The organism is Erwinia piriflorinigrans CFBP 5888, from assembly GCF_001050515.1.
Lineage (GTDB): Bacteria > Pseudomonadota > Gammaproteobacteria > Enterobacterales > Enterobacteriaceae > Erwinia > Erwinia piriflorinigrans.
In genome coordinates, this window is record NZ_CAHS01000002.1 from 1 (window position 1) to 56,207 (window position 56,207).

Annotated in this window: 59 protein-coding genes (1 of these 59 running past the window's edge); 20 read left to right on the top strand and 39 right to left on the bottom strand. The window is 52.8% G+C overall.

Going from position 1 to position 56,207, the window contains the following annotated elements; all coding sequences use genetic code 11:
- Nucleotides 1–93 precede the first annotated feature (93 nt).
- A complete protein-coding gene (gene mobA, locus EPIR_RS00095) occupies nt 94–657 on the bottom strand; it encodes a molybdenum cofactor guanylyltransferase MobA (protein ID WP_023653253.1) in 564 nt (187 codons plus the stop codon).
- Nucleotides 658–707: 50 nt separating this feature from the next.
- Between mobA and EPIR_RS00100 the strand changes: the two genes are divergently transcribed.
- From EPIR_RS00100 to spfP, 5 genes are all read left to right on the top strand, one after another.
- Nucleotides 708–977, top strand: a complete 270-nt coding sequence (locus tag EPIR_RS00100; RefSeq protein ID WP_023653254.1) for a YihD family protein — start codon at nt 708–710, stop codon at nt 975–977.
- Nucleotides 978–1,055: 78 nt separating this feature from the next.
- The gene (locus tag EPIR_RS00105) at nt 1,056–2,048 is read left to right on the top strand and encodes a serine/threonine protein kinase (RefSeq protein ID WP_023653255.1); all 993 of its coding nucleotides are present in this window, start codon (nt 1,056–1,058) and stop codon (nt 2,046–2,048) included.
- Between the two features lie 49 nt (nt 2,049–2,097).
- Nucleotides 2,098–2,727: a thiol:disulfide interchange protein DsbA gene (dsbA, locus tag EPIR_RS00110; protein ID WP_023653256.1), complete on the top strand. Its 630-nt coding sequence runs from the start codon at nt 2,098–2,100 to the stop codon at nt 2,725–2,727.
- A 401-nt stretch (nt 2,728–3,128) separates the two neighbouring features.
- Nucleotides 3,129–5,918 (top strand): DNA polymerase I, encoded by a 2,790-nt coding sequence (polA, locus tag EPIR_RS00115; RefSeq protein ID WP_023653257.1) that lies wholly within the window; start codon nt 3,129–3,131, stop codon nt 5,916–5,918.
- A gap of 291 nt (nt 5,919–6,209) precedes the next feature.
- Complete coding sequence (spfP, locus tag EPIR_RS19315; RefSeq protein ID WP_071892919.1) at nt 6,210–6,257, top strand: small protein SpfP; 48 nt, start codon at nt 6,210–6,212, stop codon at nt 6,255–6,257.
- Nucleotides 6,258–6,417: 160 nt separating this feature from the next.
- Here spfP and yihA read toward each other — a convergent pair whose 3' ends face one another.
- On the bottom strand, nt 6,418–7,047 hold the full coding sequence (gene yihA, locus EPIR_RS00120; RefSeq protein WP_023653259.1) for a ribosome biogenesis GTP-binding protein YihA/YsxC: 630 nt from the start codon (nt 7,045–7,047) through the stop codon (nt 6,418–6,420).
- Between the two features lie 558 nt (nt 7,048–7,605).
- Between yihA and yihI the strand changes: the two genes are divergently transcribed.
- Nucleotides 7,606–8,136 (top strand): Der GTPase-activating protein YihI, encoded by a 531-nt coding sequence (yihI, locus tag EPIR_RS00125; RefSeq protein ID WP_023653260.1) that lies wholly within the window; start codon nt 7,606–7,608, stop codon nt 8,134–8,136.
- A gap of 255 nt (nt 8,137–8,391) precedes the next feature.
- Nucleotides 8,392–9,765, top strand: coding sequence for an oxygen-independent coproporphyrinogen III oxidase (gene hemN / locus EPIR_RS00130; protein WP_023653261.1), 1,374 nt, complete (start codon nt 8,392–8,394; stop codon nt 9,763–9,765).
- A 57-nt stretch (nt 9,766–9,822) separates the two neighbouring features.
- Here hemN and glnG read toward each other — a convergent pair whose 3' ends face one another.
- The 3 genes from glnG to glnA all read right to left on the bottom strand — a co-directional run bounded on the left by glnG (nt 9,823) and on the right by glnA (nt 13,892).
- Nucleotides 9,823–11,232 carry a nitrogen regulation protein NR(I) gene (gene glnG, locus EPIR_RS00135; RefSeq protein ID WP_023653262.1) on the bottom strand — a complete coding sequence of 470 codons (1,410 nt, stop codon included), beginning with the start codon at nt 11,230–11,232 and terminating at the stop codon, nt 9,823–9,825.
- A 7-nt stretch (nt 11,233–11,239) separates the two neighbouring features.
- On the bottom strand, nt 11,240–12,289 hold the full coding sequence (glnL, locus tag EPIR_RS00140) for a nitrogen regulation protein NR(II) (protein ID WP_023653263.1): 1,050 nt from the start codon (nt 12,287–12,289) through the stop codon (nt 11,240–11,242).
- 193 nt (nt 12,290–12,482) lie between these two features.
- The gene (gene glnA / locus EPIR_RS00145; protein WP_023653265.1) at nt 12,483–13,892 is read right to left on the bottom strand and encodes a glutamate--ammonia ligase; all 1,410 of its coding nucleotides are present in this window, start codon (nt 13,890–13,892) and stop codon (nt 12,483–12,485) included.
- Between the two features lie 435 nt (nt 13,893–14,327).
- On the opposite strand from glnA, the gene typA reads away from it, so the two are divergent.
- The 5 genes from typA (at nt 14,328) to fabY (ending at nt 19,319) form a co-directional block, all read left to right on the top strand.
- Complete coding sequence (typA, locus tag EPIR_RS00150; protein ID WP_023653266.1) at nt 14,328–16,151, top strand: ribosome-dependent GTPase TypA; 1,824 nt, start codon at nt 14,328–14,330, stop codon at nt 16,149–16,151.
- Between the two features lie 248 nt (nt 16,152–16,399).
- The gene (gene yihX, locus EPIR_RS00155; RefSeq protein WP_023653267.1) at nt 16,400–17,011 is read left to right on the top strand and encodes a glucose-1-phosphatase; all 612 of its coding nucleotides are present in this window, start codon (nt 16,400–16,402) and stop codon (nt 17,009–17,011) included.
- A gap of 3 nt (nt 17,012–17,014) precedes the next feature.
- On the top strand, nt 17,015–17,887 hold the full coding sequence (locus EPIR_RS00160) for a virulence factor BrkB family protein (RefSeq protein WP_023653268.1): 873 nt from the start codon (nt 17,015–17,017) through the stop codon (nt 17,885–17,887).
- Entirely contained in the window at nt 17,884–18,321 is a 438-nt protein-coding gene (dtd, locus tag EPIR_RS00165) for a D-aminoacyl-tRNA deacylase (RefSeq protein WP_023653269.1), read from the top strand. The genes EPIR_RS00160 and dtd overlap by 4 nt, the downstream gene beginning before the upstream one ends.
- A 59-nt stretch (nt 18,322–18,380) precedes the next feature.
- Entirely contained in the window at nt 18,381–19,319 is a 939-nt protein-coding gene (fabY, locus tag EPIR_RS00170; protein ID WP_023653270.1) for a fatty acid biosynthesis protein FabY, read from the top strand.
- Here the strand turns inward: fabY and rluF are convergent.
- The 8 genes from rluF to gmk form a co-directional block, all read right to left on the bottom strand.
- Nucleotides 19,316–20,194 (bottom strand): 23S rRNA pseudouridine(2604) synthase RluF, encoded by an 879-nt coding sequence (rluF, locus tag EPIR_RS00175; protein ID WP_023653271.1) that lies wholly within the window; start codon nt 20,192–20,194, stop codon nt 19,316–19,318. The genes fabY and rluF overlap by 4 nt on opposite strands.
- 82 nt (nt 20,195–20,276) lie before the next feature.
- Nucleotides 20,277–21,959 carry an AsmA family protein gene (locus tag EPIR_RS00180; RefSeq protein WP_023653272.1) on the bottom strand — a complete coding sequence of 561 codons (1,683 nt, stop codon included), beginning with the start codon at nt 21,957–21,959 and terminating at the stop codon, nt 20,277–20,279.
- A gap of 122 nt (nt 21,960–22,081) precedes the next feature.
- Complete coding sequence (locus EPIR_RS00185; protein ID WP_023653273.1) at nt 22,082–23,470, bottom strand: nucleobase:cation symporter-2 family protein; 1,389 nt, start codon at nt 23,468–23,470, stop codon at nt 22,082–22,084.
- Nucleotides 23,471–23,710: 240 nt separating this feature from the next.
- Nucleotides 23,711–25,792: an ATP-dependent DNA helicase RecG gene (gene recG, locus EPIR_RS00190; protein WP_023653274.1), complete on the bottom strand. Its 2,082-nt coding sequence runs from the start codon at nt 25,790–25,792 to the stop codon at nt 23,711–23,713.
- Complete coding sequence (gene trmH, locus EPIR_RS00195) at nt 25,792–26,487, bottom strand: tRNA (guanosine(18)-2'-O)-methyltransferase TrmH (RefSeq protein ID WP_023653275.1); 696 nt, start codon at nt 26,485–26,487, stop codon at nt 25,792–25,794. The genes recG and trmH overlap by 1 nt, the downstream gene beginning before the upstream one ends.
- A gap of 96 nt (nt 26,488–26,583) precedes the next feature.
- Complete coding sequence (spoT, locus tag EPIR_RS00200) at nt 26,584–28,707, bottom strand: bifunctional GTP diphosphokinase/guanosine-3',5'-bis pyrophosphate 3'-pyrophosphohydrolase (RefSeq protein ID WP_023653276.1); 2,124 nt, start codon at nt 28,705–28,707, stop codon at nt 26,584–26,586.
- Between the two features lie 19 nt (nt 28,708–28,726).
- Nucleotides 28,727–29,002: a DNA-directed RNA polymerase subunit omega gene (gene rpoZ, locus EPIR_RS00205; RefSeq protein WP_023653277.1), complete on the bottom strand. Its 276-nt coding sequence runs from the start codon at nt 29,000–29,002 to the stop codon at nt 28,727–28,729.
- 56 nt (nt 29,003–29,058) lie between these two features.
- Nucleotides 29,059–29,682: a guanylate kinase gene (gmk, locus tag EPIR_RS00210; protein ID WP_023653278.1), complete on the bottom strand. Its 624-nt coding sequence runs from the start codon at nt 29,680–29,682 to the stop codon at nt 29,059–29,061.
- A 262-nt stretch (nt 29,683–29,944) separates the two neighbouring features.
- Here gmk and ligB point away from each other — a divergent pair, with 262 nt between their 5' ends.
- Nucleotides 29,945–31,627, top strand: coding sequence for an NAD-dependent DNA ligase LigB (gene ligB / locus EPIR_RS00215; RefSeq protein ID WP_023653279.1), 1,683 nt, complete (start codon nt 29,945–29,947; stop codon nt 31,625–31,627).
- Here ligB and EPIR_RS00220 read toward each other — a convergent pair whose 3' ends face one another.
- Nucleotides 31,628–32,245 carry a trimeric intracellular cation channel family protein gene (locus EPIR_RS00220; protein ID WP_023653280.1) on the bottom strand — a complete coding sequence of 206 codons (618 nt, stop codon included), beginning with the start codon at nt 32,243–32,245 and terminating at the stop codon, nt 31,628–31,630.
- A gap of 455 nt (nt 32,246–32,700) precedes the next feature.
- Between EPIR_RS00220 and EPIR_RS00225 the strand changes: the two genes are divergently transcribed.
- Nucleotides 32,701–33,345, top strand: a complete 645-nt coding sequence (locus EPIR_RS00225) for a response regulator (protein ID WP_023653281.1) — start codon at nt 32,701–32,703, stop codon at nt 33,343–33,345.
- 351 nt (nt 33,346–33,696) lie between these two features.
- Here the strand turns inward: EPIR_RS00225 and EPIR_RS00230 are convergent, their stop codons facing one another.
- The 3 genes from EPIR_RS00230 to EPIR_RS00240 all read right to left on the bottom strand — a co-directional run bounded on the left by EPIR_RS00230 (nt 33,697) and on the right by EPIR_RS00240 (nt 36,641).
- The gene (locus EPIR_RS00230; RefSeq protein ID WP_023653282.1) at nt 33,697–35,058 is read right to left on the bottom strand and encodes an MFS transporter; all 1,362 of its coding nucleotides are present in this window, start codon (nt 35,056–35,058) and stop codon (nt 33,697–33,699) included.
- A 166-nt stretch (nt 35,059–35,224) separates the two neighbouring features.
- On the bottom strand, nt 35,225–35,563 hold the full coding sequence (locus EPIR_RS00235; RefSeq protein ID WP_023653283.1) for a zinc ribbon domain-containing protein YjdM: 339 nt from the start codon (nt 35,561–35,563) through the stop codon (nt 35,225–35,227).
- 328 nt (nt 35,564–35,891) lie between these two features.
- Nucleotides 35,892–36,641 (bottom strand): AraC family transcriptional regulator, encoded by a 750-nt coding sequence (locus EPIR_RS00240; protein WP_023653284.1) that lies wholly within the window; start codon nt 36,639–36,641, stop codon nt 35,892–35,894.
- Between the two features lie 100 nt (nt 36,642–36,741).
- Between EPIR_RS00240 and EPIR_RS00245 the strand changes: the two genes are divergently transcribed.
- The 3 genes from EPIR_RS00245 to EPIR_RS00255 all read left to right on the top strand — a co-directional run bounded on the left by EPIR_RS00245 (nt 36,742) and on the right by EPIR_RS00255 (nt 38,489).
- On the top strand, nt 36,742–37,134 hold the full coding sequence (locus EPIR_RS00245) for a nuclear transport factor 2 family protein (protein ID WP_023653285.1): 393 nt from the start codon (nt 36,742–36,744) through the stop codon (nt 37,132–37,134).
- A gap of 483 nt (nt 37,135–37,617) precedes the next feature.
- Complete coding sequence (locus tag EPIR_RS00250) at nt 37,618–37,992, top strand: hypothetical protein (protein WP_023653286.1); 375 nt, start codon at nt 37,618–37,620, stop codon at nt 37,990–37,992.
- A gap of 65 nt (nt 37,993–38,057) precedes the next feature.
- On the top strand, nt 38,058–38,489 hold the full coding sequence (locus EPIR_RS00255; protein ID WP_023653287.1) for a hypothetical protein: 432 nt from the start codon (nt 38,058–38,060) through the stop codon (nt 38,487–38,489).
- Nucleotides 38,490–38,567: 78 nt separating this feature from the next.
- Here the strand turns inward: EPIR_RS00255 and EPIR_RS00260 are convergent, their stop codons facing one another.
- From EPIR_RS00260 to EPIR_RS00340, 18 genes are all read right to left on the bottom strand, one after another.
- Nucleotides 38,568–38,756, bottom strand: a complete 189-nt coding sequence (locus tag EPIR_RS00260) for a hypothetical protein (RefSeq protein WP_048696560.1) — start codon at nt 38,754–38,756, stop codon at nt 38,568–38,570.
- A gap of 234 nt (nt 38,757–38,990) precedes the next feature.
- Nucleotides 38,991–39,575, bottom strand: coding sequence for a hypothetical protein (locus EPIR_RS00265; protein WP_023653289.1), 585 nt, complete (start codon nt 39,573–39,575; stop codon nt 38,991–38,993).
- Between the two features lie 137 nt (nt 39,576–39,712).
- Complete coding sequence (locus tag EPIR_RS00270; protein ID WP_023653290.1) at nt 39,713–40,303, bottom strand: tail assembly protein; 591 nt, start codon at nt 40,301–40,303, stop codon at nt 39,713–39,715.
- A 478-nt stretch (nt 40,304–40,781) separates the two neighbouring features.
- The gene (locus EPIR_RS00275) at nt 40,782–43,556 is read right to left on the bottom strand and encodes a TOPRIM and DUF927 domain-containing protein (protein ID WP_023653291.1); all 2,775 of its coding nucleotides are present in this window, start codon (nt 43,554–43,556) and stop codon (nt 40,782–40,784) included.
- A 9-nt stretch (nt 43,557–43,565) separates the two neighbouring features.
- Entirely contained in the window at nt 43,566–44,177 is a 612-nt protein-coding gene (locus tag EPIR_RS00280; protein WP_023653292.1) for a hypothetical protein, read from the bottom strand.
- On the bottom strand, nt 44,174–44,389 hold the full coding sequence (locus EPIR_RS00285) for a hypothetical protein (protein ID WP_023653293.1): 216 nt from the start codon (nt 44,387–44,389) through the stop codon (nt 44,174–44,176). Before EPIR_RS00285 ends, EPIR_RS00280 begins: the two co-directional genes overlap by 4 nt.
- Complete coding sequence (locus EPIR_RS00290; protein ID WP_023653294.1) at nt 44,386–44,583, bottom strand: hypothetical protein; 198 nt, start codon at nt 44,581–44,583, stop codon at nt 44,386–44,388. Before EPIR_RS00290 ends, EPIR_RS00285 begins: the two co-directional genes overlap by 4 nt.
- Nucleotides 44,580–44,765, bottom strand: a complete 186-nt coding sequence (locus EPIR_RS00295) for a prophage protein (protein ID WP_048696565.1) — start codon at nt 44,763–44,765, stop codon at nt 44,580–44,582. Before EPIR_RS00295 ends, EPIR_RS00290 begins: the two co-directional genes overlap by 4 nt.
- Nucleotides 44,762–44,938, bottom strand: coding sequence for a hypothetical protein (locus EPIR_RS18630; RefSeq protein WP_023653295.1), 177 nt, complete (start codon nt 44,936–44,938; stop codon nt 44,762–44,764). Before EPIR_RS18630 ends, EPIR_RS00295 begins: the two co-directional genes overlap by 4 nt.
- Nucleotides 44,935–45,180 (bottom strand): hypothetical protein, encoded by a 246-nt coding sequence (locus EPIR_RS00300; RefSeq protein WP_023653296.1) that lies wholly within the window; start codon nt 45,178–45,180, stop codon nt 44,935–44,937. The genes EPIR_RS18630 and EPIR_RS00300 overlap by 4 nt, the downstream gene beginning before the upstream one ends.
- Nucleotides 45,173–46,120: a host cell division inhibitor Icd-like protein gene (locus EPIR_RS19250; RefSeq protein WP_023653297.1), complete on the bottom strand. Its 948-nt coding sequence runs from the start codon at nt 46,118–46,120 to the stop codon at nt 45,173–45,175. The genes EPIR_RS00300 and EPIR_RS19250 overlap by 8 nt, the downstream gene beginning before the upstream one ends.
- Nucleotides 46,111–46,284, bottom strand: a complete 174-nt coding sequence (locus tag EPIR_RS17885; RefSeq protein WP_012442141.1) for a DUF4222 domain-containing protein — start codon at nt 46,282–46,284, stop codon at nt 46,111–46,113. The genes EPIR_RS19250 and EPIR_RS17885 overlap by 10 nt, the downstream gene beginning before the upstream one ends.
- Nucleotides 46,284–46,871 carry a BRO-N domain-containing protein gene (locus EPIR_RS00315; protein WP_012666453.1) on the bottom strand — a complete coding sequence of 196 codons (588 nt, stop codon included), beginning with the start codon at nt 46,869–46,871 and terminating at the stop codon, nt 46,284–46,286. The genes EPIR_RS17885 and EPIR_RS00315 overlap by 1 nt, the downstream gene beginning before the upstream one ends.
- 15 nt (nt 46,872–46,886) lie before the next feature.
- Nucleotides 46,887–47,303: a hypothetical protein gene (locus EPIR_RS00320; protein ID WP_023653299.1), complete on the bottom strand. Its 417-nt coding sequence runs from the start codon at nt 47,301–47,303 to the stop codon at nt 46,887–46,889.
- Nucleotides 47,303–47,527: a helix-turn-helix transcriptional regulator gene (locus tag EPIR_RS00325; protein WP_012666455.1), complete on the bottom strand. Its 225-nt coding sequence runs from the start codon at nt 47,525–47,527 to the stop codon at nt 47,303–47,305. The genes EPIR_RS00320 and EPIR_RS00325 overlap by 1 nt, the downstream gene beginning before the upstream one ends.
- 103 nt (nt 47,528–47,630) lie before the next feature.
- A complete protein-coding gene (locus EPIR_RS00330) occupies nt 47,631–48,515 on the bottom strand; it encodes a hypothetical protein (RefSeq protein WP_012666456.1) in 885 nt (294 codons plus the stop codon).
- 128 nt (nt 48,516–48,643) lie between these two features.
- Complete coding sequence (locus EPIR_RS00335; protein WP_048696607.1) at nt 48,644–49,903, bottom strand: tyrosine-type recombinase/integrase; 1,260 nt, start codon at nt 49,901–49,903, stop codon at nt 48,644–48,646.
- Between the two features lie 189 nt (nt 49,904–50,092).
- Nucleotides 50,093–50,956 carry a YicC/YloC family endoribonuclease gene (locus EPIR_RS00340; protein ID WP_023653302.1) on the bottom strand — a complete coding sequence of 288 codons (864 nt, stop codon included), beginning with the start codon at nt 50,954–50,956 and terminating at the stop codon, nt 50,093–50,095.
- A gap of 148 nt (nt 50,957–51,104) precedes the next feature.
- Between EPIR_RS00340 and EPIR_RS00345 the strand changes: the two genes are divergently transcribed.
- The gene (locus EPIR_RS00345) at nt 51,105–51,533 is read left to right on the top strand and encodes a DUF3574 domain-containing protein (protein ID WP_048696573.1); all 429 of its coding nucleotides are present in this window, start codon (nt 51,105–51,107) and stop codon (nt 51,531–51,533) included.
- A 33-nt stretch (nt 51,534–51,566) separates the two neighbouring features.
- Here EPIR_RS00345 and EPIR_RS00350 read toward each other — a convergent pair whose 3' ends face one another.
- On the bottom strand, nt 51,567–52,751 hold the full coding sequence (locus tag EPIR_RS00350) for a NupC/NupG family nucleoside CNT transporter (protein WP_023653304.1): 1,185 nt from the start codon (nt 52,749–52,751) through the stop codon (nt 51,567–51,569).
- A 211-nt stretch (nt 52,752–52,962) separates the two neighbouring features.
- On the opposite strand from EPIR_RS00350, the gene rph reads away from it, so the two are divergent.
- Nucleotides 52,963–53,679 carry a ribonuclease PH gene (rph, locus tag EPIR_RS00355; RefSeq protein ID WP_023653305.1) on the top strand — a complete coding sequence of 239 codons (717 nt, stop codon included), beginning with the start codon at nt 52,963–52,965 and terminating at the stop codon, nt 53,677–53,679.
- A gap of 55 nt (nt 53,680–53,734) precedes the next feature.
- Complete coding sequence (gene pyrE, locus EPIR_RS00360; RefSeq protein ID WP_023653306.1) at nt 53,735–54,376, top strand: orotate phosphoribosyltransferase; 642 nt, start codon at nt 53,735–53,737, stop codon at nt 54,374–54,376.
- A 74-nt stretch (nt 54,377–54,450) separates the two neighbouring features.
- On the opposite strand, the gene slmA is transcribed toward pyrE, so the two are convergent.
- The 3 genes from slmA to coaBC all read right to left on the bottom strand — a co-directional run.
- Complete coding sequence (gene slmA / locus EPIR_RS00365; protein ID WP_023653307.1) at nt 54,451–55,047, bottom strand: nucleoid occlusion factor SlmA; 597 nt, start codon at nt 55,045–55,047, stop codon at nt 54,451–54,453.
- 114 nt (nt 55,048–55,161) lie between these two features.
- Nucleotides 55,162–55,620: a dUTP diphosphatase gene (gene dut / locus EPIR_RS00370; protein ID WP_023653308.1), complete on the bottom strand. Its 459-nt coding sequence runs from the start codon at nt 55,618–55,620 to the stop codon at nt 55,162–55,164.
- Nucleotides 55,598–56,207, bottom strand: partial view of a bifunctional phosphopantothenoylcysteine decarboxylase/phosphopantothenate--cysteine ligase CoaBC gene (coaBC, locus tag EPIR_RS00375; RefSeq protein ID WP_023653309.1) — the 3' portion only. Its footprint extends 605 nt past the window's final position; 610 of the gene's 1,215 nt are visible here — the last part of the coding sequence; its start codon lies off the right edge, out of view — the gene reads right to left on this strand; its stop codon occupies nt 55,598–55,600. The genes dut and coaBC overlap by 23 nt, the downstream gene beginning before the upstream one ends.

The window sequence follows — 56,207 nt, forward strand, 5'->3', positions numbered from 1 at the left end:
AATAAAGCAAAAGGCCATCCTTCGGGGTGGCCTTTTTGCGTTGCATGTCATTTATTTCTGTTGTTCTCTGCTTCTGTACCGCACTTGTGACGTTTACAGAAGATCTTCTGGACGGTTGAAATTGCGGAATGCAGGCTCTCCCTGTGCAAAATAAACGCTGTGTCCTCCCACCTGTTGAAGAAAAAACATCAACTTTCGATCCCCCTGTGCCAGATATTGCTGAAGTGGATCAGCCAGACTTCGGTGCAAAAGTGCATGTGTAGGGTGATCGCGCTCCCCGGTTCGCGCCCAAACCGCCCGAGCTTTGCCTTTATATTGCCACAAATGCTGAGCCAAATTTTCAGGCAGACAGGGAGTATCGCAGGAGCTGAAAACCACCCACTCGGTTTCCGTTTGCTGTAGTGCCGCCAGTATTCCGGCTAACGGTCCGGGGAAATCGGCCAGCGTATCGCAGATTACCGGGATACCACTTCGTTGATATACCTCAATATTCCGATTGGCATTAATCCATACAGTAGTGACCTGTGGCTGCAAACGCTGAAGTACATATTGATAGAGAGGTTGGTTATGCCAGTTAATCAACCCTTTGTCCTCTCCTCCCATACGGTTACTGCGGCCACCTGCAAGGATCACCCCGGTTATGGGCAGTCTGGTCATTGGTTTCGCACCCGATGCTAACGTTGGTTTATCGAAACGGGGACAACAATATGAAATGCCACCGCCTTAATGAGTTAATCAGTTTACTGCAACCTGCCTGGCAGCAGCATCCCGATCTGAATTTAGTTCAATTTTTACAGATATTAGCCGACGAAGCCGGATTTAAGCAGTCAATGGGTGGATTAACAGATGATGTGCTGATCTACCATCTTAAAATGCGCGGTAGCGAAAAAGATGCGGAGATCCCCGGCCTGAAAAAAGACTATGAAGAGGATTTTAAAACGGCGCTGCTGCGTGCACGGGGTGTGATTAAAGATTAAATAGGCGCTTTGTCCCGAGCGCAGCTGATTTAATGGTATTCTTTGAGCTCAGTAAGCAATAATCAGCGAGCCAGCCGGATGACAGAACCTGCTTTTAACTTTGATACTTTAACGCCAGATACCATCCTTGATGCTCTCTGGAGCACCGGATTGCGCGTAGAGTCCGGGCTGACAGCGCTGAACAGCTATGAAAACCGCGTCTATCAGTTTTTTGATGAAAATAAGCACCGTTATGTGGCGAAATTTTACCGTCCACAGCGCTGGTCACAGGCGCAGATTGAGGAAGAACATCAATTTTCTGCGGAACTGTTTACCGATGAAATCCCGATTGCTGCACCATTAATGTTGCAAGGCGCAACGCTACATCAACATCAGGGTTTCGGGTTTGCGGTGTTTCCCAGCCTCGGTGGACGCCAGTATGAAACGGACAACTACGACCATCTCGAATGGGTAGGACGCTTTTTAGGGCGTATTCATCAGGTTGGGCAGCGTAAAGAATTTGCGACAAGGCCAACTATTGGCCTACAGGAATACATTGACGAACCCTTGCAGATCCTGAGCCAGAGTCCACTGGTTCCCGCTAAGTTAAAAGATGAATTACTTGCCTGCGTTGGGCGTCTGCACGTAACTTTACTCAACTGCTGGCATACTCAGTGGCAGCCACTGCGTTTACATGGTGACTGTCATCCGGGTAATATTTTGTGGCGTGATGGTCCACTTTTTGTTGACCTTGATGATGCACGTAACGGCCCGGCAATACAGGATATGTGGATGTTGGTTAACGGAGACCTTCAGGAGCAGCGTCTACAGTGGGAAATACTGCTGGAGGCGTACGGTGAGTTCTGCGATTTCGACACACATCAATTGTCACTGATTGAGCCTTTACGAGCCATGCGGATGGTTTATTATCTGGCTTGGGTAGTACGCCGTTGGCAAGATCCTGCTTTTCCGATCAGTTTCCCGTGGATGACGGATGAGGATTTCTGGCGCCGACAGATTTCCATTTTTAATGAACAGGACAAGCTGTTGCAGGAGCCTCCGCTCCAGCTTGTGCCTGTATTCCAGGTGTGATCGACCTTTGGTTCGCCCACCGTGTTTGTAACTAGGAGAGAGTTTCACGATGAAAAAGATTTGGTTTGCGCTCGTCGGTATGGTTCTGGCATTTAGCGCCTCAGCTGCTCAATTTAGCAATGGTCAGCAGTACGTCACACTGGATAAACCCGTAACCGGTGAACCGCAGGTTCTCGAATTCTTCTCGTTCTACTGCCCGCACTGCTACGAGTTTGAACGCGTTTGGCATGTTAGCGATACCGTGAAAAAGAACCTTCCGGCCAATGTTAAGGTCACTAAATACCATGTTGATTTCCTCGGCGGCGATATGGGTAAAACGGTTACGCAAGCGTGGGCTGTCGCCATCGCGCTGGGCGTGGAAGATAAAGTGACTGCACCTATTTTCGAAGGTATCCAGAAAACGCAGGACATCACAAACCCGGCAACGCTAAAAGAGACATTTGTTAAAGCGGCGGGAATTAAACCAGCCGACTATGATGCTGCCTGGAATAGCTTTGTGGTGAAATCTCTGGTTGCCCAGCAGGAAAAAGCGGCGGCAGACATGGATCTTCGCGGCGTTCCGGCGATGTTTGTTAATGGTAAATACATGGTTAATAGCGGTGGATTGGATACCAGCTCAATGGATAACTATGTCCAGCAATATGCCAATCTGGTGAACTTCTTGGTTACCCAGAAGTAACACTTCCCAAGTTCCTACCTTTCCGTGCCGGTATCACAGCCGGCATTTTAAACACTAAATATCATCGTAAAAAAGTCTCACTCCCACACAATATATCGCATCCTAATGTGGTCACCTCAACTGATATCCACATTTAGCTTATTACATAATAAATTATTCACAATTTGTGTAAAACGACTAACTCAATGATTAAAAAGAATTAATAACAACAGTTACCCAAGAGGCTTCTCTGGGGAAAATATGTTAAAAAATTTACGCACAAACTTATCCACAGAAATTCTTGCGAAATGCCGCGCAAATTCACAATTGTCTGCGATTTATTCGTCGTTGTGATTTCATCTTTTAGGGTGAGCTGTGGCATCCTTAACCCCAATCAAAATCAAAGAAGAACGTGACGACTTATGGCTCAAATTGCAGAAAACCCGCTGATTCTGGTAGACGGTTCCTCCTACCTGTATCGTGCTTATCATGCGTTTCCTCCGCTGACTAATAGCGCGGGTGAACCCACCGGTGCAATGTACGGCGTATTAAATATGCTGCGCAGCCTGATGTTGCAATATAAGCCAAGTCATGTCGCTGTCGTTTTTGATGCCAAGGGTAAAACATTTCGCGACGAACTGTTTGAGGAGTATAAATCCCACCGTCCGCCAATGCCTGACGACCTGCGCGCGCAGATTGAGCCATTGCACAAGATGGTCAAAGCGATGGGGCTGCCACTACTGGCCATCCCCGGAGTGGAAGCTGACGACGTGATCGGCACGCTGGCGCTGGAAGCCGAGAAGGCGGGACGTGCGGTACTGATTAGCACCGGTGATAAAGATATGGCTCAGCTGGTGTCGCCAGATATCACGCTGATTAATACCATGAATAATGCGGTTCTCGGCCCGGATGAAGTTGTTGAGAAATATGGCATACCGCCATCACTGATTATTGATTTCCTCGCTCTGATGGGGGACTCCTCTGACAACATCCCGGGTGTGGCGGGCGTGGGTGAGAAAACGGCGCAGGCGCTGCTGCAGGGCTTGGGCGGCGTGAAGGATATCTATGCTAACCTGGATAAAGTCGCGACGCTGACGTTCCGTGGGGCTAAAACGATGGCCGCGAAGCTGGAGAAAAATAAAGAGATGGCACTGCTCTCTTACCAGCTGGCGACGATTAAAACTGACGTTGAACTGGAACTGACCAGCGATCGGTTAGTGGTAGAAGAACCGGCGGTCGAAGAGCTGATGGCGCTATTCAGGCACTACGAGTTCAAGCGCTGGATCACCGACCTTGAAGAAGGAAAATGGTTGCAGGGTAACAAAGGTAACCCGTCTACGAAAAAAGTTGCGACGGTGCAGGATGAAGCAACAGCGGTAGAAGCGACCAGCGTGCTTTCCTCTGACGGCTACGTCACTATCCTTGATGAAGAGACTTTCGCCAGCTGGCTGAAAAAATTACAGGACAGCGAGCTGTTTGCTTTCGATCTGGAAACGGATTCGCTGGACACCCTTAGCGCCAATATTATCGGTCTGTCTTTTGCGACCGCACCCGGTGATGCTGCCTATCTGCCGGTTGCTCATGACTATCTTGATGCCCCTGCCCAATTAGACCGCAGCGAGGTTCTGGCACGCCTTAAACCATTACTGGAAGACCCGCATGCACAAAAGGTCGGGCAGAACCTTAAATACGATCGCGGTGTATTGAAGCGTTATGACATCGAACTGCGGGGTATTCGCTTCGATACCATGCTGGAATCCTACGCCTTGAACAGCGTAGCGGGTCGCCATGATATGGATACGCTGGCATCACGCTGGCTACATCATAAAACCGTCACTTTTGAAGAGATCGCGGGGAAAGGGAAAAATCAGCTGACCTTCAACCAGATCGCCTTGGAGCAGGCGGCTCATTATGCAGCAGAAGATGCAGACGTAACGCTACAACTGCATTTGAAAATGTGGCCGGAGCTGGAAAAAGAGCAGGGGCCTAAAAACGTCTTTGAGCAGGTCGAGATGCCGCTGGTGACGGTCATTTCACGTATAGAACGCAATGGCGTGCTGATTGACCAGGGCATTCTGGCCGCGCACTCGCAGGAGCTGGGCAGTCGCCTGGCGGAGCTGGAGCTGAAAGCACATGAACTGGCAGGCGAACCGTTTAACCTGTCGTCACCGAAGCAGCTGCAAACCATTTTGTTTGAAAAGCAGGGCATCAAGCCCACCAAAAAAACGCCGGGCGGTGCACCGTCAACCAGTGAGGAAGTGCTGGCTGAACTTGCGCTGGATTACCCGTTACCTAAGGTGATTCTGGAACATAGAGGTCTTTCTAAGCTTAAATCGACCTACACGGATAAGCTGCCGCTAATGATCAATCCGCATAGCGGAAGGGTACATACATCTTACCACCAGACGGTTACCGCTACCGGGCGTCTCTCTTCCAGCGATCCCAATCTGCAAAATATTCCGGTGCGCAACGACGAAGGTCGTCGCATCCGCCAGGCGTTTATTGCGCCGCAAGGTCACTGTATCGTGGCGGCTGACTACTCGCAGATTGAATTGCGCATTATGGCGCACCTTTCACAGGATAAAGGGCTGCTATCGGCATTTGCCAGCGAACAGGATATACACCGCGCAACGGCGGCAGAGGTATTCGGCGTGTCGCTGGATAAGGTCAGCGGGGAGCAGCGCCGTAGTGCCAAAGCCATTAACTTTGGTCTGATTTATGGTATGAGCGCGTTCGGCCTGTCGCGTCAGCTCAATATTGGCGCGGGAGAAGCGAAGAAATATATGGATCTCTACTTTGAGCGCTATCCGGGGGTTCTGCAATATATGGAAAGTACCCGTGAGTTGGCAGCAGAGAAAGGCTATGTTTCAACGCTGGATGGTCGTCGCCTGTACTTGCCGGATATTAAAGCCAGTAATGCCATGCGCCGTAAGGCGGCAGAACGTGCGGCAATTAATGCCCCGATGCAGGGCACGGCTGCGGATATTATCAAGCGAGCCATGATCGCCGTCGATGGGTGGCTGGAAGAGCAGCCCTCTCCTGATGTGAAAATGATTATGCAGGTACACGATGAATTGGTGTTTGAAGTACGGGCAGATGCGGTAGAGGCCGCTTCCGCACAGATCCGTGCGCTAATGGAAGGCAGCATGGCGTTGGATGTGCCGTTACGCGTAGATATTGGCGTGGGGGATAACTGGGACCAGGCCCACTAGCCTCGCTAAGTGGCTACTCACCGGGCCTGCTTGCAGCTCATAAGGTTCGGTGATCTCCTGTCCTGCAACCAGGCTGGCTTCAGGTCATCAAGCTAGCGGCCTGACATCCTTATTTGAGCTAATCAGTCTCTGTTTCACGAAACACATTTTCAGTCATAAAGCCATAGAGTTGGCAGCATTATGTGAGCCAGGTTTGGTTAAATGGGGCATTTTCTGGAAATTAACAACAAAAAACCCTTTTGAGCACCCTAAAAATCATGTAGAGTTTGGCTTGTAGGGTACAGAGGTAAGATGTTCTATCTTTCAGACCTTTTACTTCACGTAATCGGATTTGGCTGAATATTTTAGCCGCCCCAGTTGTTATGACTGGGGCGTTTTTTATTGTCTGTCGTCTGAATCCCTGTCATGCCGACAGCATCCAGTCATTTCAACCCTTTCCTGATATCAGTTTAAGGCTGTTTGAGCGTTGACCGCAGCATTAGCGAATCCAGTTATCCTGTCAGGCCTGCTCTTCTTCGGTCGACGTAGGAAGATCGCGATACCAGCTGTCCAGCTTCTGACTCAGTTTGTCGACCCCAATTTTCTTCAACGAAGAAAACAGCTCAACCTCTACCGTACCCAGAAAAGTTTTAGCCTCTTCTCTGACTACATTTAGCTGCGCTTTGCGCGCCCCGGAAGCCAGTTTATCGGCTTTGGTCAACAGCACCAGCACTTCTCTTCCACTCTGTACCGCCCATAAGATCATTTGCCTGTCGAGTTCTTTCAACGGGTGGCGAATGTCCATCAGCACCACCAGCCCTTTAAGGCAGTAGCGGTCGTGAAGATATTCTGCCAGAGAGCGCTGCCACTTCAGCTTCGTCTCTTCCGGAACTTCAGCATAGCCATAGCCAGGCAGATCGACCAGACGATAGCCTTCAGCAACCTGAAACAGGTTAATCAGCTGCGTGCGTCCAGGCGTTTTACTGGTACGCGCAAGGCTCTTTTGATTCGTCAGCGTATTCAGCGCGCTGGATTTACCCGCGTTCGAACGCCCGGCAAAAGCCACCTCAATACCGGTATCGGCAGGCAAGTGGCGAATATCGGGGGCGCTGGTGACAAAATGGGTGAGGTGATAATTCCAGCCAGACAAGGTAGATACTCCAGATAAAAAGGGCAATTGAGCCGATTATACCCTTTATGGCTGCAAAGCGCCCGGTAAGACGGTAGCCAGCATCAAGCTTGTAGGAGATTGACCATTCGTGCTGCCAGCACTTTCTGTAATTTACATTAATGATATTTAATATTTCATTTATTTTCATGTGTTTATAGAAAACCATAAAAAAAAAGAGTAAAAAATAGTGCCACCATATTGTGAGGCCGACAGTTTGGTTTATATTTAAACCCAGAAACAGGATATTTCACTTCAGGATGAAGCGCTCAGGGAGTATCAGGACGATCGCGGGTAGGGCTGGAAATGTGTACAGGGTACACGGCAGGGATTAGGGAAGTCGCCAGGTAGGGCGAGTAACGGCTAAGGCAATGGAAAACAGGGATGCTGGCTGCTAAAAAGGATGCTGAAAATGTAAGTCCTTCTGCGGAAGGTGGGAAAAAAGGCGACAGGATGACCTGCCGCCTTTTTTCTTGCTCTGGTTTCTGCTAGATTCCGCTGCAATTCTATACTGAATATAAAAGCCTGAGAGCAGAAACCATGAAGCAACCTGCACGCACGTCCCAAGTTAAGAAACCTGCAGCACGCGTGAAACGCAAAACGCGTGAAGAGATCAATCAGGAAGCACGCGATCGCAAACGCGAAAAAAAGCACAGCGGTCATGCCTCCGGCAGCCGGGGTAACCCGGTCACGGTGAGTCAGAAGGGCGATAAGAGTAAACCCGCCAAAGACCCGCGTATCGGCAGTAAAAAAGCGATTGCACTGGGCGCGGATGTGCCCGCCAGTCAATCCGTTAAGCCGGTTAAGGCCGCCAAGCCAGAAGTTGAGAAAAAACCGCGTCTGACGCCGGAAGAAGAGCTGGCAAAGCTGGAGAATGACGAACGTCTGGATGCCTTACTTGACCGTCTGGAAAATGGCGAGATCCTCTCTGCTGAAGATCAGGCCTGGCTGGATCAGTCGCTGGACCGTATTGATGTGCTGATGGAGCAGCTAGGCATTGCATTGGATGAAGAGGTTGAAGACGAAAAAGCGGAAGAAGATATGTATCGGCTGCTGAAAGGCAGTCATTGATCATCAGGTTAATCCAGCCGTTTTCTGCCGTTATTGAGGTAGCGTATTTTTGCGCTGCCTTAATTTTTTGTGTTATCCAACAATGATTTGGCCTGGATCAATTATTGCGCTGATTCTGTTGTGCTGGCTGGGAGGGTTGTTGGTTAAACTACAGCGGCTATCGCGGCTGAGAACCCGGCTGCGTGGCCGGATCGTCAGCCAGCAGCTTACTGCCATGCGGCGATCTGCACCACGACGCAGATAAGGTCAGTGAGCATGCAGATTCAGGCGACAGAGTGGGATCTCCCACTCATTCAGAAATACAATATCTCCGGCCCCCGTTACACCTCTTATCCGACCGCACTGGAATTCCATCAGCACTACGACGAGCAGGCTTTTTTACAGGCTGCTATGCGCTATCCCGAACGCCCGTTATCACTCTACTTGCATATCCCGTTCTGCCATCGTTTGTGCTATTTCTGCGGGTGTAATAAGCAGATAACGCGTCAGCAGCACAAAGCTGATGACTACCTTGCGGCACTGATGCAGGAAATTACCGCCCGCGCCCCGTTATTTCAGCAGCGCACCGTTAAACAAATACACTGGGGCGGTGGCACACCCACTTTTCTCAACAAGGGGCAAATTAGTCGCCTGATGGCCTGTCTGCGCCAGCATTTTCACATTAGCGATACGGCCGAAATATCGATAGAAGTTGATCCGCGAGAAATTGAGCTGGATGTGTTAGACCATCTGCGTGCTAAGGGATTTAACCGCCTGAGCATGGGAGTGCAGGATTTTAATAAGCAGGTGCAGGAAAAGGTCAACCGCGTACAGCATGAAGAGACGATTTTCGCGCTGATGGCTCGTGCACGTCAGTTGGGATTTGTTTCCACCAATATCGACCTGATTTATGGCTTGCCCGCACAAACGCCGGAAAGTTTTGCATTTACCTTGCAGAAAGTGGCAGAGCTGGCCCCTGACAGGCTGAGCGTATTTAACTATGCCCATATGCCCACTCTGTTCGCCGCCCAGCGCAAAATTCGTGAGGCAGAACTGCCGGACGCGCGGCAGAAGCTGACCATTTTACAACAGACGATTGCTACCCTGACGGCCCAGGGTTACCAGTTTATCGGTATGGATCACTTTGCCCGCCGGGACGATGAGCTGGCGGTCGCGCAACGAGCGGGTGAGCTGCATCGCAATTTTCAGGGATATACGACCCTGGGGCATTGCGATCTGCTGGGAATGGGTGTGTCAGCGATAAGTATGCTGGGTGACAGCTATGCGCAGAACCACAAAGAGCTGAAGCACTATTATGCACAAATACGCGCGGGTAATACGGCGCTGTGGCGCGGCTTACAGCTGACGAAAGATGATTGCCTGCGTGGTGATGTGATTAAGCGCCTGATTTGTCATTTTTCTTTATCGTTCAAAAGCATTGAGGCGCGCTGGGGGATCCACTTCCGCGACTACTTTGCCGAGGATCTGGCATTGCTGCGGCCGCTTATCGCTGACGGGCTGGTGGAGTGCCACGATAATTCGCTTGTCGTCACCGCTAAGGGACGATTGCTTATCCGTAATATTTGCATGTGTTTCGATCGCTACCTGCGTCAGAAAGCCTCTGGTACACGATTTTCAAGGGTCATCTGAATAAAAAGGCGACATCGGTCATGTTACCGTGCCGCCTTTTTATCGTGCCAGGGAGGACTATTCCATCCCTAACTCTTTCAATTTGCGCGTCAGGGTATTACGTCCCCAGCCCAGCAGCCGTGCCGCTTCCTGCTTATGGCCCTGAGTATGGCGCAGCGCGGTGGTGAGCAGCGTACGCTCCATTTCCGGCTGCGCTTCGGACAGCAGATTTTGATGACCGGAACGCAATGCGCGATCGGCCCACTGCGCCAACAGGGTGGCCCAGCTGTCCGGCAGTGACTGCGCCGGGTTTTGCGGCGTTGCGGTCTCAAACAGCTCCGGCGGAAGGTCTTGGATCAGCACTTCCTGACCGGCCGCCATCACCGTCAGCCAGCGACAGGTGTTCTCCAGCTGGCGTACGTTACCGGACCAGTGCAGGCGCGTCAGAGCGGTTTCGGTCTCCGGGTGCAGGATTTTGGCTTCTACCCCCAGCTCGCGCGCGGCCACCTGTAAGAAGTAACGTGCCAGGCGCGGAATATCTTCCCGGCGTTCGCGCAGCGGCGGCAGATGCACGCGGATCACGTTCAGGCGGTGAAATAAATCCTCACGGAATTTCCCCTCCTGTACGCGCAGCTCCAGGTTCTGATGGGTGGCAGCGATAATACGCACATCCACTTTTACCGGCGCATAGCCGCCGACACGATAAAACTGGCCATCAGCCAACACGCGCAGCAGACGGGTCTGAACATCCAGCGGCATATCGCCAATTTCATCGAGGAACAGCGTCCCGCCGTCGGCCTGTTCAAAACGGCCCTGACGGATCTGATTTGCCCCGGTAAACGCCCCTTTTTCATGACCAAACAGTTCTGACTCGATCAAATCCTTCGGAATTGCGGCCATATTTAGCGCGATAAAAGGCGCTTTGGCACGTGGGCTGTGGCGATGCAGGGCATGGGCTACCAGCTCTTTACCGGTCCCGGATTCGCCATTTATCAGCACGCTAATGGAGGAGCGCGACAGTCGGCCGATAATGCGGAACACATCCTGCATCGCCGGGGCTTCACCGATGATGTCGGTGGTCGGGCCGCTCACCGGTTGGTTACGTGGCTGCTGCTGCTCCTGATAGTGGCTGATGGCTCTTTCCACCAGTGCCACCGCTTCATCAATATCAAACGGTTTTGGCAGATAATCAAAAGCACCCTGTTGATAAGCACTGACCGCCGCATCGAGGTCAGAATGCGCGGTCATGATAATCACCGGCAGCATCGGGTGGCGTTGTTTAATCTGTTTCAGCAGCGCCAGCCCATCCATGCCGGGCATGCGAATATCTGACAGTAATACGTCCGGGGTTTTTGTCGCAAGGGCTTCGAGCACCTCGTTCGCGCTCTCAAACGTCACGCACTGTAAACCGGCTCCAGTGAGCGCTCGTTCAAGCACCCAGCGGATGGAGCTATCGTCATCGACGATCCAAACTACCCCTCGTTGCATAGAAACCTCACTGGCGAATAGGCAAATAAACCGAAAATTCCGTGTGTCCGGGCCAACTGCTGAACTCTATTTTTCCCGAATGCTGGTCGATCAGGCTGCGGGCAATGGATAGCCCTAATCCGGTACCGCCTTCACGGCCGCTGACCATCGGATAAAACAGCGTATCCTGTAGCTGCGCCGGAATGCCGGGGCCGTCATCTTCAATATCGATGCGTGCCACCAGGCGATAACGTGTACCGTGCAGCGTCAGCTGGAACGCAGTACGGGTGCGTAAGGTGATAGTGCCGCCCTCTGCACCCAACGCTTGCAGCGCATTGCGCACGATATTCAGCAGCACCTGTTCGATTTGATCCGGGTCATGAGGAAGTTCTGGCATGCTCGGATCATAGTCGCGAACGAGTGACACATTATCGGGCAACTCCATCGAAACCAGATTAACCACGCGTTCGGCAACCTGATGAATGCTTTGTGTAATGTGCATTCCTGGCTGCTGTGGCCCCAGCAGGCGGTCGACCAGATTGCGCAGTCGGTCTGCCTGTTCAATGATGACTTTGGTGTATTCGGTCAGGGCCGGATCGGGCAGCGCCTTTGCCAACAGCTGCGCCGCGCCACGAAGCCCGCCCAGCGGGTTCTTAATTTCATGCGCCAGACCGCGCACTAAATCACGCGCCGCCACCTGTTGCGCATGTTGCAGTTGTTCCTGGCTTAACCGACGCTGATTGTCCATCGGTGCCATTTCCAGCAATATCAATCCTTCGGGCAGACGCTGTGCGGTCAGCGACATAATGTGCGCACGGCTGTCGACCACCAGGGTGACTTCGCTGTCGGTAAAGCCCTGTCCGGCGTCCAGACTTTCGAGCATCACCTCAATATTCAGGGAAAAATACCCCATCAGTTCCGGCAGTGGCGTACCAAACAGCTTGCGGGAACTCTGTGCCAGCAATTGCTGTGCGGCGGGGTTGGCGTAGTGAACCACCAATTCACCGTCGACCAACAGAATACTGTTGATCAGAGAATTGAGAATCTGCCCAGCATCGGGCAGCGTGCCAGTTGCCATACAGTATTCTCCTGAGCCTTTCTTGTGCACCAACTTAGTGCATTATAGCCATATCATCTGAAAATCGTTCTGTTGAACGATAAATACGCGGAGAAAAAAGCCCATCCGAAGATGGGCTGAAAGTTTCCACGGCAACAAATACCCGGCGTTCCTCATTCCACAGTGGCGAAATGATATTCACCGGATAACAAAATCAAACGCTGTAGTACAGTTCGAACTCAACCGGGTGCGGCGTCATGCGCACGCGTTCCATCTCCGCTTTACGCAACTCAATGTAAGCTTCGATAGCGTCGTCGGTGAATACACCACCACGGGTCAGGAACTCACGGTCTTCGTTCAGGGCAGCCAGGGCTTCGTCCAGGGAACCCGCTACTTTTGGGATCTCCGCTTCTTCTTCCGGCGGCAGGTCATACAGGTTTTTGTCCATCGCATCGCCCGGGTGGATCTTGTTGATGATGCCGTCCAGGCCAGCCATCAGCAGTGCAGAGAAGCACAGGTATGGGTTAGCCGCCGGGTCAGGGAAGCGCGCTTCAATACGACGTGCTTTCGGGCTGGCAACCACCGGGATACGGATAGAGGCGGAACGGTTACGGGCAGAGTAAGCCAGCATGACCGGCGCTTCGTAGCCTGGCACCAGACGCTTGTAGGAGTTGGTGGTCGGGTTGGCGAGCGCATTGATCGCTTTGGCGTGTTTGATCACACCACCGATATAGAACAGGGCTGTTTCAGACAGGCCGCCGTATTTGTCGCCAGCGAACAGGTTAGTCCCGTCTTTAGACAGTGACATATGGCAGTGCATACCGGAACCGTTGTCACCGAACATCGGCTTAGGCATAAAGGTTGCGGTTTTACCATAGGCATGAGCGACGTTGTGCACGACATATTTGTAGATCTGAATTTCGTCAGCTTTTTTGGTCATGGTGTTGAAGCGGGTTGCCACTTCATTCTGACCCGCCGTTGCCACTTCGTGGTGGTGAGCTTCAACCACCAGGCCCATCTGTTCCATCGTCAGACACATGGCAGAACGAATATCCTGCGATGAATCGACCGGAGGAACAGGGAAGTAACCGCCTTTCAGACCCGGACGGTGGCCTTTGTTGCCGCCTTCGTATTCTTTACCGGTGTTCCAGCAGGCTTCGATATCATCGATAGCAACGTGGGAGCCGGAAGTGCTGCTGCCGAAACGGATGTCGTCAAACAGGAAAAACTCTGGTTCTGGTCCAAACAGCACGGTATCGGCGATGCCGGAAGAACGCAGGAAATCTTCAGCGCGTTTAGCGATGGAACGGGGATCACGGTCGTAGCCCTGCATGGTGCCAGGTTCGAGGATGTCACAACGGATGATCAGGGTGGCATCTTCGAAGAACGGATCAAGGACAGCGGTGGTTGCATCAGGCATCAGAACCATGTCAGATTCGTTAATACCTTTCCAGCCACCAATCGAGGAGCCGTCAAACATCTTGCCTTCTTCGAAGAAGTCAGCGTTGACCTGGTGAGCGGGGATAGTCACGTGCTGTTCTTTACCTTTGGTATCGGTAAAGCGCAGGTCAACAAATTTGACTTCGTGCTCGTCCATCATCGACTGAACGTGTTTAGCTGACATACTTAACTCTCCTGGATTTTGTCATTGTCGTCTTGATTAGAGAACTTTCACGGTGCGCTTTGCATTTCGCCGCGCTAATTCCGATAATAAAGATCTCTGACAAGCTTACAACCGTGTGTGAAATGGCATTTTTCGCTTGGTAGGGTAATTGCGAAATCTATGCCAACTTTTTTATTTCATGCAAAAGGCGCTATGATGCGCCCTCTCGTCAGACGGGGAATGCACCATGATGGAAGTCGCGCACCATTCTGGTGCTATTGAGTGGGAAGTGGTCACCATTTTGGTGCAATACATCATTGTCGTGCAATCTTTGCACTGAAAATGGGTCCAAAAAACATCCGGACAGTTATCTTTCTACGAAATCTGTGAACTTGTTCAGTCCTTCGATTAATCCGTGTACAATAGCGCGCTATTTCTAATGCCTGAGGCAAAGCTGTGATCGAAAATTTGCGTAACATCGCCATTATTGCCCACGTTGACCATGGTAAAACTACCCTGGTTGATAAGTTGCTGCAGCAGTCCGGGACCTTTGATGCCCGCACCGAAGCAACCGAACGCGTAATGGACTCCAACGATTTGGAGAAAGAGCGTGGGATTACCATCCTCGCAAAAAACACCGCCATTAAATGGAATGACTACCGCATCAACATCGTTGATACCCCTGGGCACGCCGACTTCGGCGGCGAGGTTGAGCGTGTGATGTCAATGGTCGACTCGGTGCTGCTGGTTGTGGATGCAATGGATGGCCCGATGCCGCAAACCCGTTTCGTGACCAAAAAAGCTTTTGCTAATGGTCTGAAGCCGATCGTGGTCATTAACAAAGTTGACCGTCCGGGCGCGCGTCCTGACTGGGTTGTTGATCAGGTATTTGACCTGTTCGTTAACCTGGATGCTACCGACGAGCAGCTCGACTTCCCGGTGATCTACGCCTCTGCCCTGAACGGCATTGCAGGTCTGGATCACAGCGATATGGCGGAAGATATGACCCCGCTGTATGAAGCGATCGTAAAACATGTGTCACCACCACAGGTTGAGATGGAAGCACCTTTCCAGATGCAGATCTCTCAGCTGGACTACAACAACTATGTGGGTGTCATCGGTATCGGCCGCATCAAGCGCGGTAAAGTGAAGCCTAACCAGCAGATCACTATTATCGATAGCGAAGGCAAAACCCGTAACGGTAAAGTCGGTAAAGTTCTGACCCACCTGGGTCTGGAGCGTATCGAAGCGACTGAAGCGGAAGCGGGCGATATCATCGCGATTACCGGTTTGGGCGAGCTGAACATCTCCGACACCATCTGCGATCCGCAGAGTGTTGAAGCGCTGCCAGCACTGAGCGTTGATGAACCTACCGTGACCATGTACTTCAACGTTAACACCTCGCCGTTCTGCGGAAAAGAAGGTAAGTTTGTGACCTCGCGTCAGATCCTTGACCGTCTGAACAAAGAGCTGGTGCACAACGTGGCACTGCGCGTTGAAGAAACCGAAGACTCTGATGCGTTCCGCGTATCGGGCCGTGGTGAACTTCACCTGTCGGTTCTGATTGAAAACATGCGCCGTGAAGGCTTCGAAATCGCCGTTTCACGTCCTAAAGTTATCAACCGTAAAATCGATGGCCGCATGCAAGAGCCATTCGAGAACGTAACGCTGGATATCGAAGAACAGCACCAGGGTTCTGTGATGCAGGCAATGGGCGAGCGTAAGGGTGATGTTAAAGACATGATCCCTGACGGCAAAGGTCGTATTCGTCTTGACTACCTGATCCCGGCGCGTGGTCTGATCGGCTTCCGTACCGAGTTTATGACCATGACTTCTGGTACTGGTCTGCTGTACTCCACGTTCAGCCACTACGACGATGTGCGTGCCGGTGAAATCGGCCAGCGCCAGAACGGCGTGCTGATCTCTAACGGCCAGGGTAAAGCGGTGGCATTCGCCCTGTTCAGCCTGCAGGATCGCGGTAAGCTGTTCCTCGGCCACGGTGCGGAAGTGTATGAAGGCCAGATTATCGGTATTCACTCACGCTCTAACGACCTGACCGTTAACTGCCTGACCGGTAAGAAGCTGACCAACATGCGTGCTTCCGGTACTGATGAAGCCACCACGCTGGTTCCGGCTATCAAGATGTCTCTGGAGCAGGCTCTGGAATTCATCGATGATGACGAACTGGTTGAAGTGACTCCTCAGTCGGTGCGTATTCGTAAACGTCACCTGACGGAAAACGATCGCAAGCGCGCGAGCCGTGGTCCTAAAGAAGCTTAATCCGGCCGTTACCCCTCGTTTTCAGGGCAGGTAAGGCGTTCCCCGGTCGCTGACATCAGTCAGTTGCCGGGGTGATTAATGCTAACCCGTGCCTCTCCACCCTGAATGATGAAGGGTATACCGCGTGAAATTCAGGGTTGGAACCTCTCCAACCCTGCAACTGCCTTACAGTTTTCAACCCTCCCACCTGTTCAGCCTCCCGTTTTACCGCTAGAGTGAATCACTTAGCGCAACACAAGGGGATGACCATGCTGTATATCTTTGATTTAGGTAATGTCATTGTTGATATTGATTTCAACCGGGTGCTAGGCGTCTGGAGCGATCTGGGCCGCGTGCCTTTAGCCACGCTGCAAAGCCGTTTCCAGATGGGCGAGAGCTTCCACCAGCACGAACGTGGTGAAATTAGCGATGAAAAATTTGCCCAGGAGATCTGTCACGAGCTGGAGCTGCCGTTAAGCTACGAGCAGTTTGCTGCCGGCTGGCAGGCGGTATTTGTCGGCGTGCGCCCTGAAGTCATCGCCATTATGCATCAGCTGCGTGAGCAGGGGGATCGGGTGGTTATCCTCTCTAATACCAATAACCTGTACTGCCAGTTCTGGCCTACGCAGTACCCGGAAGTACAAGCCGCTGCGGATAAAATCTATTTATCGCAGGAAATGGGCTTACGCAAACCCGATCCGCATATTTACCAGCGTTTGCTGAACCTTGAGGAGATGTCGGCGGCAGAGGCCATTTTCTTCGACGATAATCGTGAAAATATCGAGGCGGCGCGCGCGTTGGGGATACACAGCCTGCATATTACTGATGCCAGCGTGATCCCGGCATTTTTCGCCGATCGTATCGCTGGCGGTCGCGGCTAAAACATGCGTGCTTTTAAACACTTTCGGCACTGGCTGCGTGCGTTTTGGGCGTGGATAAAGCTGTTATGGCAACGTATTGATGAAGATGCGATGACCGTGCTGGCCGGACATCTTGCCTATGTATCGCTGCTGTCACTTGTGCCGCTGATTGCGGTTATCTTTGCGCTTTTCTCCGCTTTCCCGATGTTCTCTGACGTTAGCGTGCAGTTAAAGAATTTTGTCTTTAACAACTTTGTCCCGGCGGCCGGTGACACGGTGCAGAACTACCTTGAGCAATTTGTTGCTAACGTCAATAAAATGACGGCGGTAGGCGTGGGAGGGCTGGTGGTGACCGCGCTGCTGCTGATGTACTCGATAGACTCGGCGCTGAATACCATCTGGCGTAGCAAAGTTAAGCGATCGCTGGTGTACTCTTTGGCGGTGTATTGGATGATCCTGACGCTGGGGCCGCTGCTGGCGGGGGCCAGCCTGGCCATTAGCTCCTACCTGCTATCGCTGCACTGGGCAACGATCAGCGGCTTGAGCGGGCTGGTGGATATGACACTGCGTATATTCCCGCTGTTGCTCTCCTGTCTCTCCTTCTGGCTGTTATACAGCCTGGTTCCCACCACTCCGGTGGCGGGGCGCGATGCGCTGGTAGGGGCGGTGGTCGGCGGCGTTCTGTTCGAGCTGGGGAAAAAGGGGTTTGCGCTGTATATCACCATGTTCCCGTCTTACCAGCTGATTTACGGCGTGCTGGCCGTCGTACCCATTCTATTTTTATGGGTTTACTGGACGTGGTGTATTGTATTACTGGGAGCGGAAATTACCGCAACGCTGGCCGACTATCGTCGGCTGAAGCAAGAAGAACAAGAAAGAGAAAATGAGGATTCATGATTGCTTTAATACAACGGGCGCAGCAGGCCAGTGTGGCCGTCGCGGGGGAAACCATCGGCGAGATAGGCCCTGGACTACTGATTTTGCTGGGTGTAGAAAAAGGGGATACCCCCGAAAGTGCGTGCAAGTTAGCGGATAAAGTGATCGGTTACCGAATTTTTGGTGACGAAAACGACAAAATGAATCTGAACGTGCAGCAGACGGGCGGCAGCGTGCTGGTGGTATCGCAGTTCACGCTGGCTGCTGATACAAAAAAGGGCATGCGGCCGAGCTTCTCCGCCGGTGCCGCTCCGGATGAGGCAGAAAAGCTGTATGACTATTTTGCCGCCTGCTGCCGAGAAAAAGGGGTGACGACCGAAACCGGCCGTTTCGCCGCTGATATGCAAGTGGCGCTGGTTAATGATGGCCCCGTTACGTTCTGGTTGCAGGTTTGAAACAGCTGGCCCAGCAGCAACGGAGTGGCCTGAAGGTCTCAGACAGAGAGAACCATTTTATGTATCATCTTCGCGTACCCGAAACCGCTGCAGAGCTGGACATTTACTACCAATTCCGCTGGGAGATGCTGCGTAAGCCGCTGCATCAGCCGATGGGATCGGAACGTGACGCCTGGGATGCGCTGGCGCACCATCAGATGGTGGTTGACGAGCAGGGCGATCCGGTTGCCATCGGGCGGCTATATATCAATGCCGATAACGAAGCGGCGATCCGTTTCCTCGCCGTGCATCCTTCCGTGCGCGGAAAAGGGCTGGGAACGCTGGTGGCGATGACGCTGGAATCCGTTGCCCGTCAGGAAGACGTAAAACGTGTGGTCTGTAGCGCGCGTGAAGATGCCGTCGATTTTTTCGCCAAACTCGGCTATTTCAATCAGGGGGAGATCACCGCGCCGCAAACCACGCCGGTACGCCATTTCCTGATGATCAAACCGGTGGTGACGCTGGATGATATTCTGCATCGTGCCGACTGGTGCGGTCAGCTTCAGCAGGCGTGGTATCAGCATATCCCGCTTAGTGAAAAGATGGGCGTGCGCATCCTGCAATATACCGGGCAAAAATTTGCCACCACTATGCCGGAAACCGGTAACCAGAATCCTCACCATACGCTGTTTGCCGGTAGCCTGTTCTCGCTGGCAACCTTAACCGGCTGGGGGCTGATCTGGCTGCTGCTGCGTGAGCGTCAGCTTGGTGGAACCATTATTCTGGCCGATGCGCATATTCGTTACAGCAAGCCGATCAGCGGTAAGCCGGGGGCAGTGGCCAACTTGGGTTCGCTGAGTGGCGACCTCGACCGTCTGGCCCGTGGACGCAAAGCCAGAGTGCAGTTGGAGGTTCAACTGTTTGGCAATGAAGAGTGCGGCGCGGTATTTGAAGGTGTGTATATTGTGCTGCCCGCCGATCCTGACGGGCCGCTGGAAGAGGGTGGCTGCGGCGTTTAACGCCCTTTCTTTTTACGTCCGGGTTGGGCAAAACGTTTACGCGGAGCAGCGTTAGCGTTGGCGGTCACCTTCGCGCCGCCTTTTGTTCCACTGCCGGCAGGTTTCTTGCCGGTAGTGGACTTAGGTTTGGCTTTTTTCGCGCTACCGTCCTCGGATGATGAATCCTCAATCAGTTTAAACAGTTCAATCAGCTCATCATCGGTTAAATCACGCCACTCACCTGGCGGCACCCCTTTCAGACTGACGTTCATAATGCGCGTACGCTCAAGTTTGGTGACCTCATAGCCAAAGTGTTCGCTCATGCGGCGGATCTGGCGATTAAGTCCCTGTACCAGCGTGATGCGAAAGACAAACGTCGACTCTTTCTTCACCTTACATTTTTTCGTCACCGTTCCCAGCATGGGCACACCGGCACCAAGTCCGCGAATGAACTCCTCGGTGACCGGTTTATTCACCGTGACCAGGTATTCTTTTTCATGATCGTTGCCGGCACGCAGGATTTTGTTCACCAGATCGCCGTGGTTGGTGAGGAAAATCAGCCCCTGCGAGTCTTTATCCAGACGTCCGATAGGGAAGACACGTTTGCTGTGATTAACAAAATCGACGATGTTATCGCGCTCACCCTCTTCCGTGGTACTGACGATACCGACCGGTTTATTCAGGGCGATAACCACCAAATCTTCTTCGTTACGCGGCTCAATAAGCTGACCGTTAACTTTCACCACATCCCCGGTAAATACCTGATCGCCCACTGACGCACGCTTGCCGTTAATAAAAACGTTGCCCTGTTCGATGTAACGGTCGGCATCACGACGTGAGCAGATACCGCTCTCGCCGATGTATTTGTTAAGACGAATAGATGGGTTGGTCAGCATAGTTCCTCCGTAAAAAAAGGACTATACCTTACCGATGCAGGGTTGCGAAGTGAAGCGGGGCGAATCACGCCCCTTTGGTGAGTTACTGCGCGCTGGCGACCTCTCCTGCTTTCATCACCTGCCGGACTGAGCGCCCGTCGGCAGTGACGTCGAGTGCACCGTTAACGCTGGGTTTTAACGGCTGTCCTGCCTGTAAACTGCCCTGGAGGTTTAATTGTATATTGGCGGTGCCCGTTAGCGGGATCTGCGGCCATCCCCATGCATGTAACAGATTGGGCGCGACCTGACGACCGCGCAGCGTCAGAGACAGCGTGCGCAGAGGCTGCTGGCTGACGTTAGCCAGCCCCTCCAGCATCCCGTCCGCACTGAAGGCACTCATCTCTGTGACGTTGATGCTGCTATCGTCTGCCGTCAATGCGAGAGACGGATGGCGCAGATCGAGGCGATTGAAGGTGGCGGCGGCGGCGTTAACGCTGAGATCTCCTGACCAGATCCCCCACTGGCCCTCGCGCACCATCAGTAGGTTAGTGCCCGCGCCGTCCAGCGCCGTCATCTGGAAAGGAAAGTCTGGATTGATATCGATAATCAGATTATGGCTGGCGCTGAATTTTTTGACCAGCACGCTATCCAGCCACGAAGGAAGCGGCTGGAGCCAGCGCTGCCGCCAGTTGAGTGGTAACGTATACTCCAGTCCTGCTACCACCAGTTCATTCAGCGTCAGTTTCTTGTCAGTGCGTCTCCAGTTACCCTCGGTACGCAGCAGCCCGTTTACCCAGCGGGTACTGAACTGGTTCAGGGCGATACCCTGTGCCGAGAAGGTCATGCTGGCGGTCGGATCGTCCAGCTGCATACTGCCGTTGACAAAACTGTTGGCATTCAACGACAACGTGCCATTATCGCTCTGCCAGTCTCCCTCGCGTAGCGTCAGATTTTTCAGCACCAGATCGAGATCGGTTACCGCCCACTCTTTCCCTTCCAGCCGTGCACCCGTGATATCCATACGTTCAATATGCACCGGCGGCAGCGCGTTTAGAGGTTGTATAAAATCGCGCAGGGTCTTATCACTTTGCAGGCGAATACCGTTAAGGTTGAGGCTCGCTACCTGCCAGCTTCCTTGCGCATCACGCCGGGCGCTGGCGGTGACCGATCCCAGCGCCATATCCGCACCCAGGTTGCTGACTATCAGCTGCGAATCTTTTATGCTGCCCTGAACCAGCACGTTAGTCGCGGGAACATCGTCCAGCGTCAGAGAACCGGCGCTTATCTGGAAACGGGCGTCTTTACCGAGTCTGTCTCCCGCTTCAGGTTTCCACGGCATAATTCCCCCGTCCACACGCTGCGCCCTTAATGGCCACTCACCCTGGTTTTGTATCAACGCCATCTGGCTGAGCTGCAGACGATCGGCCTGCAAAGCAAGGGGAGTACTCTGGGTGGTGAGATCAAGCGTACCCCGATCGAGCTGGATACTGGCAAAGTGCAGTGGGCGGCTGAACTGCATCAGCCCCAGTCCGAGTTCGACATGTTGAGCAACCAGTGAGGCGGGCTGACCTTGACGGGAAAAGGTGACGTCATTCAGGGTCAGATGGCTGGGATGGGAAAAGTGATGCTCCATTTTACTGAACGACAGACTATAGTCGCTGTTCTCACTGATTTGGCGGCTTATCCATTCCGCTCCCCAACGGGTTTGCAGCAGCAGATAGAGGGTAAGGGCCACCAGTAGCAGCAGTAGCAATAGCGTGAGCAAAACTTTGCCGAGAAACTTCATCGTATCCATCCCTATGCATTCGGGTAATGGCTTGTTATGCACGATTTATCGATGTATCTCAACCCGCATGCGGCGAGCGGGCGGAAATTATCCACCCGCTCGTCAGTTATGCCCGGAACATGCTATTTTTCCTGGGGAAAAACCAGATTCAGAACAATGGCGGTGATACCTCCGGCGGCGATGCCGGAAGAGAGCAGCATTTTCAGCCAGTCTGGCGCAAACTGCAAAATCAGCGGCTGCTGGGAAACGCCGAGACCGACCGCCAGCGACAGAGCGATAATCATAATCGCCCGACGGTTCAGCGGCTCACGCGAGACGATGCGCACGCCTGAAGCGGCGATGGTGCCGAACATGACAATGGTCGCCCCGCCGAGTACCGGCTCAGGGATATGTTGCACAAAGCCACTCACCGCCGGGAACAGCCCCAGCGCCATCAGCAACAGCGCGACGACAAAACCTACGTAGCGGCTGGCAACGCCGGTAAGCTGGATCACGCCGTTATTCTGACCAAAACAGGAGTTAGGGAAAGTATTAAACAGTGCCGACACGCAGGAGTTGAGGCCGTTAGCCAGCACGCCGCCTTTCAGGCGCTTCATATAAATCGGGCCGCTGACCGGCTGTTCGGAAACGTCGGACGTGGCGGTGATATCGCCAATGGTCTCCAGTGAGGTCACCATAAACACCAGCATCAGCGGGATTAACAGGCTCCAGTCGATGCCCAGTCCGTAATAAAACGGCGTCGGGATGGTGATCAGCGCGTCGTTGGCCGGTGCGGTATGTTCCGGCAGCATCCCCATCGCCCAGGCCAGCAGATAACCTACCGCCATTGCAATCACCAGCGAGGCCACGCGCAGGTAAGGGTTACGCTGGCGGTTAAGCACGATAATCACCGCCAGCACCGCACCGGCCAGCAGCAGGTTTTTCGGTGCGCCAAAGGTGTGATCGTTCATCGCGGCAAAACCACCGCCGATGGAGGTCAGCCCGACCTGAATCAGCGACAGCCCGATGATCATCACCACAATACCTGAAACTAGCGGTGTGATAACCCGTCGCGCGAGGTGCAGTACCCGTGACAGCGCCATCTCGGTACAAGAGGCCAGCATCAACGTCCCAAACAGCGCGGCCATCATGGTGGGTACGTCAGCTCCGCCATTCTTGAGCGCCAGGCCACCCATAATCAGCGGGGTGACGAAGTTAAAACTGGTGCCCTGAATCGACAGCAGCCCGGAACCCACCGGCCCCCAGGTTTTGATTTGCAGGATCGAAGCGACGCCGGAGGCAAATAGTGACATGCTGATGATGTGCTGCGTATCCCGTGCGGGCAGTCCGAGCGCCTGACAGATCAACAGCGCGGGCGTGATCACGGCAACAAACATCGCCAGCAGATGCTGGCAGGCGGCAAAAAGCGTTTGCGGCAGCGGCGGGCGGTCTTCAAGGCGATAAATCAGCTCGCTTTTACCAGCATGAGCAGAGCGCGCTGCTGTGGCAGCATCTTGGGTTTCAACGGACATTACAGGCTTCCCAACGGCGATAAAAAGGCGATTCTAATCATCTTTGGCGCAAAAGCAATCGTTTGCCAGGAGTTGACCCGCACATGGCTGCTGGTACGTCCGGTGAGCACTAACGCTGGCTCAAGACTCTGAGAGTGATGTAGGGGGGGAAGTGGGCAATAAACCCAGGTAAGACACGTTTAGCCGTGACTCACCCGGCGGATGCAGGCACTTTGATGGAGCCATCGGGAACAATGGGTATCAGGCATTGGTATAGCGCTCTGTTTCGGGCAGCCAGCGTTCAATCAGCGCTACGGCCTGCTCGGGATAATGCTGGTGGATATGGCGCGCCACTCGCTGAACCTCCGGGATCAGCGCCCGATCGCGAAGCAGGTCGGCCACCCTGAATTCGGCATTGCCAGTCTGACGCGTACCCAACAGTTCACCGGGGCCACGTATCTCAAGGTCACACTGGGCAATCACGAAGCCGTCATTACTGTCACGCAGCACCTGTAGGCGCTTCTGCGCGGTTTTACTCAATGGAGATTTGTAGAGCAGTACGCAATGGGAAGCCACCGCGCCACGACCCACGCGCCCGCGTAGCTGATGCAGCTGCGCCAGTCCGAGGCGCTCGGGGTTCTCGATAATCATCAGGCTGGCATTGGGCACATCAACCCCGACCTCAATGACCGTGGTGGCGATCAGCAGATGGATTTCACCCTGTTTAAAAGCCTGCATCACCGCCTGCTTTTCGGCTGGCCTCATGCGGCCGTGTACCAGCCCGATCGTCAGTTCCGGCAGTGCCAGTTTCAATTCTTCCCAGGTGGCCTCTGCCGCCTGTGCTTCCAGCAGTTCGGATTCTTCAATCAGCGTACACACCCAGTACGCCTGGCGGCCTTCATTGCCGCAGGCGTCTTTCACGCGGGTAATGATATCCGCGCGCCGCGTATCGGGAATAGCCACCGTGGTCACTGGGGTACGTCCCGGCGGCAGCTCGTCGATAGTGGACGTATCAAGGTCGGCATAGGCGGTCATTGCCAGCGTTCGCGGGATCGGCGTGGCCGTCATAATCAGCTGATGAGGATGAAAACCCTGTTCCTCGCCTTTTTCCCACAGCGCCAGACGCTGGTGGACGCCAAAGCGGTGCTGTTCATCAATGATCACCAGCGCCAGACCGTTGAACTGTACCTGCTCCTGGAAAATCGCGTGGGTGCCGACAATCATTGATACTTGCCCACTGGCGATAGCCTCCTGCTGCGCCTGGCGTGCCTTACCCTTTTGTTTACCTGCCAGCCAGCCAACTTCCAGCCCAAGCGGGGCAAACCACTGGCGAAAATTATTGGCGTGTTGCTCGGCCAGCAGTTCGGTCGGCGCCATGAGCGCAACCTGTTTGCCCCAGGCAATGACGTGTAACGCCGTCAGCGCTGCGACCAGCGTTTTACCCGAACCGACGTCACCTTGCACAAGGCGCATCATCGGATAGTCGTGGGCCAGATCCTCTTCAATTTCGCGTACCACTCTCTGCTGAGCGGCGGTAGGACGGAAAGGCAATGCGGCAAGCAGCCGATCGCTTAACTGATGGCGGGGCGACATCGGCAATGCGTGATAACGCTGGGCACCGGCCCGAACCGCCAGCATGCTGAGGTTATGCGCCAGTAATTCTTCCATAATCAAACGGCGCTGCGCCGGGTGCGTCCCGCTGTCCAGATCGGCCAGTGCCATATCCGGCGGCGGGCGATGCAGGGTGCGTAAGGCATCCTGCAGGCTGATTAAACCCCGGCTTAACTCCGGCGGCAGCAGTTCGGCAATCGCACAGGTATCCAGCAGGGTTAATGCCCGATCGGTCAGGTTACGTAACGTTGCCTGGCGTATACCCTCAGTGGTGGAATAGACCGGCGTCAGCGTCTCCTGTAACTCGGTGACGCTATGTTCACCCTGAATCTTATATTCCGGGTGAATGATCTCCGCACCACGCTGTCCGCGTTTAATCTCACCGTAAGCGGTCACCCGGCGGCCCGCTGCAAGGCTATTTTTCATTCCGGCATTGAAGTTAAAAAAGCGCAGGGTTAATGTGCCGGTGCCATCACTTATCTGACAGGTCAGCATACGACGGCGGCCGAAAGAGATATCGCTGTGCAGCACTTCTCCTTCAACCGTGGCGTAAATACCCGGCAGCAGGTCGTTGATCGCGTAAAGCTGCGTACGGTCTTCGTAGCGCATGGGCAGGTGCAGCAACAGGTCTTGTATTGTCACCAGACCAAGCTTGGCCAGTTTCGCTGCCTGGGTAGCCCCCACCCCGGATAGCGTGTTGAGCGGCACTGCATCCAGCAGGCGGCCCTGCATTACTTACGTGCCTTAGACTGCATGGTTGCCCACCATTCGGGGTCGGCAACCACCTCACCGCGATCGTTAATTTCAGGATAGGGCAGCCCTTTATGCTTCGCTACGCGAGCCAGTACCGGATAGCCGCCTTCAAATAACAGTCGCTGCTGTTCGCTGTATTCCAGCGAGCTCTCTTCACGCAGGTACATGCCGGCATTTTGCCGCTGGCGCTGGGCTTCATACAGGATCAGCGCAGAGGCGACGGAGACGTTCAGTGATTGCACCATGCCGATCATCGGAATAATGATGTCACAATCGGCCAGCTCGAGTGCTTCTTGGGTAATGCCGGTTTTTTCCTGTCCCATCAGAATACAGGTCGGACGGGTGTAATCGATTTCGCGAAAATCAACCGCTTTATCAGAAAGATGGGTTGCCAGAATCTGCATATTCTGGCCTTTAAGGCAGGATACGGCGTCGGCAATTGAACGGTGGGTTTTGACCTGAACCCAACTGTTACTGCCAGCGGCAGAGGAGACCATCGTACGCATGCGGCTACCCGGCCAGACGGCGTGAACTTCATGCACTCCGATGGCATCGGCGGTACGGATCACCGCAGAAACGTTATGAGGCTTGTGAACCTGCTCCATGCAGACGGTTAAATCATGCTGGCGCGCGGCAAGCATGGCGCGGATGCGGGCATAACGTTGTGCGTTCATGCGAAAACGGACTCCCTAAAATAAGTAAAACGCCAGCGACAGAGCAACCGGTTATCGGGGGGAGGGCGAAGACAGGGATGTTCCTGTCTTCATTCCTTAATTGCGGTTACGGTGCACCTTTATCACATCCGGCATCACGCGGATTTTACGCATGATATTCGCCAGATGGACTCGGTCGCGTGCGGTCAGACGAATAAATGCGCTGTAAACACGGCCATCTTTTTCTTCCGTGTTCAGGCTCTGAATATTAGAACCTGCGGTGTTAATTGCCGCCGTCAAATTGGCCAGCGCACCCTGATGATTAAACATATCGACCTTTATTTCGGCAACAAATTCCTGTTCTGTTACCTTATCCCACTCGACCGCCATGTATTTCTCTGGTTCTTTCTGATAGCCACGGATATTACGGCAGGATTCGTGGTGTACCACCAGGCCTTTACCCGGACTGACATGCGCAACAATGGGGTCACCGGGGATTGGACGGCAGCATTTGGCGAAAGTGATCAAGACGCCGTCTGCGCCCTTGATGGGTAGCTTACTGCGTGAGCTACCGGCGTGAGCAGGTGGGGTTGGCGGAGCGCTTGGCTCATTTTGTTGCAGATTTTTTGCCACCACCACGCTCATGGCATTACCCAAGCCGATTTCAGCTAACAGATCGTCAATCGATGCCAGCTTCATACGTTCTAGCTCGTGCTGCACATTGGCTGGCGGGATCTCGGCCAGTTTGCGGCTGCCGCCCAGCGCATGGTTAAGCAGACGTCGGCCGAGGCTAACGGAGTCATCACGTTTCAGGTTCTTCAGTAGCTGGCGGATCTTGGCGCGAGCTTTAGAACTGACGACGAAGTTCAGCCAGGCAGCGTTCGGGCGTGCGCCCGGCGCGGTAATAATCTCTACCGTCTGGCCGCTGGTCAGCGCCTGTGACAGTGGGTACGGCTGGCGATCGACGCGTGCGCCGACGCAGGCATGGCCAATGTCGGTATGAACGGCGTAGGCAAAGTCCACCGGCGTGGCTCCGGCGGGCAGTTCGACGATGCGCCCTTCCGGCGTGAAAACGTAAATTTCATCCGGGAAAAGGTCGGATTTAACGCTTTCGATAAATTCAAACGAACTACCGGCGCTTTGTTGTAATTCCAGCAGGCTCTGTAGCCAACGCTGAGCACGGATTTGCGCGGTGGTGCTGCTTTCACCCTGTTCTTTATAAGCCCAGTGCGCCGCCACCCCCATTTCTGCCATTTGATCCATATCTTCAGTACGGATCTGCACTTCTACCGGCACACCGTGTGGGCCGATCATGGAAGTATGTAATGACTGATAGCCGTTGGCTTTGGGGATCGCGATATAATCTTTCACGCGGCCCGGGCGTGGTTTGTACAGGTTATGCATCTGTCCAAGAACGCGGTAGCAGGTATCAACATCACGTACGATCACCCGAAAAGCGTAAATATCCATAATGGAATGGAAGCGCTGCTCTTTCAGGTGCATTTTGCAGTAGATCGAATAGAGATGTTTCTCACGGCCGCTGACGCGACAGCCAATACCGGCTTCTTCAAGGCGACCGTCGATTTCCGAGAGGATTTTCTGAATCATCTCTTTACGGTTGCCACGCGCGGCTTTAACCACTTCCTTAATCACACGATAGCGGTTCGGATAAAGGGCTTCAAAGCCCAGTTCTTCCAGCTCGGTTTTCAGGTGATGAATACCCAGTCGGTGTGCTAATGGGCTATAAATTTCCAGCGTTTCCAGCGCGATACGACGTTTTTTATCCGGACGTAAGGCACCCAGGGTTCGCATATTGTGCGTGCGGTCGGCCAGCTTAATCAGAATGACGCGGATATCCTGCACCATCGCCATGATCATCTTGCGGAAGTTTTCTGCCTGGGCTTCTTTTTTGTCACGGAACTTCAGTTTATCGAGTTTAGAAACCCCTTCTACCAGTTCAGCAACAGTCTGACCGAACAGCTGTTCCATATCCTGATAAGTGGCGGGGGTGTCTTCGATAACGTCGTGCAGCAGTGCTGCCATGAGTGTCTCATGGTCGAGCTTCATCTCCGCGAGGATACATGCGACCGCAACGGGATGGGTGATATAGGGCTCACCGCTGGAGCGTGTCTGTCCCTCGTGAGCATCACGTGCGACAAGATAAGCTTGCTTGAGGCGCTTTATTTGCTCCTCAGGCAAGTATTTTTCAATCAGTTGATTGAGACTTTCAAACAGATACAAGGCAGGCCTTCACAGAAAATTAACGTCGGCCTTCAGCGATAGCGGTAACAGCCTGCAATTCTGCGGCTTCCTGCTCATGCTGCTCCTGACGGTCGCGCACGTTGAGGATATCATTGTTCATCAGACCCTCTTCGATTTCACGCAGTGCAATAACGGTAGGTTTATCGTTTTCTTCAGGAACCAGTGGATCTTTACCACCAACCTGCATCTGACGTGCGCGACGAGCTGCTACCAGAACCAGATCAAAACGGTTACCAATTTTTTCTACTGCGGCCTGTACGGTTACGCGTGCCATAAGTGTGATACTCCACGGGTGGTGACGAAATGACTGGGCATCATACTGAGTTGTCCTCAGTCTGCCAATAGTTTGCTGATTAAAGCATCATGACGGGCTTTTTGACGGCCCATACGCAGACGCTCAGCGCGAATGATGGTTTTCATGTCTGACAGCGCCAGGTCGAAATCATCGTTCACAATCAGGTAATCATACTCTGCGTAATGGCTCATTTCGGCAACGGCCTGAGCCATACGTTTGGTGATAACTTCTTCGCTGTCCTGGCCACGGCCACGCAGGCGACGGTCCAGTTCGTCTTTCGACGGCGGCAGCACGAAAATACTGCGTGCTGTCGGCATTTTTTCTCGAATTTGTTTAGCACCCTGCCAGTCTATATCAAGAAACACATCAACACCGGTTGCTAAAACGTGTTCAATGGCTTTACGTGACGTGCCGTAATAGTTTCCGAACACTTCGGCATGTTCAAGAAAAGCGTCCTCGCTAATCATAACCCGGAACTCGTCGTGGTTGACGAAGTAATAGTGTTCACCGTGTTTTTCACCCGGTCTGATCCCACGCGTGGTATGCGAGACAGATACCTGCGTATCGTACAGCGGCTGCGTTTTTAGCAGCGCTTGAATCAGACTGGATTTACCCGCACCGCTGGGGGCGGAAACAATAAAAAGCGTGCCTTGAGCCATGATTATTCTTGATATGCCAATAAAGCGGAGTGTACTTCGTTCACAGTATACACAGGTGCGGCCCGTGATGCAGCGTTTAGGGCGTTCTCTTGCGTTATTTCTCTGTTATTGGGTAACGCTACGCAAATATTTTCGTATCCGATGCGTTTTGCATAAAAAAGGCTGAAGCCGCTTTCCGTAATGCACTTTTGTGACTCGCTACCCGCTTTCTACTGCGCTTTACTGTCTGCCATCATCATGACGACAAGCAGGAGAAGCAGCAATGAAATATGCCATTTTGGCGGTCTGGCTGTTCAGCAGCGTTATACAGGCGCAATGCCCGGTTTGGTCTGTTTCGCGTGCTGATACGGAGATCGGCGCGCTAGAAGCTCAGTTGAAGACGTGGGATGACGCCTATTATCGACGTGGGAAGTCTCCGGTACCCGATGAGCAATACGATACCTTGCACGGTAAGTTGCAGCAGTGGCAGCGCTGTTTTTCACCGGCCAGCGATTTACGCCAGCCGTCGCTTAAAACTGACGGCAAAGCTTTGCATCCTGTTTCTCACACGGGGGTTAAAAAGCTTTCAGATAAAACGGCGGTGGGGCGCTGGATGGAAAGGCGAGACGGGTTGTGGATTCAGCCGAAGATAGATGGCGTAGCGGTAACCTTACTCTACCGTGATGGTCAACTGGAGCAGATGATCAGCCGGGGAGATGGCGTCAGGGGGGAGGACTGGACGGCTAAAGCGCGGTTGATCTCCGATATTCCAACATTCATTACTCCTTCCACGGCGGTGCAGGTTTTTCAGGGGGAGCTGTATCTCAAGATGACCGATCATCGGCAGGCGACCGATGGCGGAAAAAATGCGCGATCCATTGTTGCTGGGGCGCTAATGGCGAAAGCCCCCTCGCCAGTATTACAAGATGTAGGGATCTTCATCTGGGCATGGCCGGATGGACCGACTTCTCTGACCCAGCGCCTGACGGGTATCCATAGCCTGGGATTCCCTGACATTAGCGCCTGGACTCATCGGGTAGAGAATGTGGGCGAGGTTGAGAGCTGGCGGGAACGCTGGTTTCAGCAATCCTTACCGTTTGTCACTGATGGCATTGTCGTTCACGGCATTCCGACACGGCGGGGCAGCGACTGGCTCCCTGAACCCGGCGAATGGGCCATTGCATGGAAATACCCTCCGCCGGAAATGACAAGCGAAGTACGAACGGTTGAGTTTGCTATCGGTCGTACCGGTCGAATCAATGTTGTCCTGAATCTGTTGCCCGTGCAGCTTGGTGATAAACGTATCAGCCGGGTCAATGTGGGTTCGATTGAACACTGGAAAAAAATCGACGTGATAGCAGGGGATCAGGTGAGTATCAGCCTGGCTGGCCTGGGCGCGCCACGTCTGGATAAAGTCATATGGCGAGTAACGGAGCGCGTCTATCCCGCCCAGCCTGATGCCGCACAGTTTAACAGCCTGAGCTGTTTTCGCTTTACGCCGCAATGCCGTCAACAGTTTCTGGCAAGGCTGGAGTGGTTGAGCAGCAAATCGGTACTTAACCTGGTCGGCACGGGCCGGCAAACCTGGCAGCAGTTGATTCAGTCGGGCAGCATGGCGCATATATTCTCGTGGCTGACCCTGTCGGAGGAGCAGCTAAAAGCGTTGCCGGGTATCGGAGAACAAAAGGCGCATCTTTTCTGGCAACAACTCAAACTCAGTCGTCAACGCCCCTTTAAACGCTGGGTCAAAGCATTGGGGGTGCCGATACCGGAAAGGGCCTTGCAAACGCTGGCAGATGATAACTGGCAACAGTTGTTGTCACATAATATCCAGGAGTGGCAGCAACTGCCCGGCATCGGGCACAAGCTGGCTCGGAACATCGTCTCTTTTCTCCAGCAGCACGAGGTGCGTCAGCTTATCAAAGGATTGGAGCCATCCTCGATTCTCCCTGTGCCAGGAGGATGATTAATGATCGCTATGCGGGTAGTTAAACACCGGTAAGCCCAGTTTAAAGCGCAGAGCCAGTAGTCGAGCGATGAATCCAGTCAGCAGTGTAACAATGATCACCGTTTCCAGCGATAGGGTGGTTTTCAGCAGCAGGATGTAAACCCAGCCAGAAGCGAAAGCGATACCCGCGTAGATTTCTTTCTGAAAAACCAGTGGGATCTGATTACAAAACATATCGCGCAGTACGCCGCCAAACACTCCGGTAACCACGGCGCTGATCGCGGCAATAATACCTGCATACCCCATATCCAGCGCCACCTGCGCGCCGATAATGGAAAACACCGCCAGTCCTAATGCGTCCAGCACCAGGAATACCTTACGCAGGTGCGGCATCAGTGGTGCTACCCAAGTGGTAAAAACGGCGGCGGCAGCAACAATCATGATGTATTCAGGATGTTTCACCCAACCTAGCGGGTAATGCCCCAGCAGCATATCGCGCACTGAGCCTCCGCCTATTGCAGTGACTGAAGCAATGATGATCACGCCAAACATGTCCATCTTTCGACGTCCTGCGGCAAGTGCTCCGGTCATGGCTTCCGCCGTGATACCGATGATGTAAAGGACAGTGAGTAACATAGCTAACTCCATAAAATCAGTCTGCAATCCTAAGGGGTTCCGTCAGGAACGGCGACTGAAATTTTGTGGTGTTTGAATAAATGTTCCAGGCTCATACGCACTAAAAGAAAAAATGCCTCCGCTAGTGCGAACTGGACAGTGACATATCTTATTAGCCGTATTCGAGTTATCCGGTGCGACAGAATACCGATATCGTGCTGCTATTATTTTTATGAGTTCGCCATCTCAGTTGTAAAACCTGACAGCATAGTGAAAAAGTTATCAGGTTTCGTAATTTTACTGGAATCATCGTGCTTTTATTTTTTATTGTTGTTTCCGTTAATTCTTTTCCGCGTATTTCGTCCGGTTTTTATATTTATTGCAAACTGCTTGCCATACGATGCTGGACGGAATTAGTATATTTAACTCATTGTTTATTTCTTCAGGCTAGTCATGATGAAGCATATGGAGGTTGTATGTATAGCAGATTCACGGTGGCGGTTTCTGATGACCACCCACATATAATTCATTCACTGAAAATGCTTTTTTCAAATAACGATCAATTTACCGTGGCTACCGCAACAGTATGTGGTAAAGATTTATTGGCTGTTCTTGCATCGGAGCAAACAGATATTGTCATCACTGATTTCTCCTTAAGTTCTAAACGTTCGGCAATTGATGGCTTTGCTAAAATACGTGCCTTAAATGGCCGCTTCCCGCTGGTGAGAATTGTCTTGCTCACGTCACAAAAAAACATCGCAATACTCAGAAAAACATGCGATTACGGGGTTAAAGCTATTGTGAGTAAGTCGGACCCGGTGGAGGATACGGTCATTGCATGCCATCATGTGATGAATCAAAATGGTTATTACTTTTCATCTTCACTGAGTAATATTAAGAGTTATTTGTCAAAGGATGGTGAAAAAGGAAATGGTCTTACTCCCAAAGAGCTTGAAGTGATTAGGCTGTTTTCAACAGGATATACTCTTTCAGAGATAGCACGGCGACAGAATAGAACAATTAGTACAATCTCTACGCAAAAGTATAATGCCATGCGGCGTCTTGGCGTCTCTTCTAATGTCGAATTAATACGTTACGCATATGCACAAGGTTTGATATGAGTCTCCCTTCAGTCGGAAGAAATTCACCGATTAATAAGATTTTTCACACCATTAGATCCAGCGCCATTGGGATGAATGTTATATTCAAGTGAATAAAAAAGCGGTTTTAAAAAACACCTGCGATATTTATTTTTCGATGCTGCAACCCATGCATATTAAATGTGATCAATGTCTTTTTGTGGCTAACGTTATGATTTTAAGAACATACTCTAAGTATTGATTCTTGACGCCAGGCTTTTCAGCTGGCTCCCGGCGAAAGCGTGTGATGCCCATTGCGTGGTTAAAATCAGGCCCAGGGAGCAGAACGTTTTATCGCCTAATATCAACAAATGATAGTAAGCGACGACGATGCTACAATTTCTCCCACGCTTTTTTGAGGCCGGTCTCTTCATCAGGGTCTGCCCCTTGCAGAATCGTGACTTCCTCTTCTTCTTCCGCAGGCTCGGTATCAAATGATGGCATGGTTTCCTCGATCATCTGCTCATCAAAAGCCGGGTTGAGTGCGGGAGAAAGTGGCGAACTCATCAGACTATCCGGCATTGCGATATGAGGAACCGGGGCATCTTCGACAAACTGGGCTTCGTCTTTTTTCACCGTCCGGCTCAGGGCAATAATTAGCAGACCGCACAGGGCAAAGAACGCATACAGCGTGTTGCCCCCAAGAGGTTCAAGCAGCAATCCGACCACCAGTGGGCCAATACTGGCACCTACGCCGAATGCCATCAACAGACAAGCCGCCAGCGAAACGCGTCGTTCTGGCTCAATCAGGTCATTGGCCAGCGCAACGGCCAGCGGGTAGAGCGAGAACAGCAACATGCTGACGATAAACCCGAGGACTAATAACAGTGGAAATCCGAGCTCTGTCAGTAGCGCCAGCGGAAGGGCGGCAACGGCCAGCATAATCGCATTCAGACGCAGCAGAAGCGTTCGATTGTAACGGTCGGACAGCCAGCTAAGGGGAAACTGGGCAACCAGCCCGGCGAAAATAGCGATAGCCATAAACAGGCCGGTTTGCCCGGTGGTTAGCGCTTGCTGACTGGCATATACCGGTGCCAGCCCATAGAAGGAACCCACCGCCATGCCAATTGCCAATGTGGCTGCCAGAACTTTCGGTATGGCTCCAATAAAGAAGCGTAACTCCATAGGAGCGGGTGAGAGCTGGCGTGCATGGGTGCGAGTGGTGAGTGCGATAGGCACCAGGCACAGGGCAAAACAGAGCGCAATTAAGAGCAGCGTACTGAGGCCCAAATCGGTTTGTAGCATAAGCACAACCTGGCCAAGTGACATCCCGAGATAGGTGGCGACCATATAGCAGCCAAACACTTTTCCGCGCTGTTCAGACTCCGACTGATCGTTCAGCCAGCTCTCCAGCACCATGTACTGGCACATCATACACATGCCGATAATCAGTCGCAGTCCAATCCACGCGGGAATATATTCGGTCAACCCGTGCCCTAACACGGCAGCAGTAATGATCCCGGCACAGGAGACATAGGCACGGATATGACCCACGCGCGCAATCAGAAAATGACCGACTTTGCCGCCAATCACCAGACCAATATAGTTTGCGGCGATAATCGCTCCGATCAAAGCACCCGAGACATGAGCTGATGTCAGACGCAGGGAAACATAGGTGGTCAGCAACCCGGACCCGAGCAGCATTAACAGCGTAGTGGTATAAAGCGGGAAGAACACACCTAACGTCTTATTCACTCATCCTCCGGTTGTCGAGTCGGTCCATTGAGCGCCGCACGCCCCTAAAAACATGATGCACCTGCTGTGTGATACTAGCAGCTACAGTCAGCAGGGCAAATGTTCATGGGGAGCCAGGCGAGCGATAAGAGCGGGATACCAGTAGCACGCTGGCTACTGGCGGCAATCAGTTTTTTTTCACAAATTCAGATTTCAGCTTCATCGGGCCGAAGCCGTCGATCTTGCAATCGATATTGTGATCGCCTTCTACCAGACGAATGCTTTTGACCTTGGTGCCGATTTTAAGCGGTGTAGAACTGCCTTTAACTTTCAGATCTTTAATCACCGTCACGCTGTCACCATCCGCCAGCAGGTTACCGTTGGCGTCTTTCACCACCAGGCTATCTTCAGCAGTCGCATCAGCACCTTCAGCCCAGACATGGCCACACTCCGGGCAGTTGAGCATATCGCCATCCTGCCAGCTGTACTCTGAGTGGCATTTCGGGCAGGGAGGTAAAGTTTGCATGGGAAGTCCTTAACTAAATCCTTAATAAAGTAAGGGGATAGTTTACCCTGTGAAGAGTCTGGTGCCTATGATAAAAACGGCATCTGACGGTTAGCGAGGAAGATGGATCGGCAGTTGAAGGATGCTTACCGTCTGAACAAAGCCGTTTGAAGTTTTCACTCACACTCTCCATTTCATATGTCACTCCCTGAACAGAGGAGATGCACCTTCAGTGGTCGCTCATGTGGCGGGCTGTCTTACAGCGACGTTTTTAACTTTACATAAAAATGGCTTGAAGCCAATGACGTAATAACCACTTTAAAAATCAAACCATTGTCCATTATGAATTTCAAACATTGCTACTCGCTATTGGAATCGCTGCCGATTTGTCATTCTCCTTAAACTGTCCCGGTGTTTTCCCAAAACGTTCCCGGAATACCTCAATGTAAGAACTGACGTTGCTATAGCCGCTCATATATGCCACTTCATTTACGGATAATCCGTTGAAAACCCATTGAAGTGAGGAGAGTACTTTTGCCTGTTGGCGCCATCGGCTAAAAGTAAGCCCTGTTTCCTGATGAAATAAACGGCTAAGATTTCGTACGCTAATGCCCCATTTATGGGCGAGTTGCGTCTGATTCAGTACACATCCGGGGTTTTTTAATAATTCATCGGCAACGTTTCTCGCCCGACGATCTTCTGGCAGCGTCAGCTGAAGTGGTAGTGCAGCTAGCTGATTCAGTTCACAGGTTAATACTTTCAGAAGTGCATCTCTGCAATCGACAGGCCCGTTCAGGCATAGCCGCTCAAGGAGTGCCAGGATAAAAGCATCCACTCCGTAGACCCCAGAACAGGGGGGGAAAGGCATATTGGATGATGGTTTGAGGTAAAGACATTTGCCTCTTACGGCTCCCGTACTCCTGGCTCTGTGGTACAGATTTGCCGGAAACCACCCCACCGTTCCTGGCGTCACCACCCATTCAGTTAACTCCGTTTCAATTATCATAAGACCCCGGCTGAGCCAGAACAACTGACCTGTTCCGTGCTTATGCCACTCCGTTGAATGCTCAGCGTCATATTCAATCTGGGATACTTTCATTTGGATGGCCGATTAACCGTATATGTTGTCCTGATACCGTTAATATACCAGCCAGGTCCTGAAGTAGACTTCCTTTTATCACTCAGGAAGGAGAGTCAAAATGCAAAACGTTAAGCGGACAGTCATTGAGGCACTAAAGACGCTTATCACCGATCCATTGCATGTAGAGAGTAAAATTGCCGTATTTTTTGCTGCTGATTATCAACAGCGAGTGGATGGTAAGCAATTGGACTACAGTGGGTTTATCAGGCATATGGAGGCCCTCAAGCTGTACACAAAACGGATGAGCATTTCTATTAAAAGTATCGTGGCTGAAAATGATACGGTGTTCACTCACCACTATGTGAATGTGGAGAAAAAACAGGGTGAAAAGAGTGAGTTTGAGGTTTTTGCCCGCTTTACTTTGTTATCGGGAAAAATTATCCGCTGTGAAGAGCTAACAAGAATGATTAACGGGCTACCCGGAGACAGCGATCTGGGTAGCAGACGTTAATTTTTTCTCAGTATGCAGTACGTGGGCCGGGGTATGCCTGTTTTCTCCGCCGCTTCTTAACAAGGATCTCCTTGTCAGATTTGCATCAGAGCAACGGCTGTCGCTATATGAAGCCTCCGGCCTGATAAAGGGTTGTACCTCTAACTGTTAGATGAAAATAGCAGGGGTATAAGTGAAACAGGTGCTTTCCTGATAGCTTATGCACATAAAAAAGCCCGCTATGCGGCGGGCTGTCTGGTTTTCTGCTGTTTGCTGATAGCCAGTAAATCGTTACTCGATATTGAATCTGTTTGTTGAGTAAGTGGGTCTATGCCTTGTGTTTGCTGGTTTTTATGTAATGTGCAATTCCATTGTGTACACCCTTGTGTACATCGTTTTTTAAGGTGCTAGCCTTTCTGCTCGTTTTTTATCCTTACCGTAATTCTAACAGTCTATTCCTTATTGTATGATAGATGCCTCATACATTAAGGAATGTCGTAAGCCATGAGAATGACAGCGCGTAAAAAAGAGATATTGAGCTACTACCAGCCGGATAACCTCGAATGGGTGACGGGTGAGATTGGGACGCCGCCGTTTGACGTGTCCGGGCTGGCCTATCTGGTTTGCGGGCTGGACTCCTTCGATACCCGGCATCATCTGGAATCTACCCGGCGCACGCTTGAAGCGATGGTGAAAGATGGCCTGTTAGAGAAGGTCACCAGCTTTGAGCGCAGACAGGACACGACACAAAGCGGTGACGGTAAAGGCATCTGGTGTAACTGCTCCCGGTATGGCCTGCCCGGTTCCTGTCTGGTGGTACGCGATGAAGGCGGCAAGGTTGAGGCTATAGACGGGGTAGCGGTGCGGATTGATAACTAACCGCCTGTCTTACGTTGTCTTACGATGGTAAAATAGCCGTTTAACCCTTACCGCTGGTGGTTGTAGTGAATAAATCCCTGTCCGTTACCTTTCGTGTGCCTGCTGAACTGGCTAATGCCTTTATCTCTGCGGTCAGTGAGTCCGGTTCTGATAAAACCGCCTGGCTGATTGATGCCGTGCGCCACAAGCTGAACCAGCCGGACAATAACGCCGATAGTCGTTTGCTGGCGCTGGTGGAACGCATGGAAATAGCAGCGGCTGCGCTGGCAGTGGGTAAGCAGGGCATCCCGCCGCGCCCATACAATGAGGCTGCGGCGATCCAGATTATTGCCGCCACTATCCGGGAAGGCTTCGACAACGGGCGTATCATTGCTGAACGGCTTAACGATGCCGGGTATCAGACTAAGGCGGGTAAGGCGTGGGATAAGGACATCTACAGCGCGTGGAAGCGTCAGGGCGGTAATTCATCCCGGATAGCAGCGGCGCTAAGTGCCTGAATACTGACCGCGCCCCGTACTTGTCGCAAAACTGTAAAGCCGGGGATCCCCGGTATTAACATGCGGGATTTTCCCGTATCACCTGCGCGGCGCTGGCTTCTTCCACTGGTAGGCCGGGGCGCTCATTCTCTGGCGGTGGCGCTCACTCACTGCCAGTGCGTTTCTGATACCGTTTCTCACGGCGTACAGGGTGTGCCTGTCCAACGGTTCCCCGCTCTGACGGGCTATCTGTAATACGGCTAACTCAAGCGTCTGGCGGTCTGTCATGGGGTTACCCTTCGCTGTAGGTTATTTACCGTAATCTGTTGATATGTAGTGCGCGATATACCTTTCCACGCCAAAAAAAAGGTTTCTAACCTGCGGCGGTGCGAAAAAAGGTAAGGCGGCGGTACTGTTGGGGCGCAAGCCTTGAACTCTTGACCCGCCCCCTCCACCGCGTACCAGCAGTGCGTACCTGCTTGCGTACCTCTTGTTTGCGTACCAGATCATCAGCCCGCTCTTTCACCTTTGCGGCAAGGTCACGCGCTCAATCATCCCGGTTATCTTCTCCACTACCGGACTGAATGCCCTGTAGTACGCCTGTTCGCTCCGTTGCAGGTGTAGAACCTTCCGGCTGAACGTTTCCCACCTCATGCCAGCAGGCTTGGGAAAAAGGGCGCAGTCGTTAAACAGGCTTTGCGCGGGCGCATAGTTGCCCCATATCGCCGCCCGCTGCTTAAACAGGCTGCGCCGCATTCTGGCTAACCTGTCTTCGCTCTGGCTGGCGTAGTGAAGCCCCCAGCACTTTCTACAGGCTAAATCACGCTTACCGATAAACAGCACTGCCGCACGGTTATGGCAGTAAGGGCATAAGTACCAGTGCCGCACGCCATAGCCCGCCCGTGTGCTGGTGGTTCTCATCGGTAATACCCTCCCGCCGATGGTTGCCGTGTAGCTACTGCCGTCCAGGTGAAAGCGCATTTCTCCGGCGCGGGTTGCCAGCTGTAGCGCCTTCGCCCCCTCGCTGAACCTCTGCCGGATGGCCTTCAGGTGTGCCAGCGTCAGGCGGGGTTGTGCCGTGGTATAGCTTCGGGTTTGTTCGCGCATGGTTTCCACCCCGGCATTTTGAATACGAAATAATATGCGTTTATCGCTGAACGGCTACCCGTGCGCAGTGCGATCCGTGCCTGCGCGGGTAGGGTCTGCGAATGGTTTCGCACATCACTGGCGGTAAAATGTTCACATCACACTTTATCCTCAACGTAGATACCCGCTGAAATAATTGCGCCGCCAATGCGGGGCTTACCATATGCCAGCGCTACCGGATAACCCTGCGCCGCCGTGTTGGTGACTCCACCAAATGCGTATGAAGCCTGGTTATCCGCATCCTGCTTGCTTGCCAGTCCTTTTGCTTGAGGCGATATCATCTGTATTACGCCGCCAATAGCCATTGATATGCCTGCCGCGCCCACAGCAGCCCATGCGCCACCCGCTGCTATACCTGCAACCCCCCCCGTGGCGATGGTGGCAGCCACTATCAACGCCGCACCCAATATCGTTTGAAGCATTCCGGCTCTTTTGCTACCCATTATGACAGGTACAATTCTGATAACCTCGCCATTAACCGGATACCCTAAATCATCCAGACCTATGTTTTTCTTCCCTTTAAAAACGGCATAGGTAAGGCCGCGCCTCTTGCTGCTAAGCATATATTGCTCAAATCCGTCTATGGTTACTGACAGCGCCCGCGCTGCTTCATGAGTGGTGCGTATAAGGCGGTGGTGCGTTTTACCAAATAGCTTACCGAGTGCGCCGCTTAACTCTATTCTGGTCATTACTTCACCGGTGCGTAACTGTGCTTCTGGCTTCGGGCTGGCATGGTTTGGCGTGTTCGGGGTCATTACTTATTATCCTTACTTTTCGTGGTTTTCGTTGACTAATTAAACGATTATCAGTTTTGCTAATGTCGTTTTCTTAATGTATGAGGGGCGTTTTTCTCTCTATATAAGTAAAAGGGTGTTGGTTCAGTTGGTTCAGTTGGTTCAGTTTGTAAAGACGACTGTTTTTAAAGGGATTTTAACCCGATCACTGAACCAATACGGCGCTTTTTTTGTTGGTTCAGCGGGGCGTTTTGTTGGTTCACTGCCAGCCATGAGAAAATTCCTCTTTGTCCGTTGTTGGTTCAAAACGGGCATTTGTTGGTTCAGTGTTGGTTCAAATTCAGAAATAAAAACCTTATAAAACAACAATCTTTACAAATTGAACCAACTGAACCAACTGAACCAACACCTTAACTACGTATGTGAGAAAAAATTATTCCTCTGGCTGGCTCTCCTCGTCCGGTAAATAGTTGAGCACGTAAACCCGGTACTGCCGCCCGTCGATGCGCGGTGACTTCCTCTGATAACCTCTGTCACTGCTGGGCGGGGTGAGCATCCCGGCGCTTTTCAGCACTTCCGCAAACTGTTTGGCGTTAAAGCCTCTCGCTATCTCCCCCTCAAAGGCGGCGGGGAAGGTATAGAAGGTTATCGGGTCGTGCTCATGCCCGCCTTTTGTCCGGTAGCCTGCAAGGTCGCGGATTGGCAGCGCTGCCGGGTCATACGGGAACGGGGCGTAACGGCTCAGGCCGTGGGCGTTAAGAAATGCCTCAGCCTGGGCGATTATCTGCTGGTGCTCCTTGTTCCCGGTGCCGAATTCTCTTACCCATGCGTTATAGCTGTGCTGTACCGCATCCCGGCACGTTTGCGCATCCCATCCGGTGACCACGCCGCCCAGTATCAGCGCGGCTTCCAGAATGGCGAACCGTGCGGCTACCCGGTGTACTTGCTCCCCGTAGTCAGCCGGGATAAGCGAGCGCCAGCGGCTTTCGGCCTCCCTCACGGCGTCAACGGCCTGCTGCTGGTGGTCTGCCAGCCATTTAACCCACGCCCGGCCTGCCGCGCCGTGGTGGCGCATAAAGGCATCTTTCAGCGCGTCAGCGTGCTGTTTGCCGCTCTGGTGCTCGTGGAACTCTGCCGCCTTGCTTAGGGGGATATTCAGCAGGCGCACCAGCTGCCCGGCCTTTATCTTCTGTCCGGTGCTGGCGATAAAGGTTTCCAAGTCCATTTCCCCGGTGCTGATTGCCACGGTGCGCCAGCGCTTTAAATCCCGGTTGCCGCCTTCCTTCGCTCCCTGCAATTTCCCCACGCCGTTAAAAAGCGCATAGGCAGACTGCGCCACGCTGCGCGGATCGGCCCCCTGTCCGACTTCATCCAGCGGCATCAGCGCGTCATTGTGGGCGGCGGCCTCGTTTGCCAGCCCCAGCGCCGTGCCGTACCACGTCAGGCGCAGCAGGTCAGGATTACCGTACAGGCTGGCGGCGGCGTTTGCCGTGGTGGTCTTGCCCGCGCTCGACTGCTCGTAAAAGTGAAGGCCGAACCCGTCAGCGCCCGCCAGTCCGATTAGCGGGGCCGCCAGCGCCGCGCCGATCCCCGCCATCATTGACCAGTTGCCGCCCGCCAGCCTTGCCACGCTGTCCCGCCATTCTGCCGCCGTTCCCTTGCAGGTGTAGCCCGCTGCGGCTGAACTCCTGCCGTTAAACAGTACGGGCATATCGGGGGAACCGATAATCTCACCGTCCGGCATAATGTACGCGCCGCACTGCCAGCCCGTAGCCTGCGCCACGCGCCACAGCTCACGGGAACCGCTGCGCTGTAGCCAGTCGGCAAGGGTGGCCCTCATTGCGGGCTTGGTGGTGATGTTCACCCCTCCGGCCTTCAGGACGCGCCAGCCTTCGCGCTCTCCGATATCGGCAAGGGGGATGGCCTGCGTGGTGCTGGTGTTGGCTCCCGCCGGGAACCATTTGATGATTAAAAACTGGTCTTTGTCGTCGCGTCCGATCCCGATAACCTCCAGCGGGGAACACAGCCACGATTCATTGTTGATTATCTCGCCGCTCTCCTTGTCCACCTTCGGGGTTATCCAGAAAACGCCGTCACTGCGGCTTTCAGTGCGCGGTTTGAGCGGGTCGCCTCCCCGTGCCGTGTTATTGCCGTCCTCTGCGCCGCTCTGCTCGTCCGTCATGCTTTCCCCCTGCGGCTGGTACAGCGAATCGTTAAAAGCGGCTGTAGCGGCCTCCAGCCCGTTTTGCTGGTGGTAGTCGTTCCAGTCTGCCTTATGGTCTGTCGGGGGGATTGATACCCATCCCGCCACGGACAGGGCGGCTTTCTCCGCTGCTTCTTTCCCGGTGTTGGAGACTCCAGTTTCGGAGCCTCCTTGCTGGTGGTCGTTATCGGCGGCAATTATGATTTTCGCCTGCGGGTGCTGCTGGCGCATTGCCTCCGCTACGGGCAGCAGGTTGCCCGCGTCAACTGCCGCCACCGCCAGCGCGTCAGGGCGTATCAGGTGCGCCGTTAATGCGGTTGCCAGCCCTTCGGCAATCACTATGCTCTGCGGTGCTTCTGGTGCGTTGACGGCGTGATATGCGCCACGCTTTGCCGAACCCGCCACCAGCTTTTTTGCGCCAGCGGCGGTAATGGTCTGCGCGGCGGTGACCGTGCCGGACAGGTTCGCCAGCGCCAGTAACAGCCGCCCGTCAGAAAGCATCGGGAAGGTGAAGCCATTCAGCCCTTTTGTTATCAGGTATTCGCTTTCGCCCGGCTGCGCCTGCTCTGCCAGCGTCTGATAGTGACGGGCAAAGTTTGCCCGCCGTGCCGCCTCGTCTGCTGCGGCCTGCCGCTGGCGCTCCTGCTCCCGCTGCTGGCGTTCTGTTGCCGCCTGCGCCCGCCTCTGGCTGGCTGCTTCTCGGTCGGTTTCTGCCGCCCGGTAATCAATACCCAGCGCATCAGCCACCAGCCGCGCCGCTTCGGTGGTGTCGCAGTCGTTTACCTTTGCCACAAGGTCAAGCCCGTCACCCGCACCGCACTGATTGCAGATATGGGAACCGCGCCCGCCATCGTCAAAGCGAAAGCGATCCGTACCGCCGCACGCCGGGCACCCGGAATGCTGCCGGGGTGAGAGGGGAACGGTGATACCCGTCATAGCCAGTACGCCGGGCCAGCGTCCTGCGGCGGCGGCGGTCACTTCGCGGATTAAGTCAATATTTCGCATCATTCCCCCTCAGTGCGCTACGGGTTCTGGTGGTAAGCCTTCATCCCGCAACATGCGGATAAAGCCATCATGCAAATCAGCCAGCAGCTCCCGGCCCATATCGGACAGCCCGCCGCCCTCAAGCATGGCCTGATACATCAGCACGGCATTTCGCGTGCCCTGTTCCCTGCCGTAGCGCTCTATCAATGCGCTCTCAATGTTGTTTGCCATAGCGAAACGCTCTGGGGAGGGGTAGACCGCCATACAGCCGTATTGCCCGCAGTAGATAACGCCGCCGTCCGTGCCTCCCCGTTCGTGTTCCACCTCCACCGCGCCATTTTTCCGCAGCTGCTCGTTGATGAAGGTCAGCGCCACACAGTGCCGCCAGACAATAAGCTCCTGCTCTGCCGTGGGCGTGTGGTAGCCCAGCTCCGCGCCGTCACCCATTGCGCGGAGTATGTCCGGCATATCGCGCACGCCGTCAAAATCTCCGGCCTCCAGCTTGCGCAGCATATCGGGGTAGTCGATAAGCGCCATATGCTCATACTGTCCGGCTTCGTTGCGCCGGGTGATACTGACCCCGTGCCGGGTGGCTTCAGTGCGGTAAACGCCCGTTGCGGTCAGTGATGCGGCTTTGTTCATGCTTTGCCCTCCCGCATATCACGCGCTATGTAATCGCAAATCTCATATTCTGCGGCTTTCACTGCTTCCGGCACGCCGTCAAGCAGGGTCATGAGTGCGCCAATCAGGGACCAGGTGGTTTTGTCGCCAGTATCGACCTCCATCCACACGGAAAGCAGCGCCTGCGCCTGCTCTACCCGGCATTGAGCATCGCCTATCGGGATGGTTTTCATCGGCTGGCCTCCCTCTGTGCCAGTTCTTCAATAAGCCACGCGGTAACGCTCCCCGTTAAACGGCTCAGCAGGCTGACAATTGCTATTATTTCGCAGTCCTGCATCTGGTGCGGGTGGCTCTCAATGAGGCGGGCGATGATCTCTGACTGATGCGCCATTTCTGCGGCCTGTTCTAACGTGATTTCATGGCTCATTCGACAGCCTCCATTGCTACCGCTACCGCATCAGGCAGCCCGTCAAGAATGGTTAACACTGCCTCCACCATGTCAGGCACTTTCCCATCGTCAGTGGTGAGCATTTGAAGCCAAAAAGAAAGCACCGTTTGCGCTTGCTGTATGCGGCACATAACATCAGAAAGCGTGATTTCATGACTCATTGGTTGGCCTCCAGTACACGGGTTGCCAAATCCTGGACAATGCCGATCATTTCGGCTTGAGCGCTCCTTTCGGTTTTGTTCTCTGTCAGACAAAGTGCGGCCTCTGTCAGGATTCTGATTTTTTCCAGTGCGTCTATCGCGTCATTTTTGATGTGGGTATTAGTGCGTGTCATTGGGGCCTCTCCGGTCGGTTAAGGCGCATTAGTGTACGTTCTGCGGCGCTGTAAAGTTCGTGGATAAGCGTCCAGAACCGCGCCCCGGCTTTGGGGTTGGCCTCACGTAACCGTGCGTCAAGATGGCAATCAAACAGCGCCCTTAGCTCTGCGGCATAGCGGGCGGTCATGGCGGCATCGTGGCGCACATTCTCCAGCCTTTCAGCCGGGGATGGCGCAGTAATGGCGGGTGCGTTACGCATGGCTCACCCCCATAGCGGCGATGTTCAGCCGTCCGGCAAAAAAGCAGACGTTATCTTTTGCCAGGGTGCGGCGGGCTTCGCGCTCGTTTTCGGCGGCGATATGGTGGATGACGGGTGACAATGCCGGGTTATCACGGCGAACGGCGGCGATAATCCAGACAAAATGGCGGTGCTGGTGGCCTGAATTCAGGCCGAACATCTCCCGCCCTTGCGGGTGTGTGGTAATATCCATTACAGCTTCCTCGATAATTAGTCTATCGGCGGTTGTGAGATGCCCTGTTAGTGTTGGCGCACTTCGGGGCATTGTTGTTTTTACAGATTGATATTGCTTTACCCTGCTGTGGTAGTTACCATCTGTATTGCCATTATAATACTGGTAACTACCAATGCAAGACGAAAAAGAGAAAAAAGCGTTTGATCGCAAAGGAAGCACCATGAAGCACATACGCTTTGAGGATTCGCTTTTAGAGCAAATAAACGTTGTTGCCGGGCAAGGTAATTTCAGCTCATGGGTTAAAGACTCCTGCCGCGAAAGACTGCGGAAAGAAGGCATAGAACCTAAAGCCTGATTATCTCCGGCATCGTGGCAAAGGGTGGCATTCGCAGTGCTGCCCTTTTTTATGGACTCCGAAAATTCAATGCTTCCCGTGCGTGTATTTGTCGCAAAATGTCGTAACGTGTCCTTAAATTCGCCTCGCGTACTGGTCACGAAACTCCCTAACGTGCCCGAAAATTCCTCCCGCGCATCAGTCAGGCAGAGATTTCCCCCTGTGCGATTGATGGTAGAAAAATATTCCACGGCATCAGGTTTTGTCAGGTTTTCACTTCCGGTGATCGGGCGTGAGATTACGGATTCTTTCAGGCTCTGAACCATAACATTTACTAACAGGCCAGCCAGTGGGGAGGCTTCTTTCTGGACGGCGGTTTGAGTCATTCGCATGGCGTCACCTCGATAAACTCCGCTTTAAACTTCTCTAGCGGCTGCTGGCACGGGTGCGGGTAGCCGGGGCGCATAAAAACCACGTTCCCGCCGCTCATGCCGCGCAGTGTGACGGTGCGCCCGTGTGAGTCCTTAAACTGGCGCTGTTGGGTGCGGGTGGTCATTAGTGAACCCCCAGTAAATCAGGCTGGTATTTAAGCCATAGCGCCTTTTCTTCTGCGGCTAAGTTCGCTTTCTCTGTCTTGCAGGATTGCAGGGCTTTACCGCGCTTACTGGCCTTTGTTGTGTAGGTTGCTTTGCGCTTGCTGTGATCGTTAAGAAAAGCGAACGGTACGCCGTATGCGCCCGTTTTACGGATAGACGGGATCACCTCGCGGAATATCCAATTACTGAAACGGTGTGCAAATGTGCCGGGGGTGCTGGCCTTCCGGCTGCGGGTTATCAGTTTATAAAAACCAGATTCGCGTACCGTACGCATTACCTGATTACCTCCGGGGGTAGGTGTTAAACACTCCCCCTTTTCGTCACCATCAAGGCGGCGTAATGCGACTAAGTGATCCGCCATTTCCAGCGCAGCGCAAATATCTTTAACCATAAACCACGGTTCGCCGTTGATATTCACTATCCGCACCTGTACGCCGTCAAAACGGATAACGGTAATATCCTGCGCGGTAGCCCTGAATATATCCATGCCCTGATTTTTGGCGTGGGGATGCCCGTCACGGCAATTAGCCATATTTTGAAATGTCATGTTTTTTAGCTCCGATTAAGCGGCGGTGAATGCGTCCGGGTATAAGGTCAGAATGTCGTTAATTTCCTGCTGTGATAGCCTACGATAGCCACCAGCGGCGGCATTGTGGTTTACCAGTTGAATAACGCGCATGACGTCAGCGCGGCATGTGAAGCGATAACGGAAATGTGATCCGATGCCGTCAGGGTTTTTCTCGTCGATACGCTCAAGGTGAATATCAAGGCTGCGTTCTAATTCGCTGGCATAATTTCTGCCAGACGATAAGCGGCAATAGCGGAGTATTTCATTTTCGGTAAATCCGTTAACCCCGGTGCGCATCATATATATGCGGGCGCGGTGCTTTTTCGGTGCTGGCTTGATGGTGGCGGTAGGGGTATTATCGTTGGCGCTAACCTGTTCGATGATGCCCGCCACGCTGCGGGTATTCTGCATTATGCCGCCTCCCGCCGTGCTGCCAGCCAGTTGTTAATCTCTACCGCATCGAAAGCGGTGATCTTCTCTCCCAGCTTTACGGGTGCGGGCATGGCTTTAGCTTTTACCCAGCGGTCAACGGTGGCAACGTGAACGCCCAGCGCATCCGCTAAAAGATAACGGCGGATGTAGCCTGTTTGTGGCAGTGCTGCTTTGTGGGCGGTGGTTGTGCTATGTGTGGTCATATGTCCCCTAACTTTCTTATACCGCGCTATGCGGCGTTAGGGGTATGATTCTTTAAATTAATAGCACTGTCATCGCACCGAAAATCAAGTTTTCGTTACGAACTTATTTGTTTGATTTTAAAATCTTATTTGCTTCTGAAAAGTAATCATCAATCTTTCTTTGTTTCAATGAACTATTCCTTTCAACCATCTCAGACTTCAGTGAGTCTTGTGTCCATCTCTTGGATTTTATGTCAGCATTTTTGAGTGTATCTAGTAGTGTGCCTATGATTTGCAAGCTTTCATTTAGGCTTAAGTTATTATCGCTGTCATTTAATAAGCCGTTCTCAAATTTTTCAATATTCTTTGTTCTAAAAACAAACTCGACCTTCCCCAGGCTATCGGCAGGGTAAAAAAAATCATGGTAGTTATCGAAGTCAACTGGAATGCCTTTTTCCTTATCGAAATAAACAATCTCACCATCATTGTTAGCGTTAAAAACAAACTCGTTAAAACTCTCCATAATGTTAAAAGTTCCGATTGATGTGCTTAAAAACGCCCCTTCTATGTTATGAAATTCTCTAGGTACCTTTCCCCTTTCAGATTCGAACTCATGAAGTACATCAAGTAACTCGGCTCCAATCATAGGGAGATCATACAAATCCCCAGATTTAAGCCTGCGAATACTACCCTCTCTTTCAACACGGTAAAAATCAGCATCTAACTCACTGTTAGAAAAAAAATTTTCACTACCCAAAACATTAATGTAAGCCCCGTCTGGGGTAGTTTGTATTATTCCTGCCTTAAGAAATTCCCTTTTCGTCGTGATGACCTCTTTTGCTAAAACTCCATAGCGGTCGCCATCGAGTAAAACAGAGATGGTCAAATGGCCATCTAGGGCGAGTTGCAAGCAGTCAGATGGAGATACGGACTCACCCATTGATTTAGACAACCTCTTTGCAGTATCTTCGACTGCTAGCCATTTTTTTAGTTTGAATAAGTTGCTCATAACGTCACCTATAAACGTCACCTTAAAAAGATGACCAGATCAGGCGGTAAGGTTTGCCGCTTTTCGCCCCGTCAGGCTAGATCCGGTCAGTTCGTTAATTCTGGTTACTAATCGCGGTTACTGGCTGGTTACTTTGCCTTTCTCAACGGCGTTACGTTGTATTCCTCGCCACGTTCCAGCGCTACCAGTAAATCAGCCCACTGCGTTAACGCTGCTTTGCGTTCGTCAAAATATTGATGCCTGTTATAGATACCCTCGACGCCCTTGATACGGTGGTTTAAACAACGCTCTGCCACTACCGGATCTATGCCCAGCGCTGCAAGGTGAGTGCGAGCGGTGCGCCTAAAGTCATGTATGGTGAAATTAGGTACATCAGGCAGTTCTGCCCTTACTTTTGACAGCGCCACGGGTAGGGTACTTTCCTGAATATGGGGGATCATCCTGTTTTGCATCTTTCGTGCTGGCAGAACCCATTTACTGTTACAGGAAAAGGTGTGTAATTCTTCCAGCCATTTAACAGCGGGCGGGGGTAGGGGGATGTTGATAGCATCGCCGTTTTTGCTGCGTTCTTCTGGCAAGTGCCATACAGCGCCGTTCAGGTCGAATTCTTCCCACCGCGCCGCACATAGCTCCATCTTTCTAACGCATAGCGTCAGTAGCAGCTTAAAAGTAATTTCATTCTGGCGGCTAAACCCTTTGGCTGTGCGCATGGCTGAAAACAGCCGGATTAACTCATCGCGGGTTAACCAGCGTTCGCGGCTCACTTCCTTACCGCCTGCGTCTGCCACTTCAAAGGCTGAACAAGGGTTAATCTCTAAAGCGTGGCGTTTTATGCCGTAGTCGAATATGCGGCGCGTCCATCGTAAAACATCCGTTGCTATGGTAGGCGCTCCACGGTCTACGATGGCTTTTAGCATATCGTCAATATGGCGTGGCTTTACGTCCTCCACCTTCATGCTTCCTATGCGGGGGTTTATGTCCTTATCAATGCGGCGGCGCAGTATATCCGGGTGTTTCCAGCGTGGCAGTATTTGCCGGGTAAAGTATTCGGCGGCGAGGTCAGACACGCGCATGGCATTTTTATCTGCTTCCATCTTCGCCAGCGCTTCGGCTTTACGCTGCTGTTTCTCTCCTGCAACGTCATAACCGAGCGCAACGCGGGCGGCTAGTTCTTTGGCTGTCTCTCTGGCCTTTGATAGTGATAACTCTGCATAGGAACCAATAACCATAGCGCGCTGCTTGCCAGAAAATTTATAGCGGAATCGCCAGCTTGGAGATTGGTCTACCTGCCTGTATCGGAGATATAGCCCGCCACCGTCTGCGCGTCCTTCAAAGCGTTCTCCGGCTTTTATCCAGGCGCGGATCTGCATGTCTGTGAGTTTTGGCATTTTGCGAATATCCAAACTTTGAATAAGGGGTGTACCCAAAGCAATGTACAGAAAACTGATTGGGTACACCTTTGGGTACACCTTAACTATGCGCTTTGTTGCGGCTTTATGATAGCCCATGACAACAAAAAAGCCCGCTGTGCGGCGGGCTGTCTGGTTTTCTGCTGTTTGCTGATAGCCAGTAAATCGTTATTCGATATTCTGAATCTGCTCTCTCATCTGCTCAATCAGCACCTTCAGCTCGATGGCTGACGCGGTGATTTCGGCATTGATCGATTTTGAACCCAGGGTGTTCGACTCGCGGTTGAACTCCTGCATCATAAAGTCGAGGCGGCGGCCGACGGCTTCCTTCTTCTTCAGGATGTTATAGGTCTCTTTTACGTGTGCTTCCAGGCGGTCCAGCTCTTCTGCCACGTCAACGCGCTGGGCCAGCATCACCAGCTCCTGCTCCAGACGGTTGTTTTCCAACTGAACCTGAGCGTCTTCCAGCCGCGCGACCAGACGTTCACGCTGCCATTTCAGCACGTCCGGCATATGCGTGCGTACTTTGATCACTTCGGCACTCACGCCCTGCAAACGCTGCTCGATAAGCGCTTTAAGCGCCGTACCTTCGCTTTCTCGGGCGCTGATAAAGTCGTCGATGGCGGCATCCAGTGCGGTGAGAAGCTGGGCGGAAATCGCATCCAGGTCTTGTTCCTCTGCGGACATCACGCCAGGCCAGCGCAGAATATCGACAGGGTTGATTTCACCCTCATCGCTCTGCATCTTCACCCAGTTGGCAGCCTGTACCAGCTGAACCGCCAGCTTTTCATTCAGCACCAGTGCGCTTTGCGCGCGCGGATCGGCATCGAAACGCAGGTTAACTTCGATTTTCCCGCGCGTCAGACGGTTGCGGATACGTTCGCGTACCACCGGCTCCAGGCCACGGAACTGCTCCGGCAGACGGATATAGGTTTCAAGATAGCGCTGGTTGACGGAACGCAGCTCCCAGGCTGCGCTGCCCCATTCGCCTTTGGTTTCGCGCCGGGCGTAGGCGGTCATGCTGCGGATCATATTGCGTACCGTTTCAGGGAAAGATAAAGAGATTATAGCGATGCAGGCGCTGGCTTAACAGGCATTCACTTAAATGACGGCGTTTTGCTGACGTTTTATCCATCAGAGCTTAAAATGCTGGCAGTCAAATCTTTAACCCGGAGTTCCATTGATGTCGCGCATAATGATTCCTACAATCCTGCTACTGGCTCTATCGGGATGCAATTCCCCCACGCACCCGGTCGCCACCTCTCAGCGTGCGGTGTGCGGCATGGGGGATCCCATGACGCAAACCACACTTTACTTTGGCCTTAATCGCCCACAGGGGGCGGCGATCTCTGAAACTGAATGGCAGTCGTTTGTTGATGAGCAGGTGACGCCACGTTTTCAGGATGGGCTGACGGTGTTCGCGGCGAAGGGCCAGTGGATGGGCAATGACGGCAAGCTGGCGCGAGAAAACAGCAAAGCATTGCTGCTGATCCATACGCAGAATCAAACGAGTGAGCAGAAAATTGAAGCGCTGCGTACCCTTTATAAACAACGTTTTACGCAGGATGCGGTGATGCGGGTAGATAACCCGGTCTGTGTCGCTTTCTGAAATCACCCGGCGCATATGCGCCGGGTAGCATCGTTACAGCATCAGTCCGGCGAAAGCGGCTGATAGCAGGCTAACCAGCGTGGAACCATAAATCAGCTTGAGGCCAAAGCGGGATACCACATTGCCCTGCTGTTCGTTCAGCCCTTTAATTGCCCCGGCAACAATGCCAATTGAGGCAAAGTTAGCGAAAGAGACCAGGAATACGGACAGAATACCCAGCCCGCGTGGCGAGAGTTCCGCTGCGATTTTCTTCAGTTCAATCATGGCGACAAACTCGTTAGTGACCAGTTTGGTGGCCATAATACTGGCAGCTGGCAAGGCATCGGCCGCCGGAATGCCAATCAGCCAGGCAAACGGCCAAAATACGTAACCGAGGATTTGCTGGAAACTGATGCCGAAAAGGGTGGAGAACACCGCATTTACCGCCGCAATCAGCGCAATAAACCCGATCAGCATGGCCAGAATAATCATTGCCACTTTAAAACCGGCCAGAATATATTCGCCGAGCATTTCGAAAAAACTCTGATCTTCATGCAGTTTTTCAAGGCGAATTTCAGGCTCGTCACCGACAGGCGTCGGGTTGATGATCGACAGAACAATGAAAGTGCTGAACATATTGAGGATCAGCGCGGCGACCACGTAGCGCGGCTCAATCATCGACATATAGGCACCGACGATTGAAAGCGACACGGTAGACATGGCTGCTGCTGCCATTGAGTAGAGGCGGCGTGGGGAAATATCGGACAGAATGCCTTTATAAGCGATGAAGTTTTCCGACTGGCCGAGGATCAGGGTGCTGACGGCGTTAAATGACTCCAGTTTACCCATTCCGTTGATTTTCGACAGCAGAGTACCAATCACCCTGATTAGCACCGGCAGAATCTTGACGTGCTGCAAAATGCCGATAAGCGCAGAAATAAACACGATTGGACAGAGTACGCCGAGGAAGATAAACGCCAGCCCCTGCGAACTCATGCCGCCGAAAACAAAATCAGTGCCCTGTGCGGCATATTTCAGCAATACTTCAAAGAAACCGGAAAATGCCGTGATGACCGTCAGTCCGGCGGAGGCATGCAGGAAGAACCAAGCGAGCGCTGCTTCAATAACCACCAGTTGCAGAAGTACGCGCAGGCGGATTTTCTTGCGGTCAGAACTTGCCAGTAACGCCAGACAGCCGATAACGGCCAAAGCCAGAATAAAATGGAAAACAGAGGTCATACGCGGGTCTAGGATCAGGGATCGATAATTAGCGACATTTAGCCATATTTCACGACGGTTTACATCCGGGCAGACGATCTCTGGCCGTTTTATCCTTTAAATAGCTTCCAGGTGCATAACAACTTGCTTTCAGCTGAGCCTGCGATAGGCAATCATCTGTTAAATCCGTATAATGCGCAGCCAATTATGTTTAGCTAGCCGGAGATAAACTATGCGTCCATCAGGCCGTAGCGCACAACAGGTGCGCCCTGTCACCCTGACCCGTCATTACACCAAACACGCAGAGGGCTCTGTGCTGGTTGAATTCGGTGATACCAAAGTGCTGTGCACCGCGACCATTGAAGAGGGCGTGCCGCGTTTTCTGAAAGGTAAGGGCCAGGGTTGGGTCACCGCCGAATATGGCATGTTGCCACGCGCTACCCACAGCCGTAACGCACGCGAAGCGGCGAAAGGTAAGCAGGGGGGACGCACGCTGGAGATCCAGCGCCTGATCGCCCGTTCACTGCGCGCGGCCATCGATCTGAAAGTGCTGGGCGAATTCACCATTACCCTTGACTGTGATGTACTGCAAGCCGACGGAGGAACCCGCACCGCTTCTATCACCGGTGCCTGCGTGGCGCTGGCTGATGCGCTCAATCATTTGGTCTCCATCGGCAAGCTGAAAGCCAATCCGATGAAAGGTATGGTGGCGGCGATTTCGGTGGGTATCGTCAACGGCGAAGCGCTGTGCGATCTGGAGTATGTGGAAGACGCAGCGGCCGAAACGGATATGAACGTGGTGATGACGGAAGATGGCCGCATGATTGAGGTGCAGGGCACCGCAGAGGGCGAACCATTCAGCCACGAAGAGCTGCTGAAGCTGCTGGAGCTGGCACGAGGTGGTATTGATACGCTGGTTGCCGCGCAGAAAGCGGCGTTAACCCACTGATCCTTCAGGCGACCTTAGCGTCGCCTTTTTTTGCCTGAATACTGAGGAACACGATATGAAAGCCTGGCAGCGCCAGTTTATCGAATTCGCCATCAACAAGCAGGTGCTGAAGTTTGGTGAGTTCACGCTGAAATCAGGGCGAAAAAGCCCTTATTTCTTTAATGCGGGCCTGTTCAATACGGGGCGCGATCTTGCTTTATTAGGCCGTTTCTATGCCCAGGCGCTGGTCGATTCGGGCATTGATTTTGATCTGGTCTTTGGTCCCGCCTATAAAGGTATTCCCATTGCGACGACCACCGTGGTGGCGCTGGCCGATCATCACGATCGCGATGTACCTTATTGCTTTAACCGTAAAGAAGCTAAGGCTCATGGAGAGGGTGGAACGCTGGTTGGCAGCGCCCTGCAAGGTAACATCATGCTGGTGGATGATGTGATCACCGCAGGAACGGCGATTCGCGAATCGATGGAAATTATTGCCGCGCACCAGGCGAAACTGGCCGGCGTGCTGATATCTCTCGATCGCCAGGAGCGCGGAAACGGCGCAATTTCTGCCATACAGGAGGTCGAGCGTGATTATGGCTGTAAGGTCATTTCGATCATTACGCTGAACGATCTCGTGACTTATCTGGAAGAGAAGCCTGAAATGGCCGACCGTCTGGTGGCTGTGCGCGCCTATCGCAAAGAATTCGGTATTTGATGCGATAAATTATTGCCGGGCTGACGAGAAAACAGCGTCAGCCCAGATTGTGCAACGATAGCAATTGATAACCGTCAGATAAGCTGGGCTGCCATCAACGGCCAGCGCGCATCGAAGTCAACGGTGGGGCGATAGCGGAATTCTGAACGAACGAAACGTGACAATAATCCCTCACAGAATGCCAGAAGCTGAGTGGCCAGCAGGGCTTCGTCGGAGGAAAAGCCTTCACCTTCACGCATTTTTTTCTCGCGCATCACCTGACGTATCTGCAATTCAATACGTTCAAACAGCTGATTAATTCGACCCTGCAAGCGATCCTGTTCAAACATCAGCGCATGACCTGTCAGAATACGTGTCAGGCCGGGATTGAGCTCACCAAAACCGAGGATCAGCTGGGTAATCAGACGCAGGCGAGGCATCGTCTCTTTTTCGTCTTTCAAAATCAGATTGATACGCGTGATCAGGCTGTCTTCAATAAACTCGATCAGGCTATCAAACATCTTGGTTTTACTGGGAAAATGCCGATAAAGTGCCGCTTCAGAAACGCCGACATTAGCCGCCAGCTTGGCGGTGGTAATACGTTGGCTGCCGTCACTGGACTCCAGCATTTGTGCCAGCGCCTGTAGGATTTCTTCGCGACGATTCCTTTTCGCACTCTTTTTTTCAACCATGTCTTAAAAGACCCCTGAAACATCACCATAAACGGGCAAAAGCCCACGCAACGCCCGCGAATAATCATTCACGGAAGAGAAAAACAGGTTATTGTCGTTACGGGAGCCGTAGAGTTACTGGCGACCGGAGTGGCCGAAACCACCTTCACCTCTTACGCTGGTATCAAAGTCATTCACCAGATTGAATTCTGCCTGTACTACCGGCACGAAGACCATTTGCGCGATACGCTCTCCTGGCTCGATAGTAAAGGAGTCCTGTCCACGGTTCCATACTGATACCATCAACTGCCCCTGATAATCTGAGTCGATTAGCCCCACCAGATTACCCAACACTACGCCATGTTTGTGGCCAAGCCCAGAGCGTGGCAGGATGACGGCGGCCAGCTGTGGGTCGGCAATATGTATCGCTAAGCCCGTTGGGATCAGCATCGTAGCGCCTGGCTGTAATACCATCGCTTCATTCAGGCACGCACGCAGATCCAGCCCGGCAGAGCCGGAAGTGGCGTAGGTGGGTAATGGGAAATCCGTGCCTACTCGGGCATCCAGAATCTTAACGTCGATTTTTTTCATCATATTGGGTGACAATCTCGTCTAATAACAGTTGGCCAAGGAGTTTTTTATCGCTAAGCGGTAAAATTTTATCTCCTTCATGCCAAAAAAGATGAAGAGCATTGGAGTCGCTGTTGAAACCTTGCCCGTTTTTGGCAACATCGTTGGCGCAGATCAAATCCAGATTCTTGCGCGCCCGTTTTTGTTGCGCGTATTCTTCCACATTCTGGGTTTCGGCGGCAAATCCTACAACATAAGGGCGGTTTTGCTGCATTGCGGCAACTTCGGCGACTATATCCGGGTTTTTTATCATCTTCAGGGTGATTTCATCCCCCTGCTTTTTGATTTTTTCTTCAGCAACTTCTGCTGGCCGGTAGTCCGCCACCGCCGCGCAGCCGATAAATATCTGCTGGCTGGCCGCCTGATCCATCACCGCCTGCTGCATTTCCAGCGCCGTGGTGACATCGAGACGATTGACGCCTGTCGGGGTGGGTAATGCCACTGGCCCGGCAACCAGCGTCACGGTGGCACCGCGTTGTGCGGCGGCGGCGGCAATCGCAAAGCCCATTTTTCCCGAGCTATGGTTGCTGATGAAACGTACCGGGTCGAGT

What these genes read in the sequence shown, in the direction of transcription:
- mobA (WP_023653253.1), bottom strand. Translation starts at nt 657, where the DNA reads ATGACCAGACTGCCCATAACCGGGGTGATCCTTGCAGGTGGCCGCAGT.
- EPIR_RS00100 (WP_023653254.1), top strand. Translation starts at nt 708, where the DNA reads ATGAAATGCCACCGCCTTAATGAGTTAATCAGTTTACTGCAACCTGCC.
- EPIR_RS00105 (WP_023653255.1), top strand. Translation starts at nt 1,056, where the DNA reads ATGACAGAACCTGCTTTTAACTTTGATACTTTAACGCCAGATACCATC.
- dsbA (WP_023653256.1), top strand. Translation starts at nt 2,098, where the DNA reads ATGAAAAAGATTTGGTTTGCGCTCGTCGGTATGGTTCTGGCATTTAGC.
- polA (WP_023653257.1), top strand. Translation starts at nt 3,129, where the DNA reads ATGGCTCAAATTGCAGAAAACCCGCTGATTCTGGTAGACGGTTCCTCC.
- yihI (WP_023653260.1), top strand. Translation starts at nt 7,606, where the DNA reads ATGAAGCAACCTGCACGCACGTCCCAAGTTAAGAAACCTGCAGCACGC.
- hemN (WP_023653261.1), top strand. Translation starts at nt 8,392, where the DNA reads ATGCAGATTCAGGCGACAGAGTGGGATCTCCCACTCATTCAGAAATAC.
- glnG (WP_023653262.1), bottom strand. Translation starts at nt 11,232, where the DNA reads ATGCAACGAGGGGTAGTTTGGATCGTCGATGACGATAGCTCCATCCGC.
- glnL (WP_023653263.1), bottom strand. Translation starts at nt 12,289, where the DNA reads ATGGCAACTGGCACGCTGCCCGATGCTGGGCAGATTCTCAATTCTCTG.
- glnA (WP_023653265.1), bottom strand. Translation starts at nt 13,892, where the DNA reads ATGTCAGCTAAACACGTTCAGTCGATGATGGACGAGCACGAAGTCAAA.
- yihX (WP_023653267.1), top strand. Translation starts at nt 16,400, where the DNA reads ATGCTGTATATCTTTGATTTAGGTAATGTCATTGTTGATATTGATTTC.
- EPIR_RS00160 (WP_023653268.1), top strand. Translation starts at nt 17,015, where the DNA reads ATGCGTGCTTTTAAACACTTTCGGCACTGGCTGCGTGCGTTTTGGGCG.
- dtd (WP_023653269.1), top strand. Translation starts at nt 17,884, where the DNA reads ATGATTGCTTTAATACAACGGGCGCAGCAGGCCAGTGTGGCCGTCGCG.
- fabY (WP_023653270.1), top strand. Translation starts at nt 18,381, where the DNA reads ATGTATCATCTTCGCGTACCCGAAACCGCTGCAGAGCTGGACATTTAC.
- rluF (WP_023653271.1), bottom strand. Translation starts at nt 20,194, where the DNA reads ATGCTGACCAACCCATCTATTCGTCTTAACAAATACATCGGCGAGAGC.
- EPIR_RS00180 (WP_023653272.1), bottom strand. Translation starts at nt 21,959, where the DNA reads ATGAAGTTTCTCGGCAAAGTTTTGCTCACGCTATTGCTACTGCTGCTA.
- EPIR_RS00185 (WP_023653273.1), bottom strand. Translation starts at nt 23,470, where the DNA reads ATGTCCGTTGAAACCCAAGATGCTGCCACAGCAGCGCGCTCTGCTCAT.
- recG (WP_023653274.1), bottom strand. Translation starts at nt 25,792, where the DNA reads ATGCAGGGCCGCCTGCTGGATGCAGTGCCGCTCAACACGCTATCCGGG.
- trmH (WP_023653275.1), bottom strand. Translation starts at nt 26,487, where the DNA reads ATGAACGCACAACGTTATGCCCGCATCCGCGCCATGCTTGCCGCGCGC.
- rpoZ (WP_023653277.1), bottom strand. Translation starts at nt 29,002, where the DNA reads ATGGCACGCGTAACCGTACAGGCCGCAGTAGAAAAAATTGGTAACCGT.
- gmk (WP_023653278.1), bottom strand. Translation starts at nt 29,682, where the DNA reads ATGGCTCAAGGCACGCTTTTTATTGTTTCCGCCCCCAGCGGTGCGGGT.
- ligB (WP_023653279.1), top strand. Translation starts at nt 29,945, where the DNA reads ATGAAATATGCCATTTTGGCGGTCTGGCTGTTCAGCAGCGTTATACAG.
- EPIR_RS00220 (WP_023653280.1), bottom strand. Translation starts at nt 32,245, where the DNA reads ATGTTACTCACTGTCCTTTACATCATCGGTATCACGGCGGAAGCCATG.
- EPIR_RS00225 (WP_023653281.1), top strand. Translation starts at nt 32,701, where the DNA reads ATGTATAGCAGATTCACGGTGGCGGTTTCTGATGACCACCCACATATA.
- EPIR_RS00235 (WP_023653283.1), bottom strand. Translation starts at nt 35,563, where the DNA reads ATGCAAACTTTACCTCCCTGCCCGAAATGCCACTCAGAGTACAGCTGG.
- EPIR_RS00240 (WP_023653284.1), bottom strand. Translation starts at nt 36,641, where the DNA reads ATGAAAGTATCCCAGATTGAATATGACGCTGAGCATTCAACGGAGTGG.
- EPIR_RS00245 (WP_023653285.1), top strand. Translation starts at nt 36,742, where the DNA reads ATGCAAAACGTTAAGCGGACAGTCATTGAGGCACTAAAGACGCTTATC.
- EPIR_RS00250 (WP_023653286.1), top strand. Translation starts at nt 37,618, where the DNA reads ATGAGAATGACAGCGCGTAAAAAAGAGATATTGAGCTACTACCAGCCG.
- EPIR_RS00260 (WP_048696560.1), bottom strand. Translation starts at nt 38,756, where the DNA reads ATGACAGACCGCCAGACGCTTGAGTTAGCCGTATTACAGATAGCCCGT.
- EPIR_RS00265 (WP_023653289.1), bottom strand. Translation starts at nt 39,575, where the DNA reads ATGCGCGAACAAACCCGAAGCTATACCACGGCACAACCCCGCCTGACG.
- EPIR_RS00270 (WP_023653290.1), bottom strand. Translation starts at nt 40,303, where the DNA reads ATGACCAGAATAGAGTTAAGCGGCGCACTCGGTAAGCTATTTGGTAAA.
- EPIR_RS00275 (WP_023653291.1), bottom strand. Translation starts at nt 43,556, where the DNA reads ATGCGAAATATTGACTTAATCCGCGAAGTGACCGCCGCCGCCGCAGGA.
- EPIR_RS00280 (WP_023653292.1), bottom strand. Translation starts at nt 44,177, where the DNA reads ATGAACAAAGCCGCATCACTGACCGCAACGGGCGTTTACCGCACTGAA.
- EPIR_RS00285 (WP_023653293.1), bottom strand. Translation starts at nt 44,389, where the DNA reads ATGAAAACCATCCCGATAGGCGATGCTCAATGCCGGGTAGAGCAGGCG.
- EPIR_RS00290 (WP_023653294.1), bottom strand. Translation starts at nt 44,583, where the DNA reads ATGAGCCATGAAATCACGTTAGAACAGGCCGCAGAAATGGCGCATCAG.
- EPIR_RS00295 (WP_048696565.1), bottom strand. Translation starts at nt 44,765, where the DNA reads ATGAGTCATGAAATCACGCTTTCTGATGTTATGTGCCGCATACAGCAA.
- EPIR_RS18630 (WP_023653295.1), bottom strand. Translation starts at nt 44,938, where the DNA reads ATGACACGCACTAATACCCACATCAAAAATGACGCGATAGACGCACTG.
- EPIR_RS00300 (WP_023653296.1), bottom strand. Translation starts at nt 45,180, where the DNA reads ATGCGTAACGCACCCGCCATTACTGCGCCATCCCCGGCTGAAAGGCTG.
- EPIR_RS19250 (WP_023653297.1), bottom strand. Translation starts at nt 46,120, where the DNA reads ATGCGAATGACTCAAACCGCCGTCCAGAAAGAAGCCTCCCCACTGGCT.
- EPIR_RS17885 (WP_012442141.1), bottom strand. Translation starts at nt 46,284, where the DNA reads ATGACCACCCGCACCCAACAGCGCCAGTTTAAGGACTCACACGGGCGC.
- EPIR_RS00315 (WP_012666453.1), bottom strand. Translation starts at nt 46,871, where the DNA reads ATGACATTTCAAAATATGGCTAATTGCCGTGACGGGCATCCCCACGCC.
- EPIR_RS00320 (WP_023653299.1), bottom strand. Translation starts at nt 47,303, where the DNA reads ATGCAGAATACCCGCAGCGTGGCGGGCATCATCGAACAGGTTAGCGCC.
- EPIR_RS00325 (WP_012666455.1), bottom strand. Translation starts at nt 47,527, where the DNA reads ATGACCACACATAGCACAACCACCGCCCACAAAGCAGCACTGCCACAA.
- EPIR_RS00330 (WP_012666456.1), bottom strand. Translation starts at nt 48,515, where the DNA reads ATGAGCAACTTATTCAAACTAAAAAAATGGCTAGCAGTCGAAGATACT.
- EPIR_RS00335 (WP_048696607.1), bottom strand. Translation starts at nt 49,903, where the DNA reads ATGCCAAAACTCACAGACATGCAGATCCGCGCCTGGATAAAAGCCGGA.
- EPIR_RS00340 (WP_023653302.1), bottom strand. Translation starts at nt 50,956, where the DNA reads ATGATCCGCAGCATGACCGCCTACGCCCGGCGCGAAACCAAAGGCGAA.
- EPIR_RS00350 (WP_023653304.1), bottom strand. Translation starts at nt 52,751, where the DNA reads ATGACCTCTGTTTTCCATTTTATTCTGGCTTTGGCCGTTATCGGCTGT.
- rph (WP_023653305.1), top strand. Translation starts at nt 52,963, where the DNA reads ATGCGTCCATCAGGCCGTAGCGCACAACAGGTGCGCCCTGTCACCCTG.
- pyrE (WP_023653306.1), top strand. Translation starts at nt 53,735, where the DNA reads ATGAAAGCCTGGCAGCGCCAGTTTATCGAATTCGCCATCAACAAGCAG.
- slmA (WP_023653307.1), bottom strand. Translation starts at nt 55,047, where the DNA reads ATGGTTGAAAAAAAGAGTGCGAAAAGGAATCGTCGCGAAGAAATCCTA.
- dut (WP_023653308.1), bottom strand. Translation starts at nt 55,620, where the DNA reads ATGATGAAAAAAATCGACGTTAAGATTCTGGATGCCCGAGTAGGCACG.